56 protein-coding genes and 1 tRNA gene (1 of these 57 only partly in view) are annotated in these 55,226 nt (G+C 72.1%); 26 read left to right on the top strand and 31 right to left on the bottom strand.

Translation table 11 applies throughout. The annotated features are described in order from the left end of the window. On the bottom strand, window positions 1–1,301 hold the 5' portion of the coding sequence (gene cysS, locus NBW76_RS03870; protein WP_055963252.1) for a cysteine--tRNA ligase. 130 nt of this gene lie to the left of the window's left edge; the window shows 1,301 of its 1,431 coding nt (coding positions 1–1,301); its start codon is at window positions 1,299–1,301; the stop codon falls past the left edge of the window. Window positions 1,302–1,393: 92 nt separating this feature from the next. Between cysS and NBW76_RS03865 the strand changes: the two genes are divergently transcribed. After that, window positions 1,394–2,668: a peptidase C39 family protein gene (locus tag NBW76_RS03865; protein WP_156364875.1), complete on the top strand. Its 1,275-nt coding sequence runs from the start codon at window positions 1,394–1,396 to the stop codon at window positions 2,666–2,668. Between the two features lie 17 nt (window positions 2,669–2,685). After that, a complete protein-coding gene (gene ispF, locus NBW76_RS03860; protein ID WP_055963246.1) occupies window positions 2,686–3,168 on the top strand; it encodes a 2-C-methyl-D-erythritol 2,4-cyclodiphosphate synthase in 483 nt (160 codons plus the stop codon). 66 nt (window positions 3,169–3,234) lie between these two features. On the opposite strand, the gene NBW76_RS03855 is transcribed toward ispF, so the two are convergent. Further along, window positions 3,235–3,720, bottom strand: coding sequence for a CarD family transcriptional regulator (locus NBW76_RS03855; protein WP_055963243.1), 486 nt, complete (start codon window positions 3,718–3,720; stop codon window positions 3,235–3,237). Window positions 3,721–3,903: 183 nt separating this feature from the next. Here NBW76_RS03855 and NBW76_RS03850 point away from each other — a divergent pair, with 183 nt between their 5' ends. Next, a complete protein-coding gene (locus tag NBW76_RS03850; protein WP_055963240.1) occupies window positions 3,904–4,470 on the top strand; it encodes a hypothetical protein in 567 nt (188 codons plus the stop codon). 139 nt (window positions 4,471–4,609) lie between these two features. Here the strand turns inward: NBW76_RS03850 and phoU are convergent, their stop codons facing one another. Further along, the gene (gene phoU, locus NBW76_RS03845; RefSeq protein WP_055963237.1) at window positions 4,610–5,260 is read right to left on the bottom strand and encodes a phosphate signaling complex protein PhoU; all 651 of its coding nucleotides are present in this window, start codon (window positions 5,258–5,260) and stop codon (window positions 4,610–4,612) included. A gap of 133 nt (window positions 5,261–5,393) precedes the next feature. On the opposite strand from phoU, the gene NBW76_RS03840 reads away from it, so the two are divergent. The 3 genes from NBW76_RS03840 to NBW76_RS03830 are packed head-to-tail and all read left to right on the top strand — an operon-like array spanning window position 5,394 to window position 7,588. Then, window positions 5,394–6,533, top strand: a complete 1,140-nt coding sequence (locus NBW76_RS03840) for a cell wall metabolism sensor histidine kinase WalK (RefSeq protein ID WP_055963234.1) — start codon at window positions 5,394–5,396, stop codon at window positions 6,531–6,533. After that, on the top strand, window positions 6,530–7,210 hold the full coding sequence (locus NBW76_RS03835) for a response regulator transcription factor (protein ID WP_055963229.1): 681 nt from the start codon (window positions 6,530–6,532) through the stop codon (window positions 7,208–7,210). The genes NBW76_RS03840 and NBW76_RS03835 overlap by 4 nt, the downstream gene beginning before the upstream one ends. A 30-nt stretch (window positions 7,211–7,240) precedes the next feature. Then, complete coding sequence (locus NBW76_RS03830) at window positions 7,241–7,588, top strand: hypothetical protein (RefSeq protein WP_056556353.1); 348 nt, start codon at window positions 7,241–7,243, stop codon at window positions 7,586–7,588. Between the two features lie 23 nt (window positions 7,589–7,611). Here the strand turns inward: NBW76_RS03830 and NBW76_RS03825 are convergent, their stop codons facing one another. Continuing rightward, on the bottom strand, window positions 7,612–8,358 hold the full coding sequence (locus NBW76_RS03825; RefSeq protein WP_056556355.1) for a phosphoglyceromutase: 747 nt from the start codon (window positions 8,356–8,358) through the stop codon (window positions 7,612–7,614). A 93-nt stretch (window positions 8,359–8,451) separates the two neighbouring features. Next, window positions 8,452–9,102, bottom strand: a complete 651-nt coding sequence (locus tag NBW76_RS03820; protein WP_055963219.1) for a DsbA family protein — start codon at window positions 9,100–9,102, stop codon at window positions 8,452–8,454. 146 nt (window positions 9,103–9,248) lie between these two features. On the opposite strand from NBW76_RS03820, the gene NBW76_RS03815 reads away from it, so the two are divergent. Genes NBW76_RS03815 through NBW76_RS03805 form a run of 3 tightly spaced genes read left to right on the top strand, consistent with a single transcriptional unit; the run spans window position 9,249 to window position 11,915 of the window. Then, a complete protein-coding gene (locus tag NBW76_RS03815; protein WP_235493059.1) occupies window positions 9,249–10,067 on the top strand; it encodes an ABC transporter permease in 819 nt (272 codons plus the stop codon). 2 nt (window positions 10,068–10,069) lie between these two features. Next, the gene (locus NBW76_RS03810) at window positions 10,070–11,140 is read left to right on the top strand and encodes an ABC transporter substrate-binding protein (protein ID WP_056556358.1); all 1,071 of its coding nucleotides are present in this window, start codon (window positions 10,070–10,072) and stop codon (window positions 11,138–11,140) included. Next, on the top strand, window positions 11,133–11,915 hold the full coding sequence (locus tag NBW76_RS03805) for an ABC transporter ATP-binding protein (RefSeq protein ID WP_056556361.1): 783 nt from the start codon (window positions 11,133–11,135) through the stop codon (window positions 11,913–11,915). Before NBW76_RS03810 ends, NBW76_RS03805 begins: the two co-directional genes overlap by 8 nt. Window positions 11,916–12,341: 426 nt before the next feature. On the opposite strand, the gene NBW76_RS03800 is transcribed toward NBW76_RS03805, so the two are convergent. Further along, on the bottom strand, window positions 12,342–12,851 hold the full coding sequence (locus tag NBW76_RS03800) for a YbjN domain-containing protein (protein ID WP_082482039.1): 510 nt from the start codon (window positions 12,849–12,851) through the stop codon (window positions 12,342–12,344). A 4-nt stretch (window positions 12,852–12,855) separates the two neighbouring features. Beyond that, the gene (mshA, locus tag NBW76_RS03795) at window positions 12,856–14,106 is read right to left on the bottom strand and encodes a D-inositol-3-phosphate glycosyltransferase (RefSeq protein ID WP_056557200.1); all 1,251 of its coding nucleotides are present in this window, start codon (window positions 14,104–14,106) and stop codon (window positions 12,856–12,858) included. Between the two features lie 115 nt (window positions 14,107–14,221). Between mshA and NBW76_RS03790 the strand changes: the two genes are divergently transcribed. Next, entirely contained in the window at window positions 14,222–14,998 is a 777-nt protein-coding gene (locus NBW76_RS03790; RefSeq protein ID WP_055963209.1) for an SDR family NAD(P)-dependent oxidoreductase, read from the top strand. 73 nt (window positions 14,999–15,071) lie between these two features. On the opposite strand, the gene NBW76_RS03785 is transcribed toward NBW76_RS03790, so the two are convergent. Next, on the bottom strand, window positions 15,072–16,655 hold the full coding sequence (locus NBW76_RS03785; RefSeq protein ID WP_055963204.1) for a DHA2 family efflux MFS transporter permease subunit: 1,584 nt from the start codon (window positions 16,653–16,655) through the stop codon (window positions 15,072–15,074). Further along, window positions 16,648–17,115: a MarR family winged helix-turn-helix transcriptional regulator gene (locus tag NBW76_RS03780; RefSeq protein ID WP_056556364.1), complete on the bottom strand. Its 468-nt coding sequence runs from the start codon at window positions 17,113–17,115 to the stop codon at window positions 16,648–16,650. Before NBW76_RS03780 ends, NBW76_RS03785 begins: the two co-directional genes overlap by 8 nt. A 180-nt stretch (window positions 17,116–17,295) precedes the next feature. Here NBW76_RS03780 and typA point away from each other — a divergent pair, with 180 nt between their 5' ends. Continuing rightward, a complete protein-coding gene (gene typA, locus NBW76_RS03775; RefSeq protein WP_055963196.1) occupies window positions 17,296–19,164 on the top strand; it encodes a translational GTPase TypA in 1,869 nt (622 codons plus the stop codon). Window positions 19,165–19,314: 150 nt separating this feature from the next. Here the strand turns inward: typA and NBW76_RS03770 are convergent, their stop codons facing one another. Genes NBW76_RS03770 through NBW76_RS03755 form a run of 4 tightly spaced genes read right to left on the bottom strand, consistent with a single transcriptional unit; the run spans window position 19,315 to window position 21,521 of the window. Next, window positions 19,315–20,085 (bottom strand): MBL fold metallo-hydrolase, encoded by a 771-nt coding sequence (locus NBW76_RS03770; protein ID WP_056556367.1) that lies wholly within the window; start codon window positions 20,083–20,085, stop codon window positions 19,315–19,317. Then, complete coding sequence (locus NBW76_RS03765) at window positions 20,078–20,863, bottom strand: NUDIX hydrolase (protein ID WP_156364876.1); 786 nt, start codon at window positions 20,861–20,863, stop codon at window positions 20,078–20,080. Before NBW76_RS03765 ends, NBW76_RS03770 begins: the two co-directional genes overlap by 8 nt. A gap of 38 nt (window positions 20,864–20,901) precedes the next feature. Beyond that, entirely contained in the window at window positions 20,902–21,366 is a 465-nt protein-coding gene (locus NBW76_RS03760; protein WP_055963192.1) for a RidA family protein, read from the bottom strand. After that, on the bottom strand, window positions 21,363–21,521 hold the full coding sequence (locus NBW76_RS03755) for a DUF4177 domain-containing protein (protein ID WP_144433633.1): 159 nt from the start codon (window positions 21,519–21,521) through the stop codon (window positions 21,363–21,365). Before NBW76_RS03755 ends, NBW76_RS03760 begins: the two co-directional genes overlap by 4 nt. Window positions 21,522–21,646: 125 nt before the next feature. Here NBW76_RS03755 and NBW76_RS03750 point away from each other — a divergent pair, with 125 nt between their 5' ends. From NBW76_RS03750 to NBW76_RS03740, 3 genes are read left to right on the top strand one after another with little or no spacing between them, the layout of a single operon-like run. Continuing rightward, complete coding sequence (locus NBW76_RS03750) at window positions 21,647–22,162, top strand: hypothetical protein (protein WP_056556370.1); 516 nt, start codon at window positions 21,647–21,649, stop codon at window positions 22,160–22,162. Between the two features lie 46 nt (window positions 22,163–22,208). Continuing rightward, window positions 22,209–23,183 (top strand): ArsA-related P-loop ATPase, encoded by a 975-nt coding sequence (locus NBW76_RS03745; protein WP_056556373.1) that lies wholly within the window; start codon window positions 22,209–22,211, stop codon window positions 23,181–23,183. Then, the gene (locus NBW76_RS03740; RefSeq protein ID WP_082482041.1) at window positions 23,180–24,409 is read left to right on the top strand and encodes an ArsA family ATPase; all 1,230 of its coding nucleotides are present in this window, start codon (window positions 23,180–23,182) and stop codon (window positions 24,407–24,409) included. Before NBW76_RS03745 ends, NBW76_RS03740 begins: the two co-directional genes overlap by 4 nt. A 70-nt stretch (window positions 24,410–24,479) precedes the next feature. Here NBW76_RS03740 and NBW76_RS03735 read toward each other — a convergent pair whose 3' ends face one another. Then, window positions 24,480–24,740, bottom strand: coding sequence for a WhiB family transcriptional regulator (locus NBW76_RS03735; RefSeq protein WP_055963184.1), 261 nt, complete (start codon window positions 24,738–24,740; stop codon window positions 24,480–24,482). A 217-nt stretch (window positions 24,741–24,957) separates the two neighbouring features. Here NBW76_RS03735 and NBW76_RS03730 point away from each other — a divergent pair, with 217 nt between their 5' ends. Then, on the top strand, window positions 24,958–27,171 hold the full coding sequence (locus NBW76_RS03730) for a transglycosylase domain-containing protein (RefSeq protein WP_056556376.1): 2,214 nt from the start codon (window positions 24,958–24,960) through the stop codon (window positions 27,169–27,171). 210 nt (window positions 27,172–27,381) lie between these two features. Here NBW76_RS03730 and NBW76_RS03725 read toward each other — a convergent pair whose 3' ends face one another. Beyond that, the gene (locus NBW76_RS03725; RefSeq protein WP_056556379.1) at window positions 27,382–27,843 is read right to left on the bottom strand and encodes a GatB/YqeY domain-containing protein; all 462 of its coding nucleotides are present in this window, start codon (window positions 27,841–27,843) and stop codon (window positions 27,382–27,384) included. A gap of 57 nt (window positions 27,844–27,900) precedes the next feature. Here NBW76_RS03725 and NBW76_RS03720 point away from each other — a divergent pair, with 57 nt between their 5' ends. From NBW76_RS03720 to NBW76_RS03695, 6 genes are all read left to right on the top strand, one after another. Further along, window positions 27,901–28,854: a metallophosphoesterase gene (locus NBW76_RS03720; RefSeq protein ID WP_056556382.1), complete on the top strand. Its 954-nt coding sequence runs from the start codon at window positions 27,901–27,903 to the stop codon at window positions 28,852–28,854. 12 nt (window positions 28,855–28,866) lie between these two features. Continuing rightward, a tRNA-Pro gene (locus NBW76_RS03715) sits at window positions 28,867–28,940 on the top strand. 105 nt (window positions 28,941–29,045) lie between these two features. After that, on the top strand, window positions 29,046–29,858 hold the full coding sequence (locus NBW76_RS03710; RefSeq protein ID WP_055963172.1) for a hypothetical protein: 813 nt from the start codon (window positions 29,046–29,048) through the stop codon (window positions 29,856–29,858). A gap of 31 nt (window positions 29,859–29,889) precedes the next feature. Next, window positions 29,890–31,863, top strand: coding sequence for an acetoacetate--CoA ligase (locus NBW76_RS03705; protein WP_056556385.1), 1,974 nt, complete (start codon window positions 29,890–29,892; stop codon window positions 31,861–31,863). Continuing rightward, a complete protein-coding gene (locus NBW76_RS03700) occupies window positions 31,860–32,504 on the top strand; it encodes a hypothetical protein (RefSeq protein ID WP_056556388.1) in 645 nt (214 codons plus the stop codon). The genes NBW76_RS03705 and NBW76_RS03700 overlap by 4 nt, the downstream gene beginning before the upstream one ends. A gap of 147 nt (window positions 32,505–32,651) precedes the next feature. Continuing rightward, a complete protein-coding gene (locus tag NBW76_RS03695; protein ID WP_056556391.1) occupies window positions 32,652–33,341 on the top strand; it encodes a hypothetical protein in 690 nt (229 codons plus the stop codon). 56 nt (window positions 33,342–33,397) lie between these two features. Here NBW76_RS03695 and NBW76_RS03690 read toward each other — a convergent pair whose 3' ends face one another. From NBW76_RS03690 to NBW76_RS03670, 5 genes are all read right to left on the bottom strand, one after another. Further along, entirely contained in the window at window positions 33,398–33,865 is a 468-nt protein-coding gene (locus tag NBW76_RS03690) for a GNAT family N-acetyltransferase (protein WP_055963159.1), read from the bottom strand. A 157-nt stretch (window positions 33,866–34,022) separates the two neighbouring features. Further along, a complete protein-coding gene (locus NBW76_RS03685; protein WP_056556394.1) occupies window positions 34,023–35,069 on the bottom strand; it encodes an aspartate-semialdehyde dehydrogenase in 1,047 nt (348 codons plus the stop codon). Then, window positions 35,066–36,343, bottom strand: coding sequence for an aspartate kinase (locus tag NBW76_RS03680; RefSeq protein WP_055963153.1), 1,278 nt, complete (start codon window positions 36,341–36,343; stop codon window positions 35,066–35,068). Before NBW76_RS03680 ends, NBW76_RS03685 begins: the two co-directional genes overlap by 4 nt. 855 nt (window positions 36,344–37,198) lie before the next feature. Further along, the gene (locus NBW76_RS03675; protein ID WP_235493061.1) at window positions 37,199–38,302 is read right to left on the bottom strand and encodes a S1 family peptidase; all 1,104 of its coding nucleotides are present in this window, start codon (window positions 38,300–38,302) and stop codon (window positions 37,199–37,201) included. Between the two features lie 182 nt (window positions 38,303–38,484). After that, window positions 38,485–39,474, bottom strand: coding sequence for a LysR family transcriptional regulator (locus NBW76_RS03670; protein WP_056556400.1), 990 nt, complete (start codon window positions 39,472–39,474; stop codon window positions 38,485–38,487). Between the two features lie 139 nt (window positions 39,475–39,613). On the opposite strand from NBW76_RS03670, the gene NBW76_RS03665 reads away from it, so the two are divergent. Then, window positions 39,614–40,360, top strand: coding sequence for a DUF4328 domain-containing protein (locus tag NBW76_RS03665; protein ID WP_055963142.1), 747 nt, complete (start codon window positions 39,614–39,616; stop codon window positions 40,358–40,360). Window positions 40,361–40,363: 3 nt separating this feature from the next. Here the strand turns inward: NBW76_RS03665 and recR are convergent, their stop codons facing one another. From recR to NBW76_RS03630, 7 genes are all read right to left on the bottom strand, one after another. Beyond that, a complete protein-coding gene (gene recR, locus NBW76_RS03660; protein WP_055963139.1) occupies window positions 40,364–40,963 on the bottom strand; it encodes a recombination mediator RecR in 600 nt (199 codons plus the stop codon). 91 nt (window positions 40,964–41,054) lie between these two features. After that, the gene (locus tag NBW76_RS03655; protein WP_055963136.1) at window positions 41,055–42,206 is read right to left on the bottom strand and encodes an acyl-CoA dehydrogenase family protein; all 1,152 of its coding nucleotides are present in this window, start codon (window positions 42,204–42,206) and stop codon (window positions 41,055–41,057) included. 49 nt (window positions 42,207–42,255) lie between these two features. After that, window positions 42,256–42,795 (bottom strand): AAA family ATPase, encoded by a 540-nt coding sequence (locus tag NBW76_RS03650; RefSeq protein ID WP_162239231.1) that lies wholly within the window; start codon window positions 42,793–42,795, stop codon window positions 42,256–42,258. A gap of 5 nt (window positions 42,796–42,800) precedes the next feature. After that, on the bottom strand, window positions 42,801–45,551 hold the full coding sequence (locus tag NBW76_RS03645) for a chorismate-binding protein (protein ID WP_082482045.1): 2,751 nt from the start codon (window positions 45,549–45,551) through the stop codon (window positions 42,801–42,803). Continuing rightward, a complete protein-coding gene (locus NBW76_RS03640; protein WP_235493064.1) occupies window positions 45,532–47,634 on the bottom strand; it encodes a DNA polymerase III subunit gamma and tau in 2,103 nt (700 codons plus the stop codon). Before NBW76_RS03640 ends, NBW76_RS03645 begins: the two co-directional genes overlap by 20 nt. Before the next feature lie 114 nt (window positions 47,635–47,748). Continuing rightward, complete coding sequence (locus tag NBW76_RS03635) at window positions 47,749–48,336, bottom strand: LON peptidase substrate-binding domain-containing protein (RefSeq protein WP_055963124.1); 588 nt, start codon at window positions 48,334–48,336, stop codon at window positions 47,749–47,751. 19 nt (window positions 48,337–48,355) lie between these two features. Then, window positions 48,356–49,369, bottom strand: coding sequence for an alpha/beta hydrolase (locus tag NBW76_RS03630; RefSeq protein ID WP_056556410.1), 1,014 nt, complete (start codon window positions 49,367–49,369; stop codon window positions 48,356–48,358). Between the two features lie 223 nt (window positions 49,370–49,592). Between NBW76_RS03630 and NBW76_RS03625 the strand changes: the two genes are divergently transcribed. Both NBW76_RS03625 and NBW76_RS03620 read left to right on the top strand, forming a co-directional pair. Beyond that, window positions 49,593–50,525 carry an iron-containing redox enzyme family protein gene (locus NBW76_RS03625; protein ID WP_056556413.1) on the top strand — a complete coding sequence of 311 codons (933 nt, stop codon included), beginning with the start codon at window positions 49,593–49,595 and terminating at the stop codon, window positions 50,523–50,525. Further along, window positions 50,522–50,737: a CDGSH iron-sulfur domain-containing protein gene (locus NBW76_RS03620; RefSeq protein ID WP_056556415.1), complete on the top strand. Its 216-nt coding sequence runs from the start codon at window positions 50,522–50,524 to the stop codon at window positions 50,735–50,737. Before NBW76_RS03625 ends, NBW76_RS03620 begins: the two co-directional genes overlap by 4 nt. Before the next feature lie 24 nt (window positions 50,738–50,761). On the opposite strand, the gene NBW76_RS03615 is transcribed toward NBW76_RS03620, so the two are convergent. Beyond that, window positions 50,762–51,946 carry a zinc-dependent alcohol dehydrogenase gene (locus tag NBW76_RS03615; RefSeq protein WP_056556417.1) on the bottom strand — a complete coding sequence of 395 codons (1,185 nt, stop codon included), beginning with the start codon at window positions 51,944–51,946 and terminating at the stop codon, window positions 50,762–50,764. A 147-nt stretch (window positions 51,947–52,093) separates the two neighbouring features. Here NBW76_RS03615 and NBW76_RS03610 point away from each other — a divergent pair, with 147 nt between their 5' ends. Beyond that, window positions 52,094–52,603 carry a hypothetical protein gene (locus NBW76_RS03610; RefSeq protein ID WP_055963110.1) on the top strand — a complete coding sequence of 170 codons (510 nt, stop codon included), beginning with the start codon at window positions 52,094–52,096 and terminating at the stop codon, window positions 52,601–52,603. A gap of 46 nt (window positions 52,604–52,649) precedes the next feature. Here NBW76_RS03610 and NBW76_RS03605 read toward each other — a convergent pair whose 3' ends face one another. The 3 genes from NBW76_RS03605 to NBW76_RS03595 all read right to left on the bottom strand — a co-directional run bounded on the left by NBW76_RS03605 (window position 52,650) and on the right by NBW76_RS03595 (window position 54,389). Beyond that, window positions 52,650–52,835, bottom strand: coding sequence for a hypothetical protein (locus tag NBW76_RS03605; protein WP_055963107.1), 186 nt, complete (start codon window positions 52,833–52,835; stop codon window positions 52,650–52,652). Between the two features lie 75 nt (window positions 52,836–52,910). Then, window positions 52,911–53,696, bottom strand: coding sequence for a sigma-70 family RNA polymerase sigma factor (locus NBW76_RS03600; RefSeq protein ID WP_056556420.1), 786 nt, complete (start codon window positions 53,694–53,696; stop codon window positions 52,911–52,913). A 75-nt stretch (window positions 53,697–53,771) separates the two neighbouring features. Then, window positions 53,772–54,389, bottom strand: a complete 618-nt coding sequence (locus tag NBW76_RS03595; protein WP_162239232.1) for a class I SAM-dependent methyltransferase — start codon at window positions 54,387–54,389, stop codon at window positions 53,772–53,774. Window positions 54,390–54,555: 166 nt separating this feature from the next. Here NBW76_RS03595 and NBW76_RS03590 point away from each other — a divergent pair, with 166 nt between their 5' ends. Continuing rightward, window positions 54,556–55,212, top strand: a complete 657-nt coding sequence (locus tag NBW76_RS03590) for a sigma-70 family RNA polymerase sigma factor (protein WP_056556424.1) — start codon at window positions 54,556–54,558, stop codon at window positions 55,210–55,212. Window positions 55,213–55,226: the final 14 nt, after the last annotated feature.

The raw sequence follows: 55,226 nt of genomic DNA, 5'->3' as shown, positions 1-55,226 counted from the left end.
TCGAGCAGGGCGTCGACGAGCGGCGCCAGGGCACCCTCGGCCGCGCCCGCCCCCGCACCCTGGGCCGACGTCCAGTGCTCGCCGAGCGGGTCGAGCCCGAGCACGTCGAGCTGCGCGCGCACCGTGGCCAGCACGGTGCGCAGCTCGGGGCCGTCGGCCGCCGACGCGAGCAGGGTGTTGCCCTGCGTGACGCCCGCCTGCAGCACCGCGAGCGCCGCCGGCACGCCCAGGTCGTCGTCCATGGCGGCGGCGAAGGCGTCGCCGACCTCACCTGGCTCGACGTCGCCGCCCGCCGCGCGCACGGCCTCGTCGGCCCGCCGCACGAAGCCCTCGATGCGCTCGAACGCCACGGCGGCCTCGGCGAGCGACTCCTCGGTGAACTCGATGATCGAGCGGTAGTGCGCCGCCACGAGGTAGTACCGCAGCGCGATGGCCGGCACCCGCTTGACGACCTCGCTCACCATGAGCGTGTTGCCGACGCTCTTGGACATCTTCGCGCCGCTGAGGTTGAGCATCGCGTTGTGCATCCACAGGCGCGCGAACGGCTGTCCGGCGGCGCGCGACTGGGCGATCTCGTTCTCGTGGTGCGGGAAGCGCAGGTCGAGCCCGCCGCCGTGGATGTCGAACTCGGTGCCGAGGTACTTGGCGGCCATCGCGGAGCACTCGAGGTGCCATCCCGGGCGCCCACGGCCCCACGGGGTGGGCCACGACGCCGACTCCGGGTCGCCGGGCTTGTGCCCCTTCCAGAGCGCGAAGTCGCGGGGGTCGCGCTTCCCGTCGGCCGGGGCGTCGGGGGCGGCCTGCATGTCGTCGACGCTCTGGTTGCTCAGCTCGCCGTAGTCGGCCCAGGAGCGGACGTCGAAGTAGACGTCACCCGATCCGTCCGCGGCGGGGTAGGCATGGCCGCGCTCGATCAGCGTCTCCATCAGCTCGATCATCTCGGGCACCACGCCCGTGGCGCGGGGCTCGTAGGTGGGCGGGCGGCAGCCCAGCACCTCGTAGGCGGCGTGCAGCGCCCGCTCGTTCTCGTAGGCCACCGCGAACCAGGGCCGGCCCTGCTCCTCGCCCTTGGCCAGGATCTTGTCGTCGATGTCGGTCACGTTCGCGACGATCGTGACGTCGTAGCCGGCGCGCTCGAGCCACCGGCGCAGGACGTCGAACACGACCTCCTTGCGGATGTGCCCGATGTGCGGCGGCCCCTGCACCGTGAGGCCGCAGTGGTAGATGCCGACCTTGCCGGGCACGACCGGGTCGAGGTCGCGCTGCTGCCGGGTGGCGGTGTCGTACAGGCGCAGGCTCACCCCCGGATCCTATCGGCCCGCCGGCACCGTTCCCGCCACGTGGATTCGCCACAACCGCCCCACGCACCCCAGGCGTCACCTACCCTCGGAGGATGCCTCTTCCCCTTCGGCATGCTGCTCGTCGACCGTCCACGGTCGTCGGCGCCGCTGTCACCGCACTCGTCACCTCGCTGGTGCTGCTTCCCGCGGCCCCGGCACAGGCCGCGTCCGACGCCTCCCTCATGACCCGCTGGTCCAGCTCGGCCGAGCTGTCGAAGGGCGCACGGGTGGCGACCACGGTCGCGTCGAACGAGGTGCGGCTCGGCAGCACGACCAACCGCTGGGGCTACGACGACCCGCACACCTCGGGAGCGGCCACGACCTACGAGTGGGGCTCCTGGACCAGCCCGTGGGCGTCCACGGGGTTCAAGGCGAAGGCCCTCGTGCCGTCGTGGAACGCGACCACGCCACGTGGCACCTGGATCCGCGTCGACGCCCGGGTCCGCTCCGGCTCCACCGTCGGCAGCTGGGACAGCGTCGGCGCCTGGGCCTTCAGCGCCTCCGACGTCAAGCGCACCTCCTACCCGGCTCAGTCCGACGACCTCGCGAAGATGAACGTCGACACGCTCATGGCCACCAAGGCCGGTGGCTTCGACGGCTACCAGCTGCGCGTCATGCTCTTCCGCAAGCCCGGCACCACGGGCTCCCCGACGCTGCAGTCCGCCGGCGCCATCGCCTCGACGTTCACGTCGCGCTCAGTGACCACGAGCCGCACGACGATGACGAAGACGGTCGAGCTGAAGGTCCCGAAGTACTCGCAGATGATCCACCGCGGCCACTACCCGCAGTTCGGCAACGGCGGCGAGGCCTGGTGCTCGCCGACCTCCACCTCGATGGTCCTCCGCTTCTTCGGCGACCGGCCGGGCACGCCCGACACCGGCGGCATCGCCGGCGCCGACCCGTGGGTCGACCACGCCGCGACCTACACGTACGACTACGCCTACGGCGGCGCCGGCAACTGGCCCTTCAACACGGCGTACGCCGGTCGCTTCGGCTTCGACGCGTTCGTCACCCGGCTGGCCAACCTGCGCGACGCCGAGGCCTTCGTGAAGGCCGGCATCCCCGTCGTCGCCTCGCTCGCGTGGTCGCGCGGCGGTCTGTCCGGGGCGCCCATCTCCTCGACCCCGGGCCACCTCATGGTGATCGTGGGCTTCACCTCGACCGGCAAGGTGATCGTCAACGACCCGGCCGCTCCGAGCAACACCTCGGTGCGTCGCGTGTACGACCGGGCGCAGTTCGAGAAGGCGTGGCTCGGTGGCAGCGGCGCGATCTCCTACGTGATCCGACCGACGAGCAAGAAGCTGCCACCGGACACCGCGCGCTGGTAGTCGGGCAGGATGCACCCATGAGCCTGCCCGACCTGCGCACCGGCATCGGCACCGACGTCCACCGCCTCGTGCCCGGACGCGCGATGTGGCTGGCCGGTCTCGAGTGGCCGGGTGAGGACGCCGGGCTCGAGGGGCACTCCGACGGCGACGCGGCGTGCCACGCGATGGTCGACGCCCTGCTCTCGGCCGCCGGCCTCGGCGACATCGGGTCGCGCTTCGGCACGGCCGATCCCCGGTTCGCGGGGGCCTCGGGCACGACCTTCCTGACCGAGACCGTGCGGCTGCTCGCCGACGCCGGGTTCGCCGTGCTCAACGTCGCCGTGCAGGTCGTCGGCAACACGCCCCGGCTCGGGCCGCGACGCGACGAGGCCCAGGCGCACCTCTCTGACGTCGTGGGCGCACCGGTGAGCATCTCCGCCACCACGACCGACGGCCTCGGCCTCACCGGGCGGGGCGAGGGCGTGGCCGCGATCGCCACCGCACTGGTCGCCCGGGCCTGAGCGCGACCCCGAGAACGACGACGGCCCCCGCCCGGAAGGGGCGAGGGCCGTCGAGGATCGATCGGCTCAGGAGGCGAGGACCTCGTCGAGCCGCAGCTCGGCCTTGTCCTCGTTGGTCTTCTCCGCGAGAGCCAGCTCGGAGACCAGGATCTGGCGAGCCTTGGCGAGCATGCGCTTCTCGCCGGCCGACAGGCCCCGCTCGTGGTCACGGCGCCACAGGTCGCGCACGACCTCGGCCACCTTGAGCACGTCGCCGCTGTGCAGCTTCTCCAGGTTCGCCTTGTAGCGACGCGACCAGTTGGTCGGCTCCTCGACGTGCTCGGCCCGCAGGACGCCGAACACGCGCTCGAGGCCGTCGGCGTCGACGACGTCGCGGACGCCCACGAGGTCGAGGTTGCAGGCAGGAACACGAACCACCAAGTCGTTCTGGGCAACGATGCGCAGGACCAGGTAGTCCCGCTCTTCCCCCTTGATCGTCCGCTTCTCGATGTCTTCGATGACTGCGGCCCCGTGATTGGGGTACACAACCGTCTCGCCGACAGTGAAAGTCATAAACGCGGCACCTTTCGTAGGTGATCAGTTTAACACGCGCCACGGACGGCTATTCCGGGCGTTCCAGGCTCCCGAGCGGTAGGTTCCGCCCGCTCCGATCGCCGCGGGGCCGGACCCCGGCAGGTCGCCGCGCTCCGATATGATCCGCACGACGACCCTCCCCGACGCAGAAGCAGGTGCCCGGTGCCCACCGTTCGCACGCGCCGTCTCACGGCCGCCAGCATGATCCTCGCCGCCTCGCTCGGCCTCTCGGCCTGCGGCACCGGGGGTGGCGCCGCCACCAACCAGCAGTACCAGCCCGGCATCGGCGCCAACCTGCGCACCGGCGACGTCCAGCTCTACAACGCGCTGCTCGTCGCCGGCAGCGACGACACGCTCGCCTTCTCCGCCGGCGTGCTCAACACGACCGACTCCCCGCAGACGCTCGAGTCGGTCACCATCACGCCGCTCGGAGGCTCCGGCTCCGTCACGGCCGACCCGGCCACCGACGTCGAGCTCGCGCCCCGCCAGCTCTTCACGATCGGTCGGGCCGGTGAGCTCGCCGGCATCGACGGCGCGACCCTCCCGGTCGGCCGTTACGCCGACGTCACCCTGACCTTCTCCGACGCGGGCGAGGTCGAGATCTCCGTCCCCGTCGTCGCACGCAACGCCAGCTACGCCGACGTCGCCGAGACCCCGCCGAGCGACACCACGGACGAGCAGCAGGCCACCGAGGAGGCCGCCGAGGCCGAGGAGAACCCGGCCGGCTGACCCCGCGGTACTCCCGGGACCGGACGGTGACCGGAGGCATCGACGCCTTCGTGCCCTCCCCCGCCCCGCCACGACGACAAGGGCCGCCCACGATCCCCCCGAGGATCGCGGACGGCCCTTCGTGCGGGCCCCGCAGGCGTCAGACGCCCGGTGCCAGCTCGCCGGTGACGAGGTAGACCACCCGGCGCGCCATGGAGACGGCGTGGTCGCCGATGCGCTCGTAGTAGCGGCCGAGGAGGGCGAGGTCGATCGCCGGCTCGATGCCGTGCTCCCAGGTCCCGCCGAGCAACGCCCGGAACAGGTCCTTGCGGAGACGGTCCATCTCGTCGTCGGTGTCCTCGAGCTTGGTGGCGGCGTCGATGTCGCGGTTGGCGACGATGCGCGACGCCGCGTGGATCATCTGGTCGGCCACCGAGGCCATCGCCATGATCGTGGGCTGCAGGGTGGTGGGCACGGCGACGTCGGGCATGCGCATGCGCGCCACCTTCGCCACGTGGACCGAGAGGTCGCCCATCCGCTGCAGGTCGGTCAGCATCCGCAGGGTGGCGACCAGCTGCCGCAGGTCGGTCGCGACCGGCTGCTGGGTGGCGAGGAGGAGCAGAGCACGCTCCTCGATCTCCTCGGTGGACTCATCGATCTGCTTGTCGCCGGCGATCACCTGCTCGGCGAGCGGGCCGTCGGCGTTGAGCAGGGCGGCAGTGGAGGCAGCGACAGCCTTGCGGACGGTCCCGGTCAGCTGGACCAGGTCGTCGACGATCGTGTCGAGCTGCTCGTAATACGCATCACGCATGAGAGGGACCCTAGGAGAAGCCGGTGAACGGATGGCGACGCCTGGTGAACGAGGTGTGAACAGCCGCAGAAAGGCGCACGTCAGAGGGGGTTCGGGCACGGGTGGCTGCTCACGATGGGCCTAGCATCGGGGCGTGGACATCAGTGCGGGTCTCGTCGTCGCCGGTGCCGTGGGCACCGCCCTCGGTGCCGCGGTGACCTTCCTGTGGCTGTTCAGCGAACGCCGCCAGAACGCCGTTCCCGACGAGCCGACTCCCCTCGTGCCCCCGGGCGCGGAGGCCGTGCTGTCGGTCCTGTCGTCGACCACCGTCCTGCTGGGCCCGTCCGACGAGGTGCTGCAGGCGTCGGCCCCGGCCGTGGCGCTCGGCATCGTGCGCGACAACCGCATCGAGTCCGAGGACATCCGCGGCCTCGTCCAGCAGGTACGTCGCGACGGTCAGGTGCGTGAGTCCAACCTGACCCTGCAGCGCCGACGCGGGACCCCCGCCCACGTGCAGGTCCGCGTCGCCCCTCTCACGTCGCGGCTGATCATCGTGCTCGCGCTGGACCGCACCGACCAGCAGCGGGTCGAGAACATCCGCCGCGACTTCGTCGCGAACGTCAGCCACGAGCTGAAGACACCGGTGGGTGCGCTCAACCTGCTGGCCGAGGCCGTCTCCGAGGCCAAGGACGACCCGGAGTCGGTCGTGCGGTTCGCCTCGCGCATGCAGACGGAGAGCGAACGTCTCACCCGGCTGGTGCAGCAGATCATCGACCTGTCGCGCCTGCAGAACGACGTCGCCAGCGAGGACGCGGCCACCGTGAAGGTCGACGAGCTCGTCGCCGAGGCCTGCGAGCACTCGGCCACGGAGTCCGAGCGCAAGCAGATCGAGATCGCGCGGTCGGTCGAGCCTGACCTGATGGTCCACGGCGACCGCGCCCAGCTCCACGCCGCCGTCAGCAACCTGGTCGAGAACGCCGTGACCTACAGCCCCGAGGGCTCCAAGGTGGCGGTGACCGCCGCGCTCGACGGTGACGACGTGCGCATCAGCGTGGCCGACAACGGCATCGGCATCGCCGGGCCCGAGCTCGAGCGCATCTTCGAGCGCTTCTACCGCGTCGACCCCGCCCGCGCCCGCGCCACGGGCGGCACGGGGCTCGGCCTGTCCATCGTCAAGCACGTGGCCGCCAGCAACGGCGGCTCCGTGGACGTCTGGAGCGAGCCCGGCGCTGGCTCCACCTTCACGCTGGTGCTCCCCCGCTTCCAGCACGACCTCGATGAGGAGATCCCGTGACACGAGTGTTGGTCGTCGAGGACGAGACCAGCTACAGCGAAGCGCTGTCGTACGTCCTGCGCAAGGAGGGGTTCGACGTCGCGATCGCCGAGACGGGACCCGACGCCCTGACCGAGTTCGAGCGCAACGGCGCCGACATCGTGCTGCTCGACCTGATGCTGCCCGGGCTGCCCGGCACCGAGGTGTGCCGTCAGCTGCGACAGACGTCGAGCGTGCCGATCATCATGGTGAGCGCCAAGGACACCGAGGTCGACAAGGTGGTGGGCCTCGAGCTCGGCGCCGACGACTACGTCACCAAGCCGTACTCGCCGCGCGAGCTGGTGGCCCGCATCCGCGCGGTCCTGCGCCGCGGCGCGACCGACGAGATCGACGACGACGCCGTGCTCGAGGCGGGCCGCGTGCGCATGGACGTCGAGCGCCACCTGGTGTCGGTCGACGGCGAGACCGTGCGACTGCCGCTCAAGGAGTTCGAGCTGCTCGAGTTCTTCCTGCGCAACCCCGGCCGGGTCCTCACCCGAGGCCAGCTCATCGACCGCGTGTGGGGCGCCGACTACGTGGGCGACACCAAGACGCTCGACGTCCACGTCAAGCGCCTGCGGGCCAAGATCGAGCCCGACCCCGCCAACCCCGCCACCCTCACCACCGTCCGCGGCCTGGGCTACAAGCTCGACGCCTGAGCGTCCCGTCCGGCCGACAACCTGGCGCGCATGTCCACCGAGCGCGAGCAGAGGCGGCTGTTCCGCAGGGCGATGCGTACGGGCCAGGCGCCGGGCGGGCTCGACGGGGACCGGTGGCTGCCCGTCGTCCGTCGTCGCGCGACCCTGCTCCGCCTGGGCCGGCCGGCCCAGGCAGCGCTCTGGTCCGTCGTGCTGGCCATGCTGGTGCTCGTCGTGGTGCTGGGCCTGCTGGGTCCTGTCCCCGTGCTGGTCTGGTTCGGGACCGTGATGCTGGCACTGTCCGTCACCTTCGCCCTGCTGCTCGATCGCGTCTGGGTGCGCGCCACCCAGTCGGTCGAAGCCCTGCTGTCCGTCCTGGAGCGCGCGGAACGACGCTGAGGACCACGCCGTCGGCGGAAGGGTCAGCGGCCCTGGTTCGCCACCGCGGCGATGGCGTCGGCGGCGGCGTCGGGGTCGAGGTACTGGCCGCCCTTCGTGACGGGCTTGAGGTCGTCGTCGAGCTCGTAGACGAGCGGGATGCCGGTGGGGATGTTGAGGCCGACGACCTCGTCCTCGCCCAGGCCGTCGAGGTGCTTGACCAGGGCGCGCAGCGAGTTGCCGTGCGCCGTCACGAGCACGGTCCGGCCGTCGAGCAGGTCGGGGAGGACGCTGTCGTACCAGTACGGGAGCATCCGGTCGAGCACGTCGGCGAGGCACTCGGTGCGCGGCAGGAGCTCGTCGGGCAGCGCCGCGTAGCGGGCGTCCTTGGCCTGCGAGAACTCGCTGTCGTCGTCGAGCGCCGGCGGCGGGGTGCTGTAGGAACGGCGCCAGGTCATGAACTGCTCCTCGCCGTACTCCTCCAGGGTTGCCTTCTTGTCCTTGCCCTGCAGTGCGCCGTAGTGACGCTCGTTGAGCCGCCACGAGCGCTTGACCGGGATCCAGTGCCGGTCGATGCCGTCGAGCACGATCTGCGACGTGCGGATGGCCCGACGCAGCAGCGACGTGTGCGACACGTCGGGGGCGATGCCGGCGTCGGCCAGCAGCGTGGCCCCGCGGTGGGCCTCCTCCACGCCCTGCTCGTTGAGGTCGACGTCGACCCAGCCGGTGAACAGGTTCTTCGCGTTCCACTCGCTGTGCCCGTGGCGCAGGAGGACGAGCGTGTAGGTCATGGCGACGACCCTACCGCCAGCCCGTCCCTGCGTTTCGGACAGTTCCGGGGCATCCGGACCCGCCCGAGTGCCCCGGACGTGTCCAAGACGGGGCTACGCGTCGCGCCACTCGCGGTGGATCTGGTGGAGCGCCTGCACGTAGTCGTCCTGCGACTGGGTACCGGCGAGGGTCCACCGGTTCTCGACGACGACGTAGGGGAGCTGCGTCACGCCGAGGGACCGCGCCGTCTCGTCCTGGGTGCGGACCGCATCGGCGTACTCGTCGCTCGCCAGCAGGGCGTCGGCCGTCTCGAGGTCGAGCCCGACGAGAGCCGCCCGACTGGACAGCACGAGCGGGTCCGCGAGGTCGGCACCCTCTAGCAGGTGGGCCCGCCAGAGCTGGTGGGCGAGCTCGCGCTGCAGCCCCGGCCCCGCCTCGTCGGCCCAGGTGAGGAGCCGCCAAGCGTCGAGGCTGTTGGCCTCGACCGCCTCGGCGAGGTTGAGCTCGATGCCGCTGATGCGAGCAGCCGCGGTCACCTGCGCGTCAACGAGGTCGACCTTGTCGTCGCCCCCGAGCCGCTCGGCCAGGACCGCGCGCAGCGGTCTGCCCGAGCTGGGCGCGTCGGGCTCCAGGAGCCGGGCGCGGAAGGACACGTCGAGCGGCTCCCCCGTGAGGATCGTGAACATCCCGGCCGCGCGCTCGAAGCGCGTCACCCCGACGTACGACCACGGGTCCGTCACGTCGCAGAACACCAGAGCCTTCACGGCACCAACGCTACGTGAGCGGCCCGACTCCGGTCACGGTGACCGCGGGCGACGCTCGCCTAGCCCATCGCACGAGCCAGGCGAGACCGTTCCCGGATGCTGGACCCGGCGCCACCCGGCGTCGGCGCGCCATACGGTCACTCCTCGTGATCCGTCCTCCCGCGCCGTCGCGCTGGCTGCCACCCGTCGCGACGTTGGTGGTCGTGCTGACGGCGTGGACGCTGGTGGCTGCGGCCGACGTGGTGCGTCCGGCCTACCTGACGCCGAGCCCGCTGGAAGTGTGGGACGCGTTCGTGCGCGCCAACACCGACCACGCGATCGGTGGTGGCGTCGACCGGGTCGTGCGGGGCGAGGAGGGCTACTACCTGTGGGAGCACCTGCTGGTGAGCCTGCAGCGGATCGGTGGCGGGCTCGCCCTGGCCATCCTCGTCGGCATCCCCCTCGGCCTGACGATGGGCACCGTTCCCTGGTTCTCGCGGGTCGTCGGCCCGTACGTCGACTTCCTGCGGTCGCTGCCGCCGTTGGCCTACCTCGGCTTCCTCGTGGCGTGGTTCGGCATCGGTGACACGTCGAAGGTGTCGCTGCTGTTCCTCGCCGCGTTCCCGCCGATCGCGCTCGCGACCCTCAACGGTGTCCGCGGCGTGCGCGACGACCAGGTGAACGCCGTCCGGTCGCTCGGCGCCACGCGGCGTCAGACCATCACCACCGTGATCCTCCCCGCGACCCTGCCCGACGTGCTCAGTGGTCTCCGTGTCGCCGTCGGCTTCGCGTGGACCACCGTCGTGGCCGCCGAGCTGGTCAACGGACTGCCGGGCATCGGGGGCCTGGCCTACCTCTCGGGAACGCAGAACAAGATCGCCCTGTCGATCGCCTGCATCATCGTCATCGGCCTCACCGCGATCGCCCTTGACGCACTCATCCGCACCGTCGAGAAGAAGCTCGTCCCCTGGCGAGGAAAGGCCTGACCATGAAGACCCCCCTCCTGTCCCGCACCCCCGTCGCCGCCGCGCTGGCCGCCGTCGTGGCCACCCTCGGCCTCACGGCCTGCGGCGTCGGCGGCGAGACCACGCAGGCGTCCGCCGACGCGTGTCCGTTCGAGGCCGACGAGTCCGTCGACACGACCGTGCGCATCGGCTACCAGAAGATCCCCAACGGCGACGTCGTCGTGAAGGACCAGAGGATCCTCGAGAACTGCCTGCCGAACGCCACCATCGAGTGGAGCAACTTCGCGTCCGGCGGCGACGTCGTGCAGGCCTTCGGCGGCGGCAGCCTCGACATCGGCCTCGCCGGCTCCTCGCCAAGCACCAAGGCGCTGTCGGCCCCGCTCGACCTGCCCGTCTCGGTCATCTGGGTGCACGACGTCATCGGCTCCGCCGAGTCGCTCGCCGTGCGCGGGGGCGAGGCCACCGACATCGCCGGACTCAAGGGCAAGACCATCGCCACCCCGTTCGGCTCCACGGCGCACTTCTCCCTCCTGCAGGCCATCGCCGACGCCGGCGAGGACGCCTCCGACTACAAGCTGGTCAACTCCGAGCCCGAGCAGATCGCCCCGACCTGGTCGCGCGGCGACATCGACGCCGCGTGGATCTGGGACCCGACGCTGAGCGAGCTGAAGAAGGACGGCGGGAAGGTCATCCTCACGAGCGAGGACACGGCGAAGGCGGGCAAGCCGACGTTCGATCTCGCGATCGCCGACGACTCCTTCATCGAGGACAACCCCGAGGTCCTGGCCGTGTGGGCGAAGGCGCAGGACTACGCGGTCAAGCAGATCAAGAGCGACCCGGAGAAGGCCGCCGAGAGCGTGGCCGTCGAGGTGGGCGTGACCGCCGCGGAGGCGCAGAAGCAGTTCGAGGGCTTCGTGTTCCTCGACGCCTCTCAGCAGGTGGGCGCCGACTACCTGGGCGGCAAGCTCGGACAGGACCTCTTCACCACGGCCGAGTTCCTGCTCACGCAGGACGGCATCGCGGAGGTCGCGCCCGAGTCCGACTACGCCGACGGCGTCGACCCCGGACCGGCGGAGGCCGCCGCCGGTGAGTGAGCGCCACGACCTCGCCGTCACCGTCGCGGGTCTGGAGCAGGAGTTCCGGACCCGCGACGGGTCGGTGCGCGCGATCGACCGGATCGACCTGACGATCGAGCCGGGAGAGCTCGTGACCCTCGCGGGACCCTCGGGCTGCGGCAAGACGACGCTGCTGCGCCTCCTCGCTGGCTTCGTCGAGCCGACGCGCGGCACCGTCGAGGTCGGCGGTCGGCCCGTGCGCGGCCCGGGTCGCGAGCGCGGCGTCGTGTTCCAGCAGCCGACGCTCTACCCGTGGCTCGACGTGCGGGACAACGTGGCCCTCGGCCCGAAGGTGCGCGGCGTCGCGAAGGCCGAGCGGCACCGCACCGCCGAGCGCTACCTCGAGCTCGTCGGACTGTCCGACGTCGCGGGCCTGCGCCCCTACGAGCTGTCGGGCGGCATGCAGCAGCGCGCGCAGATCGCCCGCGTGCTCACGAACGACCCCGAGATCGTCCTCATGGACGAGCCCTTCGGTGCGCTCGACGCCCTCACCCGCGAGCGCCTGCAGGAGGAGCTGCTGACGATCTGGCGCGAGACGGGCAAGACCATCTTGTTCATCACCCACGGGGTCGACGAGGCCGTGTTCCTCGGTTCGCGCGTCCTCGTGATGAGCCCGCGTCCCGGCCGTATCGTGCTCGACGAGTCGGCCCGCTTCTCCACCAGCAGCCGCAAGGTGGCCCCGGCGGACCTGCGCGCCCTGCCCGAGTTCACCGCGCTCACCACGAAGGTGCGCGAGGCGATCTCGCACCCCTGATCTGAGGCGCTCGGTGACTTGCCCGGGCAGGGATTCTCCCTTCTCGTGGACCGTCCCACGCCGAGGGAGAATCGTCGACCGCCCGAGCGTCACGCCGCCCGTCGGACGCACGATCCTGCCTTCGCGCGCGAGAACCCGAACGATGCTGCGTTTCCTGCGGGATCTCGTGGCGAACGCAGCATCCTTCGAGCTCGGACGCGAGAACGCAGAATCTTGCGTGGGCCGGGCCGCACCCCGCGTGCTCGCCCGACACCGGACCCCTCAGCCGGTCGAGGCCCTTTCGGACGCCACCGCGACTCTCAGCCACAGCGACGCGGCAGCGAGCGAGAGCCCGATCGACCGCCGCAGCAGCAGGCGAAGGCCCGGCCGAACGACGCAGCAGCAAGCGAGGGCCCACCCGACCGACGCCGCCCGACGAACCGCCCGTCAGTCCTTCGGGCGCAGGTGCTCGAAGGCGGCCAGGTTGGCCGTCGACTCGCCGCGGGACTCGCGCCACGCCCACTCCTTGCGGATGGACGAGGCGAAGCCGAGCTCGAGGATCGTGTTGAACGAGTCGTCCGACGCCGAGAGCACGGCGCCGAGGAGACGGTCGACCTCGTCGGCCGTGACCGAGTGCAGCGGCAGCCGGCCGTCGAGGTAGACGTCGCCCGCGGAGTCGATGGCGAACGCGACGCCGTACAGCTTGAGGTTGCGCTCGAGCAGCCAGCGGTAGACGCCCTCGTGGTTCTCGTCGGGGTTGCGCGCGACGAAGGCGTGCACGCCCAGCGTGTGCCGGCCGACGTCGAGGCGCGTCGTGGTCTTGAGCTTGCGCTCCCCCGGCAGGTCGACCTCGACCACGGTGAGGCCGTGCCGCACGTGGTCGAGCCCGGCTGAGGCCACCGCGTCGAGGATCACCTCGAGCGCCTGGCGCTGGTCGGTCGTCAGGTCGGCGCTCATGTCCTCACGCGTCCTTCGTCGTCCCGTTGTCGCCGGCCCGCTCGTCGAAGGCCCGGGCGTAGACCTCCAGCACCCGGTCGACGGTCGCGTCCCAGCCGAAGCCCGTCGCGTGCGCCACCGCCTTCTGGCCCAGGGCGTCGCGATGGGCCCGGTCGGTGAGCAGCGGGTGCAGCGCGTCGGCGTAGTCCCGCGGGTCGTGGCCGTCGACCAGCACACCGCTCACGCCGTCGGCGACCGCCGTCGACAGACCCCCGACGCGCGCGGCGACGACCGGGGTGCCGCAGGCCTGGGCCTCGATCGCGACGAGCCCGAACGACTCGTTGTACGACGGCACGCAGACCACGTCGGCGGCGGCGTACCAGCCGGCCAGCTCCGCCTGGGTGACCGCCGGCTCCAGCCGGACGACGTCGGCGATCCCGAGGTCGTCTGCCAGCTCGACGAGAGAGGTCGGACGATCCAGCCCGCTGCCCGAGGCACCGCCGACGACCACCACCTGGAGCCGCTCCCGCAGCGCCGGGTCGCGATCGATCATGACGGCAGCCGCGCGCAGCACCACGTCGGGAGCCTTCAACGGCTGGATGCGGCCGGCGAAGAGCAGCACCGCGGCGCCGTCGGGAAGGCCGAGAAGCGTGCGGGACTCGTCGCGGCGCCCGCTGCGGAACACCTCGAGGTCGACCCCGGGATGGACGACGTCGACCCGGTCCGGCGCGGCACCGTACAGGTCGACGAGCTCGCGCCGCTCCTCCTGCGTGTTGGCCACCAGCCGGTCCGCGATGCGCACGATCTCCTCCTCGCCCGCGACGCGGCCGATCGGCTCGGCCCGGTCGCCCTCGGCGAGGTGGGCGTTCTTGACCTTCGCCATCGTGTGCATCGTGTGCACGAGCGGCACGTCCCATCGCTCGGCCGCGACCGTCCCGACCTGGCCGGACAGCCAGTAGTGGCTGTGGACGAGGTCGAAGTGGTCGGGGCCGGCCACGACCTCGGCCCGCAGGACGTCGCGCACGAAGCCGCACAGCTGGCTGGGCAGGTCGTCCTTGGTGAGTCCCTCGAACGGTCCGGCCGTCACGTGCCGCACCACCACACCGGGCGCGGCCTCGACCACGGGCGGGAGGTGTCGCGACGTGGCCCGCGTGAACACCTCGACCTCGACGCCGCGCCGGGCGAGGCGACGGGCCAGCTCGAGCACGTAGACGTTCATCCCGCCGGCGTCGCCGCTGCCCGGCTGCTCCAGGGGCGACGTGTGCGCCGAGAGCATGGCCACGCGGCGGGGTCGGCGGGAGGTCGTCACCGGACCATCTTGACGCTCCCCGCCCACCTCCGCAGCGAGAGGGGCGCGCCGTCGACGTCGACACCGGTGCGACGATGGCGTCATGGTCGAGCAGAGTCCCGCCCCGTCCCAGCAGGTTGGCCGTCCCGTCGCCGTCGTCACCGGCGCCAGCAGCGGCATCGGCGCCGCGAGCGCACGGCACCTCGCAGCCGCGGGCTACCGCGTCGTCTGCGCCGCGCGCCGCGCCGATCGCATCCAGGCCCTCGCCGCCGAGATCGACGGCATCGCCGTGCCCTGCGACGTGACCGATGCCGAGCAGGTGCGAGCGCTCGCCGAGGCCGCGGGTCCCGCGGTGAGCCTGCTCGTCAACAACGCCGGTGGCGCCCTGGGCCTGGACCCCGTGGAGCACGCCGACGCCGAGGACTGGCGGCGCATGTACGAGATCAACGTGATCGGCACCCTGCAGGTCACCCGGGCCCTGCTCCCCGCGCTCGAGGCCAGCGGCGCCGGCACCATCCTCAACGTCGGGTCCACCGCCGGGCGCATCGCCTACGAGGGCGGCGGCGGGTACACGGCGGCCAAGCACGGGGTCGCGGTGATGACCGAGACGCTCCGCCTCGAGCTCCTGGGCCGTCCCGTGCGCGTGTGCGAGGTCGCCCCCGGGATGGTGCGCACCGAGGAGTTCGCGCTCACGCGGTTCGACGGCGACGCCGAGCGGGCGGAGGCCGTGTACGCCGGTGTCGACGAGCCGCTCACGGCCGACGACGTGGCCGACGTGGTGGCGTGGATCGCCACCCGACCGCAGCACGTGAACGTCGACCTCGTGGTCGTCAAGCCGATCGCGCAGGCGTCGCAGCACAAGGTGCACCGGACCTCCTGAGAGCTGCGACCCCCGACACGCAGCGACCCCCGACACCTCGAGGTGTCGGGGGTCGCTGCGCATGCGGCGGGTGTCAGTGCACGACGACCGGAGGCCGGTCCTCGTCGGCGAGGAGCTTGGACTCCTCGCGCTTGCGCGGCATGAACGCGACCGGCACGAGCGCCACGACGATGAGCGCGAGCGCCACGAGGTAGGTGCTGTGGAACGCGTCGGCCATGTCCTGCAGGACGGTGGCCTGGAACCCGTCGCCGAGCCGTTGGGCGACCTCCAGGGCCTCCTGCGGCGGTGGGGTGCCGGTCCGCTCGGCCTCGCCGATCGCCTGGCCGGCCGTGACCGCGGCGGAGTCCTTGAACCCGTTGGTCAGCAGCACCGTCATGATGGCGACGCCGATGGAGCTGGCCACCTGCTGCACCACGTTGATGAGCGTGGAGCCGCGGGCCACGTCGTGCGCCTTGAGCGTCTTGAGCGCGGAGGTGAAGATCGGCATCATCGTGCCACCCATGCCGAGGCCCATGACGAACAACCAGCCCATGATGTGCCACAGCGGGGTGTTCGGATCCGTGCTCGTCGCGAGTCCCACGACACCGACGATGATGCCGACGAAGCCGAACGGCACGATCCGGCCGATCGGCATCCTGTCGACCAGGGTGCCGGCGATCGGCATGGTCAGCATGGCGCCCAGTCCCTGCGGCGCCACGAGGAGGCCGGCCTTGAGGACGCTCTCGCCACGAACCTGCTGGAAGTAGGTCGGCACCAGCAGCAGCGCACCGAAGAACGCACCGACGAACAGGAACATGGTGATCGTCGAGACCGCGAGGTTGCGGTCCTTGAACAGCCGCAGGTCGAGCAGCGGGTGCTTCGGCCGGAAGGCCCAGAAGACGAAACCGATGATCAACAGGGCGCCGACGATCGCAGGCACGAGCACCCGGGTCGACTCCACGGTGCCGGTCTCGGGGATCGAGGAGACACCGAACAGGAAGAGCGCGAGGCCCGGGGACATCAGCAGCATCCCGATGAAGTCGAACGACTCGCTCGGCTCGGCCTCGTCCTTCGGCAGGATGATCTGCGCGTAGACGAGCGCCGCGAGGCCGAGGGGCAGGTTGATCAGGAAGATCCAGTGCCACGAGGCGATCTCGATGAGCCAGCCGCCGAGGATCGGACCCATGATCGGGCCGAGGAGCATCGGGATGCCCAGGATGGCCATGAGGCGCCCCATGCGGTGCGGGCCGGCGGCCCGGGTCATGATCGTCATGCCCAGCGGCATCAGCATGCCGCCGCCGAGGCCCTGGAGGACGCGGAAGGCCACGAGCGACTCGATGCTCCAGGCCGTGGCGCACAGCACCGAGCCGATGGTGAACAGGCCGATCGCGGCCATGTAGAGGCGCTTGGTTCCGAAGCGGTCGGCCGCCCAGCCCGTGAGCGGGATGACCGCGGCGAGCGCCAGCGTGTAGCCGGTCACGGACCACGCGACGGTGGACAGCTCGGAGACGTCGAACGCCTCCTGGAACGTCGGCAGGGCCACGTTCACGACGGTGATGTCGAGGATCGACATGATGGCGCCGAGGACGACGACACCGGCGATCTTCAGGATGTCCGGGGTGATGCGGTCGTCGTCCGGGATGGAGGGTGCCGCACCGACGGCGGTCTGGTCAGACATGGTCTTCCTTCTCTGGCAGTCGCAAGGCGTCGCTCGCGAGGATCTGGCCGAGGATCCTGTGCAGGTCTTCGGCGTGCTGGGGGTCGAGCCGGTCCGCGACGACGCGCAGGGCCCGACGCTTGTGCTCCATCTGCTCGTCCACGAAGTCGAAGCCGTGCTTGGTGAGGCCCACGAGCTTCACCCGACGGTCCTCCGGACTCTCGTGGCGCTCGAGGGCGCCGAGCTTGACGAGCTGGTCGACGGTGCGACCTGAGGCAGCCACCGAGAGTCCGATGGCTGTCGCGATCTCGTTGATCGCGAGGGGGCGGTCGGCGTGGGCGACGGTGAACATCGCTCGCGCCTGCGTCATGGAGAGGTCGAGCTCGACGAGCTGGTCGAGGCCCTCGGAGTGCACACAGCTCATGAGTCTCTGGACGAACGCCTCCAGGCGCTCGTGCACCGCTCCGCGTTCGATGGTCACCGGAAGATGCTAACGCACATGCAACCATTGTGATCACGCGATGATTGTGATCTGCATCTAGTTTCGACGCTGGTGCCGCCATGTGGCAGGAGCACGTCCACCGGCCGACTAGACTTCTGGGGGCCCTCCGGCCTCAGCCGGCCCCGGCTCCCCTGTCATCCAGCGCGAGGAACTCCCTGCATGTCCACCCGTCTCGATCTGCGCAACGTCGCGATCGTCGCCCACGTCGACCACGGCAAGACCACCCTCGTCGACGCCATGCTCCAGCAGCAGGGTGCCTACACCGACCACCAGGAGGTCACCGACCGGGTCATGGACTCCGGCGACCTCGAGCGCGAGAAGGGCATCACGATCCTCGCGAAGAACACCGCCGTCCGCTACGCGGGCCCCGGTGCTCCTGAGGGCGGCGTGACGATCAACATCATCGACACCCCCGGCCACGCCGACTTCGGTGGTGAGGTCGAGCGCGGCCTGTCCATGGTCGACGCCGTGGTCCTGCTCGTCGACGCGTCCGAGGGCCCACTGCCCCAGACGCGCTTCGTGCTGCGCAAGGCGCTCGCCGCGAAGATGCCGGTCATCCTCGTGGTCAACAAGGTCGACCGTCCCGACTCGCGCATCGCCGAGGTCGTCGACGAGACCTACGAGCTGTTCCTCGACCTGCTGCCCGAGGACGCCGGTGACGACGCCCTCGACTTCCCCGTCGTCTACGCGTCGGCCCGCGCCGGTCGTGCCTCGCTGAACAAGCCCGACGACGGCGGCCTGCCCGACAACGAGAACCTGGTCCCGCTGTTCCAGACGATCATGGACGCCGTGCCGGCCCCCGAGTACACCGAGGGCGCGCCGCTGCAGGCGCACGTCACGAACCTCGACTCCTCGCCCTTCCTCGGCCGCCTCGCGCTGGTCCGCGTCAAGGAGGGCACGCTCAAGAAGGGCCAGCAGGTCGCGTGGATGAAGCGCGACGGCTCGGTCGAGCGGGTCAAGGTCACCGAGCTGCTCATCACCGAGGCGCTCGAGCGCAAGCCCGGCGAGTCCGCCGGTCCGGGCGACATCGTCGCCATCGCCGGCATGGCGAGCATCAACATCGGCGAGACGCTGGCCGACCCGGAGAACCCGGTCGCCCTGCCGCTGATCCACGTCGACGAGCCGGCCATCTCCATGACGATCGGCACCAACCAGTCGCCGCTCGCCGGCCGCGAGAAGGGCACGAAGGTCACGGCCCGCCTCGTCAAGGACCGTCTCGACGCCGAGCTCATCGGCAACGTGTCGATCCGCGTGCTGCCCACCGACCGCCCCGACGCGTGGGAGGTGCAGGGTCGTGGCGAGCTGGCCCTCGCGATCCTCGTCGAGCAGATGCGGCGCGAGGGCTACGAGCTCACCGTCGGCAAGCCGCAGGTGGTCACCAAGGAGATCGACGGCAAGCTGCACGAGCCCGTCGAGCGCCTGACCATCGACGCGCCCGAGGAGTACCTCGGCACCATCACGCAGCTGCTGGCCGTCCGCAAGGGCCGCATGGAGCAGATGATCAACCACGGCACCGGCTGGGTCCGCATGGAGTTCCTGGTCCCCGCCCGCGGCCTGATCGGCTTCCGCACGGAGTTCCTCACCGACACCCGCGGCACCGGCATCGCTCACCACATCTCCGAGGGCTACGAGCCCTGGTTCGGCGAGATCTCGACCCGCCCGTCGGGCTCGCTCGTGGCCGACCGGGCCGGTGCGGTCACCTCGTTCGCGATGACCAACCTGCAGGAGCGCGGCGTGCTGTTCGTCGAGCCCGCCACCGAGGTCTACGAGGGCATGATCGTCGGCGAGAACTCCCGTGACGACGACATGGACGTCAACATCACCAAGGAGAAGAAGCAGACCAACATCCGCTCGGCGACGTCGGACAACTTCGAGAAGGTCATCCCGCCGAAGCGCCTGTCGCTCGAGCAGTGCCTGGAGTTCTGCCGTGAGGACGAGTGCGTGGAGGTCACCCCCACCCACGTGCGCATCCGCAAGGTGATCCTGAACGCCTCCGAGCGCGCCCGCGCCGCGAAGTCGCGCCGCTGACGCACCTCGCCCGTCGAACGGGGCACCTCCCACCCGGGAGGTGCCCCGTTCGCATGCCTCCCCGGCCGACGACGTGCTCCCGTCCCGGACACGTGCGGGGCGTTCGCGACCTGCTGAGTCACCCGGAAGTGTCCGAGACGGAGGGACGGGTCAGGCCTCCTGCAGGTACTCCAGCTGGGCGCGGACGCTGAGCTCGGCGGCGTCCCACAGGACGGGGTCGACGTCGGCGTAGACGTGCTCGACGACGGCGCGCGGGGTCGTGCGACCGGCCTCGACCGCGGCGCGCACCTGGTCCAGGCGTTCCTGCCGGTGGTCGACGTACTGGTCGAGCACCGCGGCGGCGTCGTCCACGACAGGTCCGTGGCCGGGCAGGAGGCGACCGGCGGTGCCCTCCTCGACCAGCTGGCGCAGCTTGGCGAGGGAGTCGAGGTAGGGCCCGAGGGCGCCGTCGGGGTGGGCCACCACGGTGGTGCCGCGCCCCAGGACCGTGTCACCGGTGAGCACCGACGGCTCGTCGAGCAGGCGCAGGCAGGCGGAGTCGCGGGTGTGGCCCGGCGTCGGCACCACCTCCAGGCGCAGGCCGTCGACGTCGATCTCCTCGCCGTCGACGAGGGGCGGCGCGTCCGAGCAGAACCGCTCGGACACCGCACGCGCCGGCGCCCCGGTCCGCTCGCCGAACGTGGCGAAGGCATCGGTGTGGTCGCCGTGGTGGTGCGTGTACAGGACGAGGGCCACCTCGCCGGCGACCTCGAGCACGGCGTCGAGGTGGGCCGCGTCGTCGGGGCCGGGGTCGACGACGACCGACCGGGCGGCGCCGGGCTCCCGCAGGATCCACGTGTTGGTGCCCTCGAGCGTCATGATGCCCGGGTTGTCGGCCCGCACGACCGACGCACGCTCGGTCACCGTCACAGCGTCAGCCATGGGTCTCCTCCTCGATCGGGTTGTCGAGGAACCACTCCCCGTCGACGTTCACCAGCTTCGGCTCGATGGGCCGGATCTCGCGCGACGCGGCCTCGTCCACGACGCCGGCGGGGTCGACCCGCACCAGCTCGCGGCAGGTGATCCAGGTCGGCGGCAGCATGGCCGCCTCCCCCGCCTTGACCTTCTCGAGGACCGACGCGATCGGGGCCCACACCGCGCGGTCGGCCTCACCGGGCAAGGTGCCCACGCTCTGCCCCCGCGGGACGGCCGCGACGAAGAACCGGGTGTCGTACCGACGTGGCTCGAAGGCCGGGGTGATCCAGTGCGCCCACGCGCCGAGCAGGTCCGAGCGGAGCACCAGACCTCGGCTGCCCAGGAAGTCGCCGAAGCTCAGCTCGCCGGCGTCGAGGTCGAGCCGGGCCTTCTGCAGCTCCGGGGAGGACGTGTCGGCCACGACCGACCCGGCGTCGGTGCCGGCGAACAGGATCCCGGACTCCTCGAAGGTCTCGCGCACCGCGGCCACCACCAGCGCCCGCGCCGTGTCGGGGTCGCACCCCAGCCGGTCGCCCCACTGGCTCGACGTCGGCCCCGCCCAGCCGACGACCTCGCGGTCGGACTCCTGGAGCCCACCGCCGGGGAAGACGTACATGCCCGGCGCGAAGGCCATCGACGCCTGGCGCCGCAGGAGGTAGGTCTCGGGACCACCGGCACTGGGCCTCAGCAACGCGATGGTCGCGGCGTCGCGCGTCGGCGCGGCCGTGCCGTCCCACGTCGCCACGCGGTCACGGAACGACGCCGGCATGGGCACCCGCACGGTCAGCCGACCTCGACCACGAGCTCGACCTCCACCGGTGCGTCGATCGGCAGCACCGGCACGCCCACCGCGCTGCGTGCGTGCACGCCGGCCTCGCCGAACACGTCGCCGAGCAGCTCGCTCGCGCCGTTGGCCACGACCGGCTGCCCCGTGAAGTCGGGCGTGCTGGACACGAACACCGTGACCTTCACGATCCGCACGACGTCGTCGAGCGAGCCGACGACGGACTTCACGGCGGCGAGCGCATTGAGGGCGCACTGGCGCGCGCAGTCCTGTGCCTCCTCGGCCGACACCTCGCCACCGACCTTGCCCTTGGCGACGAGCTCGCCGTCGACCAGCGGCAGCTGACCGGCGGTGAACACGTGCTGCCCGGACCGCACCGCCGGGACGTAGGCAGCGAGCGGCGGCACCACCTCGGGCAGCGTGAGCCCGAGGTCGGCGATCCGCCGCTCGATGCCGTCGCTCACGACTGGACCGGTCGCTTGAAGTAGGCCACCAGGTTCTCGGGGTTCATGCCCGGCACGATCTGCACGAGCTCCCACCCGTCCCGGCCGAAGTTGTCGAGGATCTGCTTGGTCGCGTGCACCAGCACCGGTGCCGTCAAGTACTCCCACTGCGTCATGCGCCCGACTCTAGCCGCGACCGGTCCGGGTGCGACGGCGCCGTTCTCGGGAGGGGGCGAGCGGCGGCCCGCATATCCTTCTCGTTTCCAGGACAGGAGACCCGGTCGCGTGGAAAGGTCACACCATGTCGATCTTCCCCACGACACGGATCGGCCGCGCCCTCGTGGTGTCGGCCGTCGTCGTCGGCGTGGCCAAGATCGTCCCGTTCCTGCTGCAGGTGTTCTCGCTGACCGGCGACGAGCTCACCGAGCTCCCGCCGCTCACGCCGGCCGGCACCGACACGACCTTCCTGCTGGCCAACCCGGTGGCGTGGTTCCTCGCGGTGGCCGCCGCGGTCTACCTGGTGCTGGCCCTGCGCGACGTGGTCGTGCACCTCGTCAGCCCGCCGCCGCCGTCACGGGCACGGGCACGGACGACCGCCGCGCGCTCGGGGACCAAGCGCACCACCGCCACGACCTCCACCCGGCGCCCACCGTCCGGACGGACGGCGACCACCCGCGCCGCCAAGCCGCAGCCGAAGCCCCGCGCCGCTGCGGCCACGCGGAGCGCCGCGAGGCCCGCACCTCGCACGACGACGAAGCGCGGCTCCACGACCACTGGTCGCACCGGCACCGCACGCCGGCCCGCCTCGCGCCGCTGAGATCCATTCGGCTCGCCGCCTCCGACGACGTCGGTAGGCTCGTCCCGTGACCGTCTGGACCCCGCTGCACGTCGTCACCGGCAAGGGTGGGACGGGCAAGACCACCGTGGCCGCCGCCCTCGCCACCGCCCTGGCCAGCCGTGGGCGGCGCGTGCTGCTGTGCGAGGTCGAGGGACGCCAGGGCATCGCCCAGCTCTTCGACGTGGCGCCCCTGCCGTACGAGGAGCGCAAGATCGCGTCCGGCCTCGACGGCGGCGAGGTCTACGCGCTCGCGATCGACCCCGAGGCCGCGCTGCTGGAGTACCTGCAGATGTTCTACCGGCTCGGCCGGGCCGGGAAGGCGCTCGACAAGTTCGGCATCATCGACTTCGCGACCACCATCGCCCCCGGCGTCCGCGACGTGCTGCTCACGGGCAAGGTCTACGAGACCGCCCGCCGGCAGGGCTCGGACCGCTACGACGCGATCGTCATGGACGCACCTCCCACCGGCCGCATCACCCGGTTCCTCAACGTGAACAGCGAGGTGGCCGGCCTGGCCAAGGTCGGGCCGATCAAGCGCCAGGCCGACTCGATCATGCAGCTCATGCGCGCCCGGTCGACGCACGTGCACCTCGTGACGGTGCTCGAGGAGATGCCGGTGCAGGAGACGATCGACGGCATCGCCGAGCTGCAGGGCGCCCGGCTGCCCGTGGGGCACGTGCTGCTCAACCTGGTGCGCCCCGAGCTGATCACCGCCCCCACGCGCGAGGCGCTCGCGTCGGGGAGCCTCGACGACGCAGCCGCCGCGGCGGCGCTGGAGTCGGCGGCCCTGCCCGGCGACGCCGCAGGACCGCTCCTCGCCCAGGGGCGGGCGCACGTCGAGAGGCAGCAGCTCCAGGAGGAGCAGCGCGAGGTCATCGGCGACTGCGGGCGTCCGCTCGTCGAGCTTCCGCTGCTCGGCGACGGTGTCGACCACGGCGCGCTCTTCGAGCTGGCCCGGATCCTCGACGACTCGATCGACCTGAAGGGCGGCACGGCATGAGCGGGCGCTCCTCCTCCACCGCCAAGGGCGGCGCAGCGAAGCGTCGCTCGCGTCAGCCGGCCCGCGGCCTCCCCGGGTCGGCGGCGGGCCGCGTCGACGTCGACGCGATGCTGGCGGACCGCACCGTCCAGATCATCGTCTGCTGCGGGTCCGGCGGCGTGGGCAAGACCACCACGTCGGCGGCGCTCGCGCTGCGCGCGGCCGAGCAGGGCCGACGGGTGTGCGTGCTGACGATCGATCCCGCCCGGCGGCTCGCGCAGGCGATGGGGCTCACCGAGCTCGACAACACCCCACGCCCCGTCGCCGACGTCGACACGTCGGCCGGTGGCTCGCTCGACGCCATGATGCTCGACATGAAGCGGACCTTCGACGAGGTCGTGGAGGCGCACGCCACCGCCGAGAAGGCGCAGCAGATCCTGACCAACCCGTTCTACGTGGCGCTGTCGAGCTCGTTCGCGGGCACGCAGGAGTACATGGCCATGGAGAAGCTCGGCCAGCTGCACGCAGCGGCGAGCGACGATCCCGAGGTGCCCGACTGGGACCTGATCGTCGTCGACACGCCCCCCTCGCGGTCGGCGCTGGACTTCCTGGACGCCCCCGAGCGACTGTCGAGCCTGCTCGACGGACGGTTCATCAAGCTGCTGCTCGCGCCCGCCAAGGGTCCGGCACGACTGCTGAGCGCGGGCTTCGGCATCGTCACGAGCGCGTTGAACAAGGTGCTCGGCGCCCAGGTGCTCACGGACGTGCAGACGTTCGTGGCCGCCTTCGACACCCTGTTCGGCGGCTTCCGCCAGCGCGCCGAGGCCACCTACTCGCTCCTGCAGGCCGACGGCACGGCGTTCCTCGTCGTCGCCGCACCCGAGCCGGACGCGATGCGCGAGGCGGCCTACTTCGTGGAGCGGCTCGCCCAGGAGGACATGCCGCTGGCCGGGCTGGTCGTCAACCGGGTGCACGAGCGCGCGCCCGGCGGCCTGACCGCGGCCGACGCCGAGAGCGGGGCCGGTCGACTCCGCGAGTCCGGGACCGGCGCCTACGACGAGGCCGTGGCCGAGCTGCTCGACGTGCACGCCGACCGCGAGCGGGTCGCAGCGCGCGAGGAGAAGGTGCAGCGTCGGTTCACCGGCAGCCACCCGAGGGTGCCCACGGTGCCCGTGGCCGCGCTCCCCACCGACGTGCACGACCTCGACGGCCTGCGACGCATCGGCGAGCTCATCGCCGGGCGGTGACGCACCCGTCCGGGCCGAGGCTCGGACGCCGGACGGCTACGAGCTGACGGTACTGCTCAGACGGCCGTGCTCAGGCGGTCTGCTGCAGGATGCTGCGCCACGTGGCCACGTTCGGCCGACGACGCAGCAGCGCACGACGCTCGCGCTCGGTCATGCCGCCCCAGACGCCCCACTCGATCCGGTTGTCGAGCGCCTCCGCGAGGCACTCGGCCCGGACGGAGCAACCGCCGCAGACCTGCTTGGCGCGGTTCTGCTCAGCGCCCTTGACGAACAGTGCGTCGGACTTGCCACGGCACGCGGCCTGGCCGGCCCAGTTCTGGTTCCACCCCATGGTGATCAACCTCCCGAGAGTCGGCCCCGAGGCCGACAAGGTTTCTCTAACAAAGAGAACGCTAAGAGCGTTCAGGTTCGGGTGGCAGACCCCATCGTGCCCAACTATGAGTAGTCCTAAGGGACTATGGTCCTGTCGAATCCAGGACCTTCCGGGACCACGGCGCCCTCGACGTCGCGTCCCGCGATCCTCAGGAACGTTCCGTATCCTGGGCCACATGCCTTGGGACGACCTCACCGACAACGTCCGGCGGATCGCCCAGACGCCGCCCCCCACCTCGAGCCGCGCCTCGCTCGTGGGGACCATGATCGTGCTCGCCGTCGCGGCGGGCGTCCTCGTGGCCGCCGTGGTCATCCCGGGCACGGCGTTCGTGGCGGCCACCGCCAACGACGTCACGCGCGACGTGGTCGAGCTGCCACTGGAGCTCGACGACGTGCCCAACCCGCAGACCACCCGCCTCTACGCGTCCGACGGCACCCTCCTGGCGTACTTCTACGAGGAGAACCGCCAGGACGTCCCGCTCGACCAGATCGCGGGCACGATGCAGAACGCGATCATCTCCATCGAGGACAACCGGTTCTACGAGCACGGCGCCCTCGACCTCAAGGGCACGCTGCGCGCCCTGGTCAACAACGCGTCGGACGGCCAGACCCAGGGCGGATCGACGATCACCCAGCAGCTGGTCAAGCTGACGCTGGTGCAGCAGGCGACCACGAAGGAGCAGATCCGCGCGGCCACCGCCAAGTCCACGGCCCGCAAGGTGCGCGAGCTGAAGCTGGCGATCAACTACGAGGAGTCCCACACCAAGAAGGAGATCCTCGAGCGCTACCTGAACATCGCGTACTTCGGTGACAGCGCCTACGGCATCAACGCCGCCGCGTACCACTACTTCTCGGTCTCCCCCGACCAGCTGACGGTCAAGCAGGCCGCCACGCTCGCGGGCCTCGTGAAGAACCCCGAGGAGTTCAACCCGCGGGTCTACCCCGAGCGCGCCCTCCAGCGACGCAACACCGTGCTGCAGGTCCTCGCCACCCAGGGCAAGATCACCCAGTCCCAGGCCGACGAGCTGATCGCCTCGCCGCTCGACCTCAAGCTCACGCGCTTCCCGAACGGCTGCGTGGAGTCCGTCGCCGCGTTCTCCTGCGACTACATCCGCCAGTACCTGCTCGACGAGGAGGCGCTCGGCGCCACCGTCCAGGAGCGTCAGGCACGTCTCGAGCGCGGCGGGCTCACCATCAAGTCCAACATCGACGTGCGCATGCAGAAGGCCATCAACAAGGCCGTCAAGAACCGCGTCGGCGCGAAGGACAAGGCCATCGGCTCCCTCGCGCTCGTCGAGCCCGGCACCGGCAACGTGCGCGGCATCGCGCAGTCCAAGCCGATGGGCCGCGACAAGAAGGCCGGGCAGACCTACCTCAACTTCTCCGTGCCGGCCAAGTACGGCCAGTCCGGCGGCTTCCAGGCCGGCTCGACGTTCAAGTACTTCACCGCGATCGCGGCCCTGAAGGACGGCATCCCTCCGTCCAAGTCGTACCGGTCGCCCCAGACGATGAAGATCCCCACCGGGACCTACTACGACTGCGAGGGACGCGGCACCGGAACGTGGGACGTCAAGAACTCCACCGGCTCCGGCACCTTCAACATGGTCACGGGACTCCGGCGGTCGGTGAACACCTACTTCGCCCAGCTCGAGAAGGACGCCGGCCTCTGCAACACGGTCAAGGCGGCCGAGTCGATGGGCATCACGGTGCCGGAGACGAACCAGGTCCCGTCCTTCACCCTCGGTGTCACGTCGGTCAGCACCCTCGACATGGCCGCCGCCTACGCCGCGGCTGCGTCGGGTGGCGAGTACTGCGCCCCGCGCCCGGTCAACGAGGTCCTCGACGCCAACGGCGAGTCGCTCAAGAAGTACCCCGAGCAGTGCGAGCGGGTCATGAGCAAGGACGTCGCAGCCCAGGTCAACGACATCCTGCGAGGCCTCCAGCAGCCCGGCGGCTTCGGCTTCCAGAACGGCACCGGGCTCGGCATCGACTCCGCGGCCAAGACCGGCACCACGAACAGCAGCCAGGCCGTCTGGTACGTCGGCTACACGCCCGAGCTGGCCGCCGCGTCGATGATCGCGGGCGTCAACAGCAAGGACAACCCGGCGAGCCTCGTCGGCGTCACGCTCAAGGGCGCGCCCGTGAGCTTCTCCCAGGCCGGCGGCTCCTCGCTGTCTGGTCCGATGTGGAAGGACGCCATGGGGACGATTCAGGACTACCTGAGCCCCGAGCGCTTCGACCCGCCGCCGCGGCGCCAGGCCGCGCGGAGCACGGGCGGCAGCAACGACGACGACCGCGCCGACGCCCCGACGACCACGCGGCGCGACACCGAGCAGCAGCCCGCACCCCGCGGCAACGGGAACGGCAACGGGAACGGCGACCGCGACTGACCAGCAGCGAGCAGGGGTTGCTCGTCGCGGGACCCGGCACATGGGCGGTGACCCGCGCGGGCGGTAGGAGGGTCGCGCTCTCACGCGTCGGGAGGTAGGGCGCGCGCGGATACCGAGCCGGTGCCTGCGTGCCACCTGCGTCCGAACCGCCGGCGACGCGCGCCACCTACCTCCCGCCGTGCCGGCACCGCGCCGGCCCGGCGCCCTCCCTCAAGCGCCGAGCGCCTTCTTGACCTCGGCGGCCACCACGCCGCCGTCGGCGCGACCCTTGACCTGCGGCTGCAGCGCGCCCATGACCCGGCCCATGGCCTTCATGCCGTCGCCGGCCACGCCGAGCTGCTCGATGGTCGACGTGACGAGCGCGCGGACCTCGTCGGCCGACAGCTGCTCGGGCAGGTACTCGGCCAGGACGGCGGCCTCGTCGCGCTCCTTCTGGGCCAGCTCGGGACGGTTGCCCGCCTCGAAGGCCTCGGCGGCCTCGCGACGCTTCTTGGCCTCCGACGTGAGCACGGTCAGCACGTCGTCGTCCGTCAGCTCGCGGGCCTCCTTGCCGGCCACCTCCGCGTTGGTCACGGCGGTGAGGACCATGCGCAGCGTGCTCGAGCGCAGGGCGTCGCGGGCCTTCATCGACGCGGTGAGATCGGAACGGAGGCGGTCCTTCAGGGCTGACATGACCACATCCTCTCACCGCGGGCGAGCGCCGTTCGGCCACGCACCTAGGCTGGGAGCATGAGGGCATCGGTGGCGGCTCGGCCCGTGGTGGTGGGAGCCGGTGTGATCGGTGCCGGCGCGGCCGCTCTGGGCTACGCCTGGTGGGAGGCGCGGTGGTTCGCGCTGAGGCACGTGTCCGTGCCGGTGCTGCCGTCGGGCGCCCGCCCGCTCAAGGTCCTGCACCTGTCCGACGCGCACCTGACGCCGGCCCAGGGGCGCAAGGCCGACTGGCTGCGGTCCCTGGCCGACCTCGAGCCCGACCTGGTGGTCAGCACCGGCGACCACCTCGCCCACCACGACGCGGTCCCCCCGCTGCTGGAGGCCTACGGGGAGCTGCTGGAGCGCCCCGGCGTGTTCGTGTTCGGCTCCAACGACTACTTCGCCCCGGTGCCCAAGAACCCTCTCAAGTACCTGACCGGTGGCACCGGGACCCAGGTCGGGGGCACGTGGGAACGCGCCGCGACCCTCCCCTTCGAGGACCTGCGCGAGGGCCTGGCCGAGCACGGCTGGCTCGACCTGAACAACGCGACCGGGTCGCTCACCGTCGACGGGCGGCGCCTCACGTTCGCCGGGGTCGACGACCCGCACCTGGAGCTCGACGACCTCGCGGCCGTCCCGCCGGCCGCGTCCCTCGGGGCCGACGCCGACCTCGCGGTGGCCGTGGCGCACGCACCGTACCTGCGGGTGCTCGACCACGCCTCCCGCCAGGGGTACCCGCTCGTCCTGGCCGGGCACACCCATGGCGGCCAGCTGTGCGTGCCCTTCGTGGGCGCACTGGTGACCAACTGCGACCTCGACCGGGCCCGCGTGAAGGGCCTGAGCACGCACCAGGTCGCCGGCTCGTCGCCGTCGTGGCTGCACGTGTCGGGCGGGCTCGGCACCTCACCGTTCGCGCCGGTCCGCTTCGCCTGCCGACCCGAGGCCACCCTGCTCACCCTCACTGCGATAGACTCAGCGGGTTCGTCCTCCTAGCGAGGACAGCGCCGGGGTGTGGCGCAGCTTGGTAGCGCGCGTCGTTCGGGACGACGAGGCCGCAGGTTCAAATCCTGTCACCCCGACCCAGCTCCTTCGGGATCCGAAGCCCCTGGACCACCACGGTCCGGGGGCTTCGTCGTGCGTGCGCTCCCCGACCCGGACGACGTGCGCTGTGACACACTGACTCCATGGTCGAGGAGGGCACGACGCAGGCCGACGGTGCCGGCAGCACCCAGCCGCGCGTGGTCAAGAAGATCGTCAAGAAGACGGTGGTGCGCCCCGGTGCCCCCGCGTCGAGCACGGCTCGACCCGTCCGGCCTGCAGCGCCCAAGGCCTCGGCCGTCTCGCGACTCAAGGGCAAGGACTCGCGCGCCACGGATCCGTCCGACGACGAGGCCGTCGAGCAGCCGGTGACGGCGCCGCAGCCCCAGCGCAGCGGTCCGCGCACCACCATCGACGTCGGGGCCGCCCTCGGGAGCGCACGCGGACGTGCGACCGACGCCCTGCACGGGACCGGCGACCTCGCGCGGCGGCTCGGCTTCGCGGTCCGCGACCGCAGCGAGGACGCCGTGTGGGCGGTGCGCGACTACCGGCTCCCCACCGTCCCACCGTTGCGCGCCTCCCTGGTCACCGGGCTGGTCGCCGGGCTGCTGATCACGGCCGGCGGCTGGGCGTGCCTCAACCTGTTCAGCGCGGTGCGCGGCACCTCGGCGGGAGGCGCCTTCTGGGGCGGCCTGGCCGTCCTGGTCGTGGTCGGCCTCGCCTACGAGATCGGCTCCCGGCTGCTCATCGCGTTCGGCGTGCAGCAGGCGCGCGCGGTCCTCGCGCTCTCCGTGATGCTGGTGGCCGTCCTCGTGATGCTGCTGTTCCTGGAGCCCGTCGACGGGCCCTGGGCGTGGTTGATCGTGCCGGGCCTCATGACCGCCACGGTTCCGCTGGTGCAGCGACTCCTGGTGTGGACCGCGAGCGACGTCCGCCCGGACGACGATGCCGTGCGTTGAGCCGCCACCCCGTACTCCAGGAGCACTCCGCATGACCGGTACCGATCGCAGCCCCGAGGTCCTGTGGCGCCCCGACCCCGACGCCGCACCGCGCATCGCCGACTTCGCCCGCACGGTCGGCACCGACCCGCATGACTACGACGCCCTGTGGCGCTGGTCCGTCGCGGAGCCCGACGCGTTCTGGCAGGCCGTGTGGCGGTTCTTCGACGTTCCCGGCGACGGGGAGCCCTCCCCTGCCCTGGCCGACGCCTCCATGCCGGGTGCGGTCTGGTTCCCGGAGGTGCGGCTCAACTACGCCGAGGCGATGCTGCGGCTCCCCGGCCGGGCCGACGACGACGTGGTCGTCGTGGCGCGCTCGCAGTCGCGGGCCGACGTCCGGCTCACGGCGGCGCAGCTGCGTGACCAGGTGGCCCGTGCTCGCGCCGGGCTGCAGCGCGCCGGCGTGGTCCGTGGGGACCGGGTCGCCGCCTACGCCCCGAACGTGCCCGAGACGCTCGTGCTGCTGCTCGCGGCAGCCAGTCTGGGAGCGGTCTTCAGCTCCTGCGCCCCCGAGTTCGGGGTCCAGAGCGTCGTCGACCGCTGGAAGCAGACCGAGCCCACGGTCGTGCTGGCCGTCGACGGCTACCGCTACGGCGCGAAGCCGGTGGACCGGCGCGGCGAGGTCGCCGACATCGTCGACGCGCTCCCGAGCGTGGAGACCCTCGTGTGGCTGCCGTACCTGGAGCCCGGGGCGCCCGCGCCCGCGATCGACGGCACCGCCACGACGACGTGGGACGAGCTGCTGGGTGAGCCGGGCGAGCTCGCGTTCGAGCGGCTGCCGTTCGACGCACCGCTCTACGTCCTCTACTCCTCCGGCACGACCGGCCTGCCGAAGCCCATCGTCCACGGTCACGGTGGCATCACCCTCGAGCACCTCAAGTCGCTGGGCCTGCACCACGACTTCGGCGCCGACGACGTGTTCTTCTGGTTCTCCACCACGGGCTGGATGATGTGGAACCTGCTCGTCTCGGGCCTGCTGACCGGCTCGACGATCGTCCTGTGGGACGGCAACCCGGCCCACCCCGACCTCGGGCAGCTGTGGCGCGACGCCGACGAGCTGGGCGTCACGTACTTCGGCACGAGCGCGCCGTTCCTGCTGCAGTGCCGCAAGGAAGGGATCGTGCCGCGCGAGATCGGCGACATGTCGACATTGCGCGGCGTCGGGTCCACCGGGGCACCGCTGCCGGCCGAGGGCTTCCGCTGGGTCTACGACGCGGTGGGCGAGCACGTGCACCTGCAGTCCGTCTCGGGCGGCACCGACGTGTGCGCCGCGTTCGTGGGCGCCTCCCCCACCGTCCCCGTGTACGCCGGCGAGATCTCGTGCCGCTGCCTGGGCGCGGCGGTCGAGTCCTTCGACGAGGACGGCGAGCCGGTCGTCGGGTCCCTCGGCGAGCTCGTCATCACCGGTCCGATGCCGTCCATGCCGGTGGGCTTCTGGGGCGACGACCACGGCTCGCGCTACCGGGCCGCCTACTTCGAGGACATCGAAGGGGTGTGGCGCCACGGCGACTGGATCACCATCACCGAGCGCGGCACCTGCACCATCACCGGCCGCAGCGACGCGACCCTCAACCGCGGCGGCGTGCGGCTCGGGACCGCCGAGTTCTACACCGTCGTCGAGAGCCTGCCCGAGGTGAACGACAGCCTGGTCGTGCACCTCGAGGACGACGAAGGGGGAGCCGGGACGCTCGTGCTGCTGGTGTCACTCGCCGACCCCGACGGCACCGACGTCGAGGCCCTGCGCACGAGCGTGGCCCGAGAGCTGCGCACCCGGCTGTCGCCGCGCCACGTCCCCGACGAGCTGCACGTGGTGAGGGCGCTGCCCCGCACGCTCTCGGGCAAGAAGCTCGAGGTGCCGGTCAAGAAGATCCTGCGTGGAGTCCCGGCCGACGAGGCCGCCACGCGAGGCGCCCTCGCCGACCCCTCGGCCCTCGACGAGGTCGCTGCGGTCGCCGCATCGCGATGAGCCCCGAGCGCAAGGTCGTCCTCCTCGGCATGCCGATGGGTCTGCTCATGACCGGGGGCGGGGTGCTCATGGCCGCGACGGCGTCCGGAGGCGACGCGCCGATGGGCGCGACGGTCGGGCTCATGGGCGCGGCCTTCCTCATGGCCGTCGTCTACATCCTCCTCCCCCGCCGCCCGGTCACGCCGAGGGTCGTCGACGGGAGCATCGTCATCGACGGCAGTCCCTGGCCGTGGCGGTTCCTCTGCGTCCTCACGGTCGGCACCACGGCGGCGGCGGTGCTGGCCACCGTCGCGCTGGGGGACCCCAGCGTCCTCGGTGACTCGTCCGGGCGCCGCTCGCCCGTCGTCCTGCTCGGCCTGTGGCCCGTGGGGGCCTGGCTCTGGTTCGTCACCGTCCGCGGCCGGACCCGGCAGCGTGTGACGGTGCGCGGCGACATCGTGACCCTGCACGAGGGCCGGCGCAGCACGCAGGTGCGCGCCACGCGGCGACGCGTCCGGGTGGGCAGCGGCGACACCGCCCGCTCGCAGTCGGTGGTCGTGCGCGCACCCGCCCGAGAAGGCGAGCTCGTGCTCGCGAGCCGGTCGTTCGGCACCACGCCCGAGCACCTCGTCGACGCCCTGAGGGCCGCGCTGCCGGAGTGAGCGGGCCAGGCGTGGCCCGCACCGACCAGGTGCGCCTGGTCACGACGGGCCATTCCTGCGCAAGACTTGCTCACGGCCGTCGCACCACTCCTACGCTGAGCGGGCCCGCGCTCCGCCGGGCGCCATCTCCGTGAACGGACCGGTCCCATGCGCAAGCTCCTCGTCCTGCTCGTCGCCGCCCTCGTGGGCGTCGGCTCCACCCTGACGCTCGTGGCGCCCGCCCAGGCCGCGACGGGCGTCACCATCCGCACCATCGCGGACCCCAGCGCCGCGCCGGGCAAGACAGCGACCATCAAGCCGAGGTACTCCACCTCGGGCAAGGTCAAGGTGACCTACGCCCGCCTCACGGTGCGCCAGGGCAAGAAGGTCGTCGCCCGTGACAAGGCGTCCGTCGCCCTCAAGATCGCCGCGGACCCGAAGGTCTACTCGGTCACGACCGTCGTGAAGTACAAGGTCAAGAAGAAGGGCAAGTACGGCAAGACGATCACCAAGAGCAAGCGCCAGGACCTGTTCGCCTTCGCCTGCGCGACCGCCACGGCGCTCAAGACCATCACGTACAGCGACGCGCCCGGCGCCGGTACCACCTCGAGCGCCGTCGGGAAGGCGATCGGCAACCCGCAGGCCGGTGACGGCATCGCGCTCGGTGAGCTGTACGAGGGCGGCGACGAGGCCACCAAGACCGAGGTCGAGGGTCTCTACGGCAAGGGCTGGACGTCCGCGGACGTCCTCGTGACGCTCGGCTACGCGCGTTGCGGCACGACGCCGACCGCGTTCGCGATCGAGTACCTGATGGCCGGCGAGACCGAGCCCCGCGCGTACCAGCTCGCGGCCGAGTAGCCCCGGCGCGAAGGCCCCGCACCGCTCGACGGCGGGGCCTTCGTGCGTGCGCCGGGTCAGCCGGGCGGTCTGGAGTAGCGCAGCAGCACCGGCGCCACACCGCTGCCGTCGAGGAAGAAGTCGGCGGTGGTGCTGCCGTCGCGTTGCCAGCCGCGGCGCTCGTAGACAGCCTGCGCGTCGCGGTTGTGCTGCATGACGACGAGCCGCATCGGGACACCGTCGGCGTCGGCCCACGCCTCGGCGACGTCGAGGAGGGCGCGGCCCGCGCCCGCGCCGCGCGCGTCGACCGCGACGAAGAAGCGGGTCAGCTCCCAGGCGTCGTCTGCACGCACGAGAGCGACCTGCCCGACGACCCGTCCGTCGAGCTGTGCCACCCACGCGACGTCGGTGCCGTCGAGCAGCCACTCGGCTGTCACCCGCGAGGCGCGGACGGGGTACGCGTCGCGCTGGTGCACTCCCGCGAGCGCAGCGACCAGCGCGTCGGCGTCGGCGGGCCGGCGGGACCGGACCAGGAGATCGCTCACACCCACCTCAGCCGAGGAGGAGCTCGGCGATCTGCCCCCGAGCTCTCCTGCGCCAGGCCCCACCTGTTCGCTCACGCCCACGTCAACCGAGGAGGAGCTCGACGATCTGCCCCCGAGCTCTCCTGCGCCAGGCCCCACCTGTTCGCTCACACCCACCTCAGCCGAGGAGGAGCTCGGCGATCTGCACCGTGTTGAGGGCCGCGCCCTTGCGCAGGTTGTCGCCGCTGACGAACAGCACGAGTCCCTTGCCCTCCGGCGCCGACTGGTCGGCACGGATGCGCCCGACCAGGCTCGGGTCGGCGCCCGCGGCCTGCAGCGGCGTGGGCACCTCGACCAGCTGCACCCCGGGCGCGCTGCCCAGGATCTCGGTGGCCCGCTCGGGGGTGAGGTCGCCCTCGAACTCGGCGTGGATGCTCAACGAGTGCCCCGTGAACACGGGCACGCGCACGCAGGTGCCGGCGACCCGGAGGTCGGGCAGGCCGAGGATCTTGCGCGACTCGTTGCGCAGCTTCTGCTCCTCGTCGGTCTCGTTGCTGCCGTCGTCCACCACGCTGCCGGCCATGGGCAGCACGTTGAACGCGATGGGCGCCACGTAGACGTCGGGGTCGGGGAACGCGACGGCGCTGCCGTCGTAGGCCAGCTCGTCGGCCTTCTCGACCACGGCGCGCGCCTGCCCGTGCAGCTCGCGCACGCCGGCGATGCCCGACCCCGAGACCGCCTGGTACGACGCGACGACCAGGCGCACCAGCCCGGCCTCCTCGTGCAGCGGCTTGAGGACCGGCATGGCGGCCATGGTGGTGCAGTTCGGGTTGGCGATGATGCCGCGGCCACCCGGACCGTCGCCGGCGGGGATGGCCTCGGGGTTCACCTCGCTGACCACGAGCGGGATGCTCGGGTCCTTGCGGAACGCCGAACTGTTGTCGACCACTGTCACGCCCGCGTCGGCGAAGCGCTGCGCGTGGGCCCGCGAGGTGGTGGCACCGGCGGAGAAGAGGGCGATGTCGAGACCCGCCGGATCGGCCGTCTCGGCGTCCTCGACGGTGATCTCGCGGCCGGCGAACGGCAGCACCGCGCCGGCCGACCGGGCCGAGGCGAAGAAGCGGACGTCGTCGGCGGGGAAGCTCCGTTCCTCGAGGATCTGGCGCATCGCGACACCCACCTGACCGGTGGCGCCCACGATGCCGATGCTGGCGCGACGGCTCATCGTCCGGTCCCTCCGTAGACCACGGCCTGGACCTCGTCGGTGCCCAGGTCGAACGCCGAGTGGGCGGCGCGGACCGCCTCCTCGACCTGGCTCTCGGCCACCACGACCGAGATGCGGATCTCCGACGTCGAGATCATCGCGATGTTGATCCCGGCGTCGGCCAGGGCCTGGAAGAACGTGGCCGTGATGCCGGGGGCCGAGCGCATGCCGGCGCCGACGATGGAGACCTTGCCGACGCTGTCGTCGTACTGGAGGCGCTCGAAGCCGACCTCGTCCTTGAGCCGCGCCAGGGCGGTCATGGCGGTCTGGCCGTCGGCCCGCGGCAGGGTGAACGAGATGTCGGTGAGCGCCGTGGCGGCGGCCGACACGTTCTGCACGATCATGTCGATGTTGATCTGCGCGTCGCCGAGCGCGCGCAGGATCGCCGCGGCGTAGCCGACCTTGTCGGGCACACCGACGACGGTGATCTTGGCCTCGGAGCGGTCGTGGGCCACTCCGCTGATGATCGCTTGCTCCATGGTGGGGTCCTTCGTGACGTCGTCGGCCTTGATGACCCACGTGCCGGGCTTGTCGGAGAACGACGACCGGACGTGGATGGGCATGTCGTTGCGGCGCGCGTACTCGACGCAGCGCAGGTGCAGGATCTTGGCGCCGTTCGCGGCCATCTCGAGCGTCTCCTCGTAGGAGATCTGCGGGATCTGGCGGGCGTCGGGGACGATCCGGGGGTCGGCGGTGAAGATGCCGTCGACGTCGGAGTAGATCTCGCAGACGTCGGCCCTGAGGGCCGCGGCCAGGGCCACGGCGGTCGTGTCGGACCCGCCACGGCCGAGCGTCGTGATGTCCTTCGTGGTCTGCGAGACGCCCTGGAAGCCCGCGACGATGGCGATGGCGCCCTCGGCGATCGCCTTCTCGATGCGACCGGGCGTGACGTCGATGATCTTGGCCTTGCCGTGCTCGGCGTCGGTGATCACGCCGGCCTGGGAGCCGGTGAACGAGCGGGCCTCCTGGCCGAGGTTGCCGATGGCCATGGCCAGCACGGCCATCGAGATCCGCTCGCCGGCGGTGAGCAGCATGTCGAGCTCACGGGCGGGCGGCAGCGGGGAGACCTCGTTGGCGAGGTCGATCAGCTCGTCGGTCGTGTCGCCCATGGCCGAGACGACCACGACGACGTCGTGACCGGCCTTCTTGGTGGCGACGATGCGCTGGGCGACCCTCTTGACGCTCGTGGCGTCGGCGACGGAGGAGCCACCGTACTTCTGGACGACAATGCCCACGACGATGTCCTTGAGGTGCGGGGGTGGGGTGGACCGTGCCAGGGCGACGCTGACCGGGCAACGTCGTCCATGCTACCGGCCTGCGACAGGCCGCCTCCACCGTCGTTCCTGCCGTGGGACCGCGAGATCGCGCCGAGGGCGTCGGCGCGATCTGCTGCGGGTGGGTCGTGCCTTGCGGCTGCGGTGTTTCGGGTGGGTCTTCGCCTGCTGCTGCGCCGCTGTGGCTGCGAGTCGACCTGCGCTCCGAAAGGGCCTCGACCGGCGGCGAAGTCCGGGGTCGGGCGAGCGGTCGGAGCGCGGCTCGGGGGACGCAAGATTCTGCGTTCGTGCGCGAAGGGTCGAAGGATGCTGCGTTTGCTACGGGATCCGGTGCGGAACGCAGCATCGTTCGGATCGCTGTGCGCGAAGGCAGAATCCTGCGTCCGACGGGGCGATGGTGAACGGCGGGTGGGCAGGGATTCTCCCTTCTCGTGGACCGTTCCACGACGATGGAGAATCACTGCCCCTGAGAGGCCAGATCCGTCGCCACGATGCTTCCTTCGCGAGGCACTGTCCACGAGAAAGAAGCATCGTGCGTGGATCTCACTCGAATGGAGAATCGTGGCCGCGCCCCGCAGACCCACCCGAGGCGAGACCCACCGCTCCGGTCGAGGCCCTTTCGGAGCGCAGGTCCACTCGCGGCCGCAGCGACGCACCACCACACGAAGCCTCACCCGCAGCGACGCAGCAGCCAGGACGGTCCCGCCGAGGCAGCGCAGCAACACGTGAGCACCCCCCGCGAGACGACGAACGGCGCGGACCCGACACCTCCAGGGGAAGAGGGTGCCGGGTCCGCGCCGCGCGCGGTTCCTCCGGTCAGGAGGTCTTGAGGGTCAGGCCATAGGCGCTGAGGATCTCGTTGACGGGCTGGAAGTACGTCGTCCCGCCGACCGAGCAGTTGCCGGAGCCACCGGAGGTGACGCCCTGAGCCTGGTTGCCGGAGATGGCCGATCCGCCCGAGTCGCCCGGCTCGGCGCACGCGGTGGTGCGGATGAGCCCGGTCACCGAGCCCTCGGCGTAGTTCACCGTGGAGTTGCGGGCCTGGATGGTGCCGCAGCGCCAGCCGGTCGTGGAGCCGGAGCGGCAGATCGACGACCCGATCGCCGCGTTGGAGGATCCGCGGACGGCGACGCTGCCGCCGCTGTAGTTGTTCACGGTGCCGGTGATCGACGCCGACGAGCGGATGAACGCGTAGTCGTTGCCGGGGAAGCTCGAGCCGGCGAACGTGCCGCTCGGCGACGAGGTGGTGCTGCCCGTGGTGCCGCAGTGACCGGCGCTCACGAAGCCGCCCGTGACGGCGAAGCCGATGGAGCAGCGCGCGCCGCCGATGTAGTAGGCGTCGCCGCCCTGGTAGAGCGGCTGCGGACGCTCGGGAGCGGCCTCGGCCTGGAACGCCTCTGCCGGCACGCCGGCCTTCTCGGCGAACGCCTCGGCAGCGGCGACGTCCTGCGTCAGAAGGACGACCTTGTTGGACTCGGCGTCGACGTACCAGCCGGCCACGGTGTCGGGAGCTGCGCTCTTCTTCGCGTTGAGGTCCTTCATGTAGCCGTTCAGCTCCGACGACGACCGCTCGACGGTGCGCGCCTCGGCGCCCTTCGCAGTGACGGCCTCGGCGGCGGCGGCATCGGTCACCGCGACGACGAGGGTGCCCTTCTTCGCGTCGTACCAGGAGCCGGCGTAGTCGGCGCCGAGGCTCTTGACGAGCGACTTCTCGGCCTTGGAGGCCTGGGCCTCGTCGGCGATGCGGGCCTTGGCCTGCGACTCCGAGAGTCCGAGGTCGCGCTCCATCGCACCGAGCATGCTGACCTTGGGCGGGGCGTCGTCGGGTGACGGCGCGGCGTTGGCCTGCTGGCCGAGCGCCGTGGCCAGCACGGCGGCGACGGCCAGGGAGCCGAAGAGGGTTCGCTTGGGAGTCTTCACGGTGGATCTCCTTCGTCGTGGCGGCACGCTGGGGTCGCCAGGGTGCAGCCGTCCTGCGGAACGGACGGCTCGCCGCCACGCCCCACGCTGTCGTCCGGAGACGGGTTCGCCTCCGCAGCCCCCCCCGAGGGGTTGGCAAGAACGTACTGTCAGTTCAGCCCTGGAGGGTCATACCGGAAGAGTCATACCGCGGGGGTGATGCCCGGGTCGTGCTGCTCGCCGAAGCCCGGGTTCCGCCCCAACCAGTCGGCGTAGACGGCGCTGCGCGCGACGAGGTCACCGTGCGCCATGCGGACGGTGAGCAGCAGCTCGTCGGCGAAGGCAGCGCCGACGGAGTCGGGTCGCCAGCCGACGAGGTGGCGCCAGCTCAGGGGCACTCCGGCGAGCGGCTTGGTCGCCAGCCCCGGGAGGACCCGCGTGGGCTGGCACAGCGCCACGGCCGTGCCGGACGCCACGAGGTCGATGCAGCTGGCCGCGTCGGCGACGTAGAGGCTGCGCGGCGCGAAGCCCTCGCGCGCGCAGGCAGCCGCGAAGCACTCCTGGAAGCAGCCGTCGCCCGGGGTGGCGGCCCAGCCGGTGGTGGCGAGGTCGGCGAGCGCGACCTCGTCGACGTCCGCCAGCGGGTGGTCCTGCGGGAGCATCACGAACACGGGGTCCACCGAGAACGTGCGCCACACCTGGCCGCGCTCCCCCGGCGTGCTGTCGCCTCCGCAGATGCCGACCACGGCGAAGTCGAGGCGCCCGTCGTCGAGCTCACGGGCCAGCTCGTCGGCCGACCACGAGGCGGTCGTGGAGACCTCGAGGTCGGGGTGCCGCTCCTCCAGCCGCTGGATGAGGGGCGCAAGGATGGCCGGCGACGAGGAGCCGATGGACAGGTGCTCGGGGGTGCTCCGCCCCCGTTCGGGGTCGTTCAACCGGGTGGCGTCGTCGAGCAGACCGGTCATGGCGGGCAGCAGCATGCGGGCCCGGGCGATGACCAGCTCGCCCAGCGACGTGGGCCGCACGCCGCGGTGGTCGCGGTCGAACAACGGGCCGCCCAGGGCACGCTCGATGCGGCTCAGCTGCGCGGTGAGCGCGGGCTGCGCGACACCCAGCTCGGCGGCGGCCTTCGTGACGCTCCCGGCGTCGGCGATGGCACACACGACCTTGAGGTGTCGCAGCTCCAGCTCCACTCGGTGAGTCTACCGGCGCCGCGGCGATCGGCGTCCTCGGTGCAGGCGTGCCCGAAGTCGGACAAAGTCCTCTGTTCTCGCCTCAGGAGCGGGTCACCTGTCGTACGGTCGCCCCAGATCATCACGACCCGGGGGAACCATGACCGACTCACCGACGTACCCGCGCTACCCGTCGCAGGACGACGTCCCGGAGGGCGTCGCGCAGTCCGGCGCGACGGCTGCTCCCGGCCAGTCCGCTCCGCACCCCGCGGCGCCCACGGGGTACGCCCAGCCGCTCGGCCTGCTGACCGCACTCACCGTCGGCGTCGCCGCGCTCTACACCGCGTTGCTGCTGCCCCGCTTCTGGCTGGCGCAGGACGCCGTCGAGCGATGGGAGCGCCAGGAGGCGGACGGCGGTCTGGCCTGGGACCTGTGGACCCCGTACGAGCTGGTCGACGCCGCGAGCTTCCCCGTCCTGCTCGGCGCCTACGTCATCACGTGCCTGTGGTTGTGGCGCGTCCGATCCAACCTCGAGGTCCTGTCGCCGACGTCTCCCCACGCGCGGCGGCGCGGGTGGGTGTGGGGCGGATGGCTGGTGCCGATCGTCTCGTTGTGGTTCCCCTACCAGGTGGTGCGCGACGCCCTGCGGGTGCGATCCCACCGTCCCTCGTCCGGGGCCCGCGTGGGGTGGTGGTGGGGTGCCTTCCTGCTGGGCTGCCTCGCCACCGGTGTCGAGAGCGTGTTCGTCCCGGTCGACGAGATCGACACGGCGTCCATCCAGCACCTGCCGGCGTTCGCCGCCGCGACGACCGTGCTGTTCGTCGTCGCGTGCGCCCTGTGGATCCGCGTGGTGCGGGCGATCGCGGCCGACCAGGCCGAGCTCCTGGCAGGGACCGAGGCGCGCTGACGTTCAGCCGGCGATGGCGGTGCGGCCCTCGAAGGCGCGCCCGAGGGTGAGCTCGTCGGCGTACTCGAGGTCGCCGCCGACGGGCAGGCCGCTGGCGAGCTTGCTGACCCGCAGGCCGAGGGTGCTCAGCATGCGGATGAGGTAGGTGGCCGTGGCCTCGCCCTCGAGGTTCGGGTCGGTGGCGATGATGACCTCGGTGACGGCGCCGTCCTGCAGGCGGCCGAGCAGCTCACGGATGCGCAGCTGGTCGGGGCCGATGCCCGCGATGGGGCTGATCGCGCCGCCCAGCACGTGGTAGCGGCCGCGGAACTCGCGGGTGCGCTCGATGGCGACGACGTCCTTGCTCTCCTCCACGACGCACAGCACGGTGACGTCGCGGCGGGGGTCGGTGCAGATGCGGCACTCGACGTCGACCGTCACGTTGCCGCAGATCGCGCAGAAGTGGACCTTGTCCTTCACGTCGACCAGCACGGCCGCGAGGCGGCGGACGTCCTCGGGGTCGGCGTCGAGCAGGTGGAAGGCGATCCGCTGGGCGCTCTTCGGACCGACCCCGGGCAGCTGCCCGAGCTCGTCGATGAGGTCCTGGATGACGCCGTCGTACACAAGGAGTGAGTCTAGGCGCCCCGGCGGCCGCGGGCCCGCTCGGCGCGCGGCCGTGCGTCGTCGAACAGGCGCCGTCGATCGAACGACGCGGTCAGACGAACGCGTTGATGCCCGTCTCGGACCGACCGATCAGCAGCTTCTGCACCTGGCTGGTGCCCTCGTACAGGGTCATCACGCGAGCGTCACGCAGGTACTTCTGCACGGGGTACTCGTCGATGAAGCCGTAGCCGCCGAACGCCTGCACCGCCAGGTTCGAGGCACGCACCGCGGCCTCGGACGCGAACAGCTTGGCCTTGGAGGCGGCGGTGCCGAACGGCTCCCCGCGCTGCATGAGGTCGGCGGCGCGCCAGGTGAGCAGCCGCGCGGCGTCGGCGTCGACGCTCATGTCGGCGATCATCTCCTGCACCAGCTGGAACGACGCGATCGGCCGGCCGAACTGCTCGCGCTCGCCGGTGTACTTCACGGTCTCCTCGAGGCAGCCCTGCACGATGCCGACGCAGCTCGCTGCGATCGTGACCCGGCCCTTGTCGAGCGTCTGCATGGCGATCTTGAAGCCCTTGCCCTCCTCGCCGAGCAGGGCGTCGGCCGGGACCCGCACGCCGTCGAAGGACAACGCCGCGGTGGCCTGGCCACGCAGGCCCAGCTTGCCCTTGACCTCGGTGGCCTCGAAGCCGGGCGTGTCGGTGGGCACGAGGAACGCCGACACGCCCCGCGGGCCGTCGTCGCTGGTGCGGGCGAAGACGAGGGCGACGTCGGCCCAGGTGCCGTTGGTGATGAAGATCTTGGAGCCGTCGATCACCCAGTCGTCGCCGTCGCGGCGGGCACGGGTGCGCAGGTTGCCGGCGTCGGAGCCGGTGCCGGGCTCGGTGAGGCCGAAGCAGCCGAGCGTCCGCCCGGCGGCGATGTCGGGCAGCCAGCGCTGCTTCTGCTCCTCGGTGCCGTGCTGCAGGACGGACGTGCCGAACAGGCCCGACGACACCGAGACGATGCCGCGGATGGCCGAGTCGGCCCGGCCCAGCTCCTCGGCCGCGAGCACGTAGGTGACGTAGTCGCCGCCGACCCCGCCGTACTCCTCGGGGATGGTGAGACCGAAGAAGCCGATCTCGCCGAGCTTGGGGATGATCGCGAGGTCCACGGACTCGGCGCGGTCCCACGCGGCACGGTGCGGCACGACCTCGCGGTCGAGGAAGTCACGTGCCAGGGCGCGGAAGCTCGCCTGCTCGTCGGTGAGGGTCAGGTCCATGCGACCGATGCTGCCACGCGGGGTGGGCACCGGCCGGTGCGAACCTGCGTCAGGAGCCTCGCTGCACGATCGCCAGAGCCGCGAGGGCCTGCCGAAGGCGGCTCTGCGGATCGCCTGCCAGCTCCACCACGAGCGCGTCACCCACGAGGTCCGGGTCGTCCGCGAGGTCGAGCAGGGCACCAGCCACGGCCCGACGCAGCGGGGGGTCCTCGTCGTCGGGCTCGACGACGTCATCGGGGTCCAGCAGGAGGAGCAGGTCGATGGACGACGCCGTCGCGACCGCGATGCTGCGGCCGCGTTCCGCGAGCCCGCCGTCGCGACCGGGTCGCCCGAGGACGTCGAGCGCCTCGAGGTAGGCCAGGAGGTCGAGCGGCCCACGTTCGGCGAGGACGACGTGGTCGGGCGCCGGGTCGGACAGCCGATCCGCCGCGAGCACCAGCTGCTCGAAGAACCCACCCGCGTCCGGCTCGTCGCCCAGGTCCTCCCCCAGGACCTCGTACGGGTCGGGGAGGACCTCCACGCCGTCGAGGGCCTCCGCCAGGGCGGCGACGAGCACGCTCTTGCCACTCGCGTGCGTGCCACTGACCACGACCTTCACCCTGTCCCGGCCGTCCCGGGCAGACCCTGGCGGAGGAAGGTGGCGAGGAGGTCGTGGCCGCGGGTCGTGAGGATCGACTCGGGGTGCCACTGCACGCCCTCGACGGGGTGGGAGGTGTGGCGCAGGCCCATGACCACGCCGGAGGCGGTGCGGCTGGTGACGACCAGCTCGGGCGGAAGGCTCGCCTCCTCGGCCACGAGGGAGTGGTAGCGCGCCACGGTGAGCGGCGAGGGCAGGCCCGTGTGCACGCCCAGCCCGTCGTGGTGGACGAGCGACGGCTTCCCGTGCACCACCTCGGCGGCGCGTACCACCCGCCCTCCGTAGGCCTCGGTGATCGCCTGGTGCCCCAGGCACACCCCGAGCAGCGGCGTGGTGGGGCCGAGCCGGCGCACCACGTCGACGCTGATCCCCGCGTCGGCCGGCGTCCCCGGCCCGGGCGAGAGCACCACGTGCGTGAGGTCCCCGGCCTCACGGGCGTCCACCAGCTCCTCGACGGTGACCGCGTCGTTGCGCACCACCTGCGCGTCGGCGCCGAGCTCGCGCACGTACTGGACGAGGTTGAAGACGAAGGAGTCGTAGTTGTCGACGAACAGCACCCGCGCGCGGGTGCCCCGTCGGGGTGCGAGCGGCCGCTCCTGCTGCGCCGGAACGCCGGCGGACAGGTCCTCGGCGACCCGCCGGGTCACCGGACCGGGCGCCTCCCAGGCGCCGACGCCGACGACCTCACGCACGGGGACCGCCCCGCGCAGCGCGTTGGTGACGAAGACCTCCGACGCGGCGGCCAGGTCGGTGGTGGTGAGCCTGCGCTGGTGGAGCGGGACACCTGCGGCGAGCAGCGCGTCGACCACCCGGGCCCGCTGGGTGCCCGGCAGCACGCGCCCGTCGAGCGGCGGCGTGTGCACCCCGTCGTCGAGGACGCAGAAGACGTTGGTGCGCCCGCCCTCGAGGACGGAGCCGTCGACGTCGAGCACCAGCACGTCGTCGGCAGCCTCGCGCGAGGGGGCGGCGGAGAGGTCGAGGGGTCCGCGGTCGACCCACTTGTCGGCTCCCCAGCCGCCCGGCACGACCACGGGCGACAGGCACCAGGTGGCGGGCGCCTCGACGAGGGGGGCATCGACCATGCGGACGCCCACCGGCACCGGGTCCTCACCGACCCGCTCGGGCTCGGCCGGGACGGCCTCGATCCGCAGCCGGTGCCGCCCGGCGCCCAGGGTCGCTGCCCGCCGGGCGACCGCGTCGTCGAGACCCTCGCGCACGGTGGTGCCGTAGACGGCGCGCACGCTCGCGTCGAGCCGCGCCAGGTGCGCCTCGACGTCGACCGCGCGACCGTCGCGGACGAGGACGGTGGTGAACACGCCGCGGCGTGCGTCGGCGGCCGACCCGACCGAGCCGTGCACGGGTGTGGGCCGGGGACCGACCGCGGGAGCCACGTCGTCGGTGAGGGTGCCTCCGATCGCCGCAACCACCGGCGCGGCCTTCACGAACACCTCGGCCAGCTCCGCCGCCGGCTCGGAGTCGGCGACGATCCCCCCGCCGACGCCGAGCCACGCGCGACCTTCGGCCACCTCGACGGTGCGGATGACCACGTTGGTCTCCAGACCTGCCAGGGGGCTGAGGTGCCCGATGGCGCCGGTGTACGCCTCGCGGCCGGTGACCTCAAGCGCGGCGGCCACCTCCATGGCCCGGACCTTCGGGGCACCGGTGACCGATCCCGGAGGGAAGGTGGCTCGCAGCAGCTCGGCGTCGCCGACGCCGGGGGCGAGACGACCGACGACGTCGGACACCAGCTGCCACACCGCATGCCGCTCAGGACGCACCAGGGCGGGGACCCGCACGCTGCCCGGGGCGCTCACCCGGCCGAGGTCGTTGCGCATGAGGTCGACGATCATGACGTTCTCGGCGCGGTCCTTGGCCGAGGCCACGAGCGCTCCGACCGTGGCGGCGTCCTCGCGCGCGTCGAGACCCAGCGGCGCCGTCCCCTTGATGGGCGAGGTGAGCACCTCCTGGCCGGTGCGCCGCAGGAACAGCTCGGGCGAGAAGGACAGGACGGCACCGTCCGGGCTCTCGACGTAGGCGCCGTAGGCGGGTCGGAGCCGTTCGGCGCCGGCACAGAAGGCGTCGAGCGGATCGCCCTCGAGCGAGGCCTCCAGCCGGGCGCACAGGTTCACCTGGAACAGGTCGCCCGCGTGCACGTGCTCGACGGCGCGCGCCACGGCGGCCTCGTGCTCGGCGGGCGACGGCGTGAGCGTGAACGCGCCCACCCGGTGCTCCCGCGGGGGCGGGGGCGGTCCGTCGAGCAGGTCCAGCACCGGTGCGACGTCGGCGTCGCCCAGCCACTCGAGCCACCACGTGCCGCGGGTGCGCCGCAGCACCCAGGCGTAGAACGCCAGCTGGGCGTCGGGACGCGGCACGGGGCGCGACCTCGGCTCCGGGACCCGCTCCACGCGGCCACCCAGCCGGTAGCCCCACAGGCCGATCCACCCACCGCCGAACCCGGCACCGGCGTCCTCGACGACGACCGGGAGGGGCAGGTCGAACGGGTCGTCGACGTCGGGGTCGAGCACACGGACCGGGTCGCACGCCACGAGCGCGTCGCCCTGGTGCCACGAGCCGACCAGACCCACGAGCCGGTCGCGGCCGCGCAGCCGCCGCAGCACCGCGAGGGGGTCGTCGTCGAGGTCGAGCCGGCGGCGACGTGCCACCAGGGCGGATCCGTCGGCGGCACCGTCAGCCGTGGTCGATCTCATCGATCACCCGGGCACCCAGCTCCCGGCTGAGCAGCTGCTCGGGATCGGTGCCCTGGTCGACCACCGGGTCGTCGGGGTGGGCGGACGCGTCGGGGTCCTCCGGCGGGGCCATCGAGGCCGGCTCGCGCATGGCCTGGCGCACCGACTCCGGTGCGCCCACCCCGCGGCCGGCGTCGCCACCGGTGGCCGGAGCGGCCTGGGCCGGCGGCGTGGGAGCCGCAGCCTGGGGCGATGCCGGCGCGGGGTTGCTCGCCGCCCGCGGGTCGGCCGAGGGGTCGACGATGGCGTCGATCCGCCACTGCACCCCGATCACCTGCTGCAGCGCCTTCTGCACGTACTCGGCGGAGCCGCTGGCCATGAAGGAGTCGCGGGCGCCGCTGTTGACCAGGGCGATGGTGAGGGTGGTCCCGTCGAGCGCCTGCACCTGTGCGTTCTGGCTGAGCATGATCCAGGTGAACCGGCGCAGGCCCTTGACCACCTCGAGGATCTCGGGCCAGAGCCGACGCACGTCGGCCACGCTCATCCCCCCGGCAGGTGCCGAGGCCGGCTGGGCCTCGGCGGCGGCCGGCTCGGGCTCGCGGGTCGGAGGCTGCGACGGGGCCGGCTGGGTCGCGGCCGGAGCCGCCTGCTCGGGCGCCGGGCGATGGGGCGCCTCCTGCGACGGCTGCGGCGTCGACGGCGGGGGTGGCTGGTGATCCGGCTCCGGCGGCTCCTCGACGTCCCAGGGCGGCGCGTCGTCGACGGGGGGCCGGGCCGGGTCGGGGGCGGGCGTCTGCCGGGCAGGGGCGCCCTGTGCCGGAGCAGCCTGCGTGGGGCCGGGCTGGGCAGGTGCAGGCTGGGCAGGTGCAGGGGCGGCCGCGCTCGGCTGGGCGTCGGCCGGGGCGTCGGCTCCCGTGGCGGCCGACGCGGCGGGAACCCCGCCCATGGAGAGTCGCTTCTCGAGCCGGTCGACGCGGGCCACGACCCCTGAGGCGTCGGAGGCCGGCACGAGGATCCGGGCACACATCAGCTCGAGCAGCAGCCGAGGAGCGGTGGCACCGCGGAACTCGGTGAGCGCCGCGTTGACGAGGTCGGCCATGCGGGTCAGGTCGGCCGGGCCGAACGACGTGGCCTGGCTCTGCAGCCGCTCGGCGCGGTCGCCGGGGACGTCGAGCAGACCGGTGGCCAGCGCGTCGGGCACGGCGCGCAGCACCACGAGGTCGCGCAGGCGCTGCAGCAGGTCCTCGGCGAAGCGCCGCGGGTCCTGACCGGACTCGATGATCTTGTCGACGACGCCGAACACGGTGCTCCCGTCACCCGCGCCGAACGCTGCGACGGCCTCGTCGAGCAACGAGTCGGGGGTGTAGCCGAGCAGCTGGACGGCGAGGTCGTAGGTGACGCCCTCGGGCCCGGCGCCGCCGAGGAGCTGGTCGAGCACGCTCAGGGTGTCGCGCACGGAGCCGGCGCCGGCGCGCACCACGAGCGGCAGGGCCGCCGGCTCGAGCCGCACGCCCTCGGTCTCGCTCAGCTGGTTCAGGTAGTCGCCCAGCGCCTTGGGCGGCACGAGCCGGAAGGGGTAGTGGTGGGTGCGCGACCGGATGGTGCCGATGACCTTGTCGGGCTCGGTGGTGGCGAAGATGAACTTGAGGTGCGGCGGCGGCTCCTCGACCAGCTTGAGCAGCGCGTTGAAGCCCTGCGGGCTCACCATGTGCGCCTCGTCGATGATGTAGACCTTGTAGCGGCTGCTGATGGGCGCGAAGAAGGCCCGCTCGCGCAGGTCGCGGGCGTCGTCGACGCCACCGTGGCTGGCGGCGTCGATCTCGATGACGTCGACGCTGCCCGGCCCGCCCCGGGCGAGGTCGCGGCAGCTCTGGCACTCGCCGCAGGGGTCCGAGACCGGCGCCTGCTCGCAGTTGAGTGCTCGGGCGAGGATGCGGGCGCTGGTGGTCTTGCCGCAACCTCGAGGCCCGGAGAACAGGTAGGCGTGGTTGACCCGGTTGGCCGCGAGCGCGTGCCGCAACGGGTCGGTGACGTGCTCCTGACCGATCACCTCGGCGAACGTCTCGGGACGGTACCGGCGGTAGAGGGCGAGAGGGGCATCCACGCGCCTGAGCCTAGGACATGGCGCCCACATCGCCGAGGCCGTCGTGGAGGGTCCCGGCGGACCCGGTGCGCGCCCGACTCCCTGTGTCGCCCGAACGACGTCGAGAGGCAGGCCCTAGCTGCCTGGGCCGAAGGCCTCGTGCATCTGGACCGCCTGGTCGTAGGCGTCGTCGACGGCGGAGAGGAGCTGACGGGCGCGGGTGGAGCGCAGCAGCGCGAGCCGGTCGTAGGGACCGAGCGGGCAGGCGTCCGCGAGGTGCCAGCAGGCGGCGAGCAGACCGTGCGGAGGCGGTTCCGGTGCCATGATGCCCAGACGCAGCGACGCGGCGACCGCACGGTCGTGCACGGCGGCCACCTCGGCGCGGTCGACGTCGGGCACCAGGTCGGGGAGGTCGCGCACCCGGGCCCGCGGGTACGGGTCCTCGGGAAGCCAGCCCTCCACCTCGACGCGGCGTCCGCCCTGCACCACCATGCCGACGTCGGACTCTCGCGGCTCGGCCTGGACGATGCGCCCGACCGTGGCCGTGGAGAACCGCGCGTCCCCGCCGCCGGCCTCGTGGCCGCGCTCGATGAGGACGAAGCCGATCTCGGGCTCCTCGGCCTGCAGCACGTCCTGCAGCATCTCCAGGTAGCGCGGCTCGAACAGCCGCAGCGGCAGCAGCCCGCCCGGCAGCAGCACGGTGCCGAGCGGGAACATCGGCATGGCACTCACGGGGACAGGTCTACCCCACCGGGGCGTCCCCCGCAGACGACACGATCGCGGTGGCTCGCAGCCAGGCGTCGACGGCGTCGTAGGCGGCCTCCCGCGGCTCCTTCAGCGAGAGGAAGACGTCGTGGCGGGCGTCGGGGATCGGCAACGACGTCACGGCGTCGCCGAGGCAGCCGACCCACCGAGCGATCTGCTTGACGTCGAGCACCGCGTCGGCGCGGTCGACCTGCTCGCTCCACGAGCGGGCGAACCGGGTCTTGTCCGAGCGCAGCACCAGCGACGGCACGCCGACGTCGAGGCCGCGGTGCAGACGCGCGTGTCCGGCCCGGACCGCACCGAGCCACCCGTAGGTGACGCGGAAGCCGTCGAGCGGCTTGAGCACGGTGTCGTAGTCCCACTCGCCGTGTCCGCTGACGTGCAGGCTGCTGCCGTACGCGTCGGTCGGCGGCAGCTTCATCACGTCGAACGGCTTGATCCGTCCGACGCCACGGATGGCGAGCGTGCCCACCGTCCGCATCCACGGCTTGCCCTGCAGGTCGAACCATGGGCTGTTGAGCACCAGCCCGCTGATGCCCGCGCCGCGCGAGCCCCCGGGACGCTGGTTGAGACGGTGGAGCCACAGCGGCAGCACGAGCCCTCCCGTGGAGTGGCCCGACAGCAGCACCGGACCCCCGGGCACCTCCTCGCGCACCACGGCCAGAGCACGGTCCAGCTCGGCGTCGTAGAGGGCGAGGTCGGTGACGTGGTGAGCCGTCTGGCCCTCCCGACGCGAGCGGCCGCACTTGCGCAGGTCGAGGGCATAGAACGCGAAGCCCCGGTCGACGAAGAACTCCGCGAGCTCCTTCTGGAAGAAGTAGTCGCTGAACCCGTGGACGTAGAGGACGGCCCGCTCCGCGGGCACGGATCCGGTCCAGGTGCGGCGCACGAGCGTGGCGAACACCTCGCCCTGGCCGTCGGGGTCGTCGCCCAGCTCGAACGTGCGCTGCTCGTAGCCCTCGCCCAGCATGTCGGGCTGCCAGTCGCTCATCGTGCCTCCTCGGGGTCCGAGGAGACTCTAGAGGACGGGGCCCACGCCAGAGGCGTCGTTCGTCGAGGCCGGCTGTGCGGAACAGAAGCGGAACAGGGGCGGCGCGGCCCGGCCCCGCACTGCGTGAGGCGGGCCGGGACCGCGTCACCCACCTCTCAGGTACCCGGTGAGCACGGAGTCAAACCTCACGTGTCACGGCACCTACCCGGGGTACGTCAGGGTCATGAGGATCCCCACGCCGTGCGGCCCGGTCAGCCAGGCCGTGCACGACCACCTGACGATGCTGCGCCCGCTCCCCGACCTCCTGGACGCACCGGCACCGACCACCCGTGACCACGCCCTAGCGCTCTGGACGCTGTACGAGCTCGCGTACCGCGGCTTCGACGGCGTCGACCCGGACCTGGAGTGGTCGCCGGAGGTGCTGAGGCTGCGGAACCGTCTGGGTCGTGACCTCGAGGCCTGGTTGCGCGAGGCGTTCGCGACCTCGACCGGCCCCCGCGACCTCGCCGGCCTCGTCGAGGCCGACAGCGACGTCCCCGGCGTCGCCCGCTTCGTCCGCGAGAGCGCCGATGCCGACGACGTCCGCCGCGTCCTCGTCCAGCGCAGCATCTACCACCTCAAGGAGGCCGACCCGCAGTGCTTCGTGCTGCCGCGGCTCGGGAACGCCGCGAAGGCCGGGCTGGCCGAGCTGCAGTACGACGAGCTCGGCGACGGGCAGGCGGACCGTCTGCACGCGCACCTGTTCGAGCGGGCGATGGAGGCGGCAGGGCTCGACCCGACCTACGGCGCCTACGTCGACGAGGCGTCCGAGGAGACGTTGACGCTTAGCAACGCGATGTCGCTGCTGTGCCTGCACCGACGCCTGCGGCACGCGGCCCTGGGCCACCTGGCGGCCTTCGAGGCCACCAGCTCGCTCCCGAGCGCCGACATGGTGCACGGGTTGCGGCGCCTCGGCTTCGACGAGACGGTCGCGCTCTACTACGACGAGCACGTCGAGGCGGACGCGGTGCACGAGCACCTGGCCCGCACGCTGTGCGAGCTCGAGACCGGTGGGGACCCGCAGCTCGAGGACGAGGTCGGGTTCGGCGCCTTCGTGTGCGTCTTCGTCGAGGAGCGCTGCGCCGTCGACCTCCTCGGTGCGCCGGTGCCGGCATGAGCGACCGCAGGGAGGCGATGATCCGCGGGGCGCAGGCCGGCCCTCGCCTGGTGCGCGACCTCGGCTTCGTCGTGGCGCCCGACGGGACGGCGGTGCAGGCCCAGCGGCCGGTGGTCGCCCTGTGCCGCTGCGACGCCACGGCGCGCGGCCCCTGGTGCGACGGGACGCACAAGCTGATCGCCCGACGTGCCGCGGCCGGCCCCCACCCGTGAGGGGGAGCCGGCCGCGCGCGTCCCTCAGAGGCTGGGGTCGAAGACGACCTTGACGGCGCCGTCGTCCTTGCGCTGGAAGATGTCGTACGCGCGCGGCGCGTCCTCCAGCGACAACCGGTGGGTGGCGAAGGACTCGAGGCCCAGCGGGTCGTCGGCGCGCTCCGCGAGCGGCATCAGGTCGTCGACCCACCTCTTCACGTTGGCCTGTCCCATCCGCAGCGTCACCTGGCGGTCGAAGAGCTGCTGCATGGGCATCGGGTCGTGCGTGCCCGTGTAGACGCCCGACAGCGAGACCGTGCCGCCGCGGCGCACCAGCTGGGTGGACAGGTGCAGCGCGGCCAGCCGGTCGACGCTGGCCGAGGTCATGGCCTGCTTCGCCAGGCCGTCCGGGAGGAGGCCGACCGCCTTCTGCAGCACCGAGGGCGCCGGCGAGCCGTGCGCCTCCATGCCGACGGCGTCGATCACGCCGTCCGCGCCACGACCCGACGTGAGCTCGAAGACCGTCTCCACGACGTCGTCGTCCTCCACGTGCAAGGTCTCCACACCTCGCTGTCGCGCACGCTCCAGCCGCTCGGGGACCAGGTCGATGCCGATGACCCGGATGCCCTGGTGCAGCGCGAGACGGGCGGCCATGTCGCCGATCGGGCCGAGTCCGACGACGGCGAGCGTGTCGCCCTCGTGCACGTCGGCGTACCGGACGGCCTGCCACGCCGTGGGCATCACGTCGGACAGGTAGACGTATCGCTCGTCGGGCAGGTCGGGACCCACCTTGATGGCGCCGTAGTCCGCGTGCGGCACGCGCAGGTACTCGGCCTGACCGCCAGGAACGCTGCCGTACAGCTCGCTGTAGCCGAACAGGGCTGCTCCCGTGCCGTGCGAGCGCACCTGCGTGGTCTCGCACTGCGTCTGCAGCCCCTTGCGACACATGAAGCAGTCGCCGCAGGCGATCTGGAACGGCACCACCACGCGGTCGCCGACGGCGAGGTTCGTGATGCCGGCGCCGACCTCCACCACCTCGCCCATCGTCTCGTGACCCAGGACGTCACCGGTGTTCATGAAGGGACCCATCACCTCGTACAGGTGCAGGTCGGAGCCGCACAGGCCGGTCCTCGTCACCTTCAGCACGACGTCGCCCGGATCCTCGATGCGAGGGTCCGGCACGTCGTGCACCTGGATGTCGCGTCGGCCCTGCCACGTCACTGCTCTCACGGTCGTCCTCCTCGCGTCGGTGGTGTTCCTCCGACGCGTACCCGCCGGGCGCGAGACCATGCGTGGCATGGCCCGACCGGGAGCGGGTACATGCTGGGCACAGACCTCGACCACGAGCGGGACAACGCCCGCCCCGAAGGAGCACCCATGCCCTCCCCCATCTCCGCGATCGTGCCGGGCGGCTCGCCGATCGCGCACCACGTGCACACGCACCTCGCCGGCTCGGCCGCAGGCATCGACCTGTTCGACCGCAGCGCCGACGCGCAGCTCGATCCCGACATCGGGAACACGGTGCGCGAGATCCACGGCGAGCTCGTGGACGAGCGACGCCGGTTGCGCCGCATGGCCGACGACCTCGGTGTCGGCGAGTCCAAGGCGCTCACGCTCGCCGCCCAGGCCGGCGAGCGGCTCGGACGCCTGAAGCCCAACGGATCCCTGACGCAGCGGACCGACATGACCGACCTCGTCGAGCTCGAGGCGATGCGCACGGCCGTCGCGGGCAAGCGCGCCGGGTGGCAGGCGCTGCTGTCGGTCGTCGACGTGCACCCGGCGCTGGACCGCGCGGAGCTGGAGGACCTCGTGGCCCAGGCCGAGTCGCAGCAGGACCGGCTCGAGCAGGCTCACACCCAGGCAGCGGCCCGGGCGCTCGTGCGCTGACCGGCGGCCGGGTGGGTGTCCGCCCTCCCCGGCCGCCCCGTCCAGGTCAGGACGACGCGTCGTCGCCCTCCTCGCCACCGTCCTCGTCGTCCTCCAGCTCGGAGGCGTCGAGCGACGGCTCTGTTGGGGGAAGGTCGGCGTCGGGCTCGGTGTCGGGCGACGTCGCGGGGTCGACCGGTGCGTGGTCGTTGGTCCCGGGACCGGACTGGGGGCTGCTTCCGAAGGTGCTCATGTCCCAGGACTACCCGCGATCGGCCTGCCTCACACCTCGACGACGCACCGACGAACCCGGCGCCTCGCCGAGGGGTCAGCCGTCGAGCGGTCCGATGCGCTCGCGCACCCGCTGCAGCACCGCCGTCAACCGGCGCGAGACCTGCATCTGCGAGACCCCGAGCTCAGCGCCGATGTCGCGCTGCGTGCGGTCCTCGACGAAGCGCATGTGCAGCAGCCGACGGTCCTGCTCGTCGAGGGAGCGCAGCGCCGGCATCGCCGTCTGGAGCCGCTCGACCGCCTCGTGCCCGGGATCGAGCGCTCCGATCCGCTCGTGCGCGAAGGTGCCGTCGGCGGGCGACGGCACGTCGAGTGACCGGGGCGCGAAGGCGTCGTGCGCGGCGTCGGCCTCGCGGACCTCGGCCACGCCGATCCCGAGGCGCTCGGCGACGTCCTCGGCGCTCGGCTCGTGCGTGCCGGTGCTGCGCAGCTCGTCCCGGGCGGCCGTCACCGACATCTGCAGCTCCTGGAGCGAGCGCACCGGCCGGATGGTCCAGCCGCGGTCACGGAAGTGTCGTCGCAGCTCGCCCAGGACCGTGGGCACGGCGTAGGCGGCGAAGGAGCGACGTTCGGGGTCGAAGCGGCGGATCGCCTTCACGAGGCCGAGGCGCGCCACCTGGTCGAGGTCGTCGTCGGCGATGCCGCGGCCGCGGTAACGGCGCGCCAGGCGGCCGGCCATGGGGATGTAGTCGGACACGACATCGTTCTGCAGCTCGCGACGTCGGTCGGCGGGCGCCTCGGCCGCTCGTCGCAGCCGCTCACCAGTGGCGACGTCGGGATCCTGGACCGCGCTGGCGGTGGGGGCGGGGAGGGTGGTGGTCATGCACATGCCTCTCGTCGAACGAGATCGGCTGCTGACTCAACCTGTCCCCCACGGAACCACGGTTCGGGAGGTCGTTCAACTCGAACGGGTCGTGGGCGCCACGAGCGCCACCACGCCGCTCGATCCCTCCTGCCCCTCCTCGCGCACCTCGACCACCTCGAGGCCCACCCAGGTGAAGGGCCGTTCCAGCAGCTCCACCTGCTCCCGGCTGCCGAGCTGGAGGAGGAGCCGTCCGGTCGGCTCCAGGTGCTTGGCCGCCACCCGGACGCATCGGCGGGCCACCTCGAGTCCGTCGATCCCGCCGTCGATCGCCCAGAGCGGGTCGGCGGGATGCTCACCCACCCGCTGCGTCGGCACCCACGGCGGATCCGCGACCACCAGGACGAACCGCTCGTCCTCGCCGAGCACGGCGTCGAACTGGCCTTCGCGGACCTCCACGTCCTCGGTCACGCGCTCGGCGTTCACGCGGGCGAGCTCACAGGCTCGGGGAGCCGCGTCGACCATCACCAGTCGGCGTCCGGTGTCGTGGACCGCCGCGAGGCCGATCTGGCCGGCCCCGGAGCACAGCTCGAGCACGTCACCCTCGGGAAGGGAGGTCAGCAGCTCGGCCGCCCATCGCGACTGGGCGTACGTCCATGGTCGCGGCAGCAGCACGGTGTCGTCGACGTCGATCGACAGGGGACCGAACGGCACGGTCCGCACGGTCGGGGCGGGGGCAGTCTGTCCTGGGGAGTCCACGTGCGGGACGTACCCGGAGCCGGGCACCTGAATCCTGCCGGGGTTGCGGATCGTCGACGCCCGGGTCAGGCTGGAAGCAGGTTGAGCAGCAGCCGTCGTCGCCCCGACTCGGGAGGTCGACATGGCTCAGACCATGCGCACGGGCTCGCTCATCCAGGATCATCTGCCACTCGCGGCACATCTGGCTCGCCTCTACCGCGGCCGCGGCGTCGAGGACGACGACCTGCTCCAGGTCGCCCGCCTCGCGCTCGTCAAGGCGGCGGAGCGCTTCGACGCCGACCGCGGAGACTTCGCGCCGTACGCGGCCAGCACCATCCGCGGCGAGATCAAGCGGTACTTCCGCGACCACGCCTGGAGCGTGCGCCCACCACGTCGTCTCCAGGAGCTGCAGGCGCGCATCGCGGCGGAGACCTCCGTCGGCGGATCCTGGACCGACCGTCCCGAGGCGATCGCCGCACAGCTCGGCGCCACGGTGGCCGAGGTGCGCGAGGCGCTCGCCGCCGGCGGCTGCTTCACGGCCGACTCGCTGGACGACGGCATCGGAGCGGCGGCCCTCACGGAGGACGGGTACGCCCGGGTCGACGCCTGGCTCACGGTCCGGTCGTTGCGCACCACGCTGACCGACGACGAGCGACGCCTGCTCGCGTGGCGCTTCGTCGACGAGCTGCCCCAGCGCGAGATCGCGACCCGGCTCGGCATCAGCCAGATGCAGGTCTCACGTCGTCTGTCGACTCTGCTGGCGCGGCTGCGCCGCGAGGTGGGTGACGTCGCGGCCTGACCTCGCCCGCACGC

The organism is Aeromicrobium sp. Leaf245 (assembly GCF_942548115.1).
Classification (GTDB): Bacteria; Actinomycetota; Actinomycetes; order Propionibacteriales; family Nocardioidaceae; genus Aeromicrobium.
This window is presented reverse-complemented; position numbering and strand designations above follow the sequence as displayed.

Excerpts from the sequence above, each read along its gene's own strand:
- NBW76_RS03790 (WP_055963209.1), top strand. The coding sequence starts at position 14,222 with ATGGTCGAGCAGAGTCCCGCCCCGTCCCAGCAGGTTGGCCGTCCCGTC.
- NBW76_RS03720 (WP_056556382.1), top strand. The coding sequence starts at position 27,901 with ATGAGGGCATCGGTGGCGGCTCGGCCCGTGGTGGTGGGAGCCGGTGTG.
- NBW76_RS03635 (WP_055963124.1), bottom strand. The coding sequence starts at position 48,336 with ATGCCGATGTTCCCGCTCGGCACCGTGCTGCTGCCGGGCGGGCTGCTG.
- typA (WP_055963196.1), top strand. The coding sequence starts at position 17,296 with ATGTCCACCCGTCTCGATCTGCGCAACGTCGCGATCGTCGCCCACGTC.
- NBW76_RS03665 (WP_055963142.1), top strand. The coding sequence starts at position 39,614 with ATGACCGACTCACCGACGTACCCGCGCTACCCGTCGCAGGACGACGTC.
- NBW76_RS03710 (WP_055963172.1), top strand. The coding sequence starts at position 29,046 with ATGGTCGAGGAGGGCACGACGCAGGCCGACGGTGCCGGCAGCACCCAG.
- NBW76_RS03645 (WP_082482045.1), bottom strand. The coding sequence starts at position 45,551 with ATGAGATCGACCACGGCTGACGGTGCCGCCGACGGATCCGCCCTGGTG.
- NBW76_RS03700 (WP_056556388.1), top strand. The coding sequence starts at position 31,860 with ATGAGCCCCGAGCGCAAGGTCGTCCTCCTCGGCATGCCGATGGGTCTG.
- NBW76_RS03810 (WP_056556358.1), top strand. The coding sequence starts at position 10,070 with ATGAAGACCCCCCTCCTGTCCCGCACCCCCGTCGCCGCCGCGCTGGCC.
- NBW76_RS03830 (WP_056556353.1), top strand. The coding sequence starts at position 7,241 with ATGTCCACCGAGCGCGAGCAGAGGCGGCTGTTCCGCAGGGCGATGCGT.
- NBW76_RS03855 (WP_055963243.1), bottom strand. The coding sequence starts at position 3,720 with ATGACTTTCACTGTCGGCGAGACGGTTGTGTACCCCAATCACGGGGCC.
- NBW76_RS03610 (WP_055963110.1), top strand. The coding sequence starts at position 52,094 with ATGCCCTCCCCCATCTCCGCGATCGTGCCGGGCGGCTCGCCGATCGCG.
- NBW76_RS03600 (WP_056556420.1), bottom strand. The coding sequence starts at position 53,696 with ATGACCACCACCCTCCCCGCCCCCACCGCCAGCGCGGTCCAGGATCCC.
- ispF (WP_055963246.1), top strand. The coding sequence starts at position 2,686 with ATGAGCCTGCCCGACCTGCGCACCGGCATCGGCACCGACGTCCACCGC.
- NBW76_RS03750 (WP_056556370.1), top strand. The coding sequence starts at position 21,647 with ATGTCGATCTTCCCCACGACACGGATCGGCCGCGCCCTCGTGGTGTCG.
- NBW76_RS03770 (WP_056556367.1), bottom strand. The coding sequence starts at position 20,085 with ATGGCTGACGCTGTGACGGTGACCGAGCGTGCGTCGGTCGTGCGGGCC.
- NBW76_RS03630 (WP_056556410.1), bottom strand. The coding sequence starts at position 49,369 with ATGAGCGACTGGCAGCCCGACATGCTGGGCGAGGGCTACGAGCAGCGC.
- NBW76_RS03590 (WP_056556424.1), top strand. The coding sequence starts at position 54,556 with ATGGCTCAGACCATGCGCACGGGCTCGCTCATCCAGGATCATCTGCCA.
- NBW76_RS03655 (WP_055963136.1), bottom strand. The coding sequence starts at position 42,206 with ATGGACCTGACCCTCACCGACGAGCAGGCGAGCTTCCGCGCCCTGGCA.
- NBW76_RS03605 (WP_055963107.1), bottom strand. The coding sequence starts at position 52,835 with ATGAGCACCTTCGGAAGCAGCCCCCAGTCCGGTCCCGGGACCAACGAC.
- NBW76_RS03685 (WP_056556394.1), bottom strand. The coding sequence starts at position 35,069 with ATGAGCCGTCGCGCCAGCATCGGCATCGTGGGCGCCACCGGTCAGGTG.
- NBW76_RS03725 (WP_056556379.1), bottom strand. The coding sequence starts at position 27,843 with ATGTCAGCCCTGAAGGACCGCCTCCGTTCCGATCTCACCGCGTCGATG.
- NBW76_RS03755 (WP_144433633.1), bottom strand. The coding sequence starts at position 21,521 with ATGACGCAGTGGGAGTACTTGACGGCACCGGTGCTGGTGCACGCGACC.
- NBW76_RS03695 (WP_056556391.1), top strand. The coding sequence starts at position 32,652 with ATGCGCAAGCTCCTCGTCCTGCTCGTCGCCGCCCTCGTGGGCGTCGGC.
- NBW76_RS03625 (WP_056556413.1), top strand. The coding sequence starts at position 49,593 with ATGAGGATCCCCACGCCGTGCGGCCCGGTCAGCCAGGCCGTGCACGAC.
- NBW76_RS03785 (WP_055963204.1), bottom strand. The coding sequence starts at position 16,655 with ATGTCTGACCAGACCGCCGTCGGTGCGGCACCCTCCATCCCGGACGAC.
- NBW76_RS03865 (WP_156364875.1), top strand. The coding sequence starts at position 1,394 with ATGCCTCTTCCCCTTCGGCATGCTGCTCGTCGACCGTCCACGGTCGTC.
- phoU (WP_055963237.1), bottom strand. The coding sequence starts at position 5,260 with ATGCGTGATGCGTATTACGAGCAGCTCGACACGATCGTCGACGACCTG.
- mshA (WP_056557200.1), bottom strand. The coding sequence starts at position 14,106 with ATGCTCTCGGCGCACACGTCGCCCCTGGAGCAGCCGGGCAGCGGCGAC.
- NBW76_RS03740 (WP_082482041.1), top strand. The coding sequence starts at position 23,180 with ATGAGCGGGCGCTCCTCCTCCACCGCCAAGGGCGGCGCAGCGAAGCGT.
- NBW76_RS03800 (WP_082482039.1), bottom strand. The coding sequence starts at position 12,851 with ATGAGCGCCGACCTGACGACCGACCAGCGCCAGGCGCTCGAGGTGATC.
- NBW76_RS03730 (WP_056556376.1), top strand. The coding sequence starts at position 24,958 with ATGCCTTGGGACGACCTCACCGACAACGTCCGGCGGATCGCCCAGACG.
- NBW76_RS03620 (WP_056556415.1), top strand. The coding sequence starts at position 50,522 with ATGAGCGACCGCAGGGAGGCGATGATCCGCGGGGCGCAGGCCGGCCCT.
- NBW76_RS03735 (WP_055963184.1), bottom strand. The coding sequence starts at position 24,740 with ATGGGGTGGAACCAGAACTGGGCCGGCCAGGCCGCGTGCCGTGGCAAG.
- NBW76_RS03825 (WP_056556355.1), bottom strand. The coding sequence starts at position 8,358 with ATGACCTACACGCTCGTCCTCCTGCGCCACGGGCACAGCGAGTGGAAC.
- NBW76_RS03705 (WP_056556385.1), top strand. The coding sequence starts at position 29,890 with ATGACCGGTACCGATCGCAGCCCCGAGGTCCTGTGGCGCCCCGACCCC.